Source organism: Lysinibacillus odysseyi 34hs-1 = NBRC 100172, assembly GCF_001591965.1.
GTDB classification, from domain to species: domain Bacteria; phylum Bacillota; class Bacilli; order Bacillales_A; family Planococcaceae; genus Lysinibacillus_B; species Lysinibacillus_B odysseyi.
In genome coordinates this window covers 1-55,828 of record NZ_BCVX01000002.1, presented here as the reverse complement: position 1 = coordinate 55,828, position 55,828 = coordinate 1, and the positions used below count along the sequence as shown (strand labels likewise).

General features: G+C 41.8%; 72 protein-coding genes (1 of these 72 cut by a window edge). 69 read left to right on the top strand and 3 right to left on the bottom strand.

What is annotated here, in order from left to right; genetic code table 11:
* The 27 genes from BOD01S_RS03125 to dprA form a co-directional block, all read left to right on the top strand.
* Positions 1-501: the 3' end of a DAK2 domain-containing protein gene (locus tag BOD01S_RS03125; protein WP_036151174.1), read on the top strand. It extends 1,149 nt beyond the left edge of the window; the window shows 501 of its 1,650 coding nt (coding positions 1,150-1,650); its start codon lies beyond the left edge, outside the window; its stop codon occupies positions 499-501.
* A 247-nt stretch (positions 502-748) separates the two neighbouring features.
* Complete coding sequence (sdaAB, locus tag BOD01S_RS03120; RefSeq protein ID WP_036151172.1) at positions 749-1,411, top strand: L-serine ammonia-lyase, iron-sulfur-dependent subunit beta; 663 nt, start codon at positions 749-751, stop codon at positions 1,409-1,411.
* 12 nt (positions 1,412-1,423) lie between these two features.
* Positions 1,424-2,332, top strand: coding sequence for an L-serine ammonia-lyase, iron-sulfur-dependent, subunit alpha (gene sdaAA, locus BOD01S_RS03115; protein WP_036151170.1), 909 nt, complete (start codon positions 1,424-1,426; stop codon positions 2,330-2,332).
* 384 nt (positions 2,333-2,716) lie between these two features.
* Positions 2,717-4,756 (top strand): ATP-dependent DNA helicase RecG, encoded by a 2,040-nt coding sequence (gene recG, locus BOD01S_RS03110; RefSeq protein ID WP_081977868.1) that lies wholly within the window; start codon positions 2,717-2,719, stop codon positions 4,754-4,756.
* Positions 4,757-4,888: 132 nt separating this feature from the next.
* Positions 4,889-5,464 carry a transcription factor FapR gene (gene fapR, locus BOD01S_RS03105; protein ID WP_036151168.1) on the top strand — a complete coding sequence of 192 codons (576 nt, stop codon included), beginning with the start codon at positions 4,889-4,891 and terminating at the stop codon, positions 5,462-5,464.
* Entirely contained in the window at positions 5,461-6,444 is a 984-nt protein-coding gene (plsX, locus tag BOD01S_RS03100) for a phosphate acyltransferase PlsX (RefSeq protein ID WP_036151166.1), read from the top strand. Before fapR ends, plsX begins: the two co-directional genes overlap by 4 nt.
* A gap of 27 nt (positions 6,445-6,471) precedes the next feature.
* Positions 6,472-7,425 (top strand): ACP S-malonyltransferase, encoded by a 954-nt coding sequence (fabD, locus tag BOD01S_RS03095; RefSeq protein ID WP_036151165.1) that lies wholly within the window; start codon positions 6,472-6,474, stop codon positions 7,423-7,425.
* Positions 7,416-8,159, top strand: a complete 744-nt coding sequence (gene fabG / locus BOD01S_RS03090) for a 3-oxoacyl-[acyl-carrier-protein] reductase (RefSeq protein ID WP_036151163.1) — start codon at positions 7,416-7,418, stop codon at positions 8,157-8,159. Before fabD ends, fabG begins: the two co-directional genes overlap by 10 nt.
* Before the next feature lie 32 nt (positions 8,160-8,191).
* Complete coding sequence (gene acpP / locus BOD01S_RS03085) at positions 8,192-8,428, top strand: acyl carrier protein (protein WP_036151161.1); 237 nt, start codon at positions 8,192-8,194, stop codon at positions 8,426-8,428.
* Positions 8,429-8,607: 179 nt separating this feature from the next.
* The gene (rnc, locus tag BOD01S_RS03080; protein ID WP_036151159.1) at positions 8,608-9,369 is read left to right on the top strand and encodes a ribonuclease III; all 762 of its coding nucleotides are present in this window, start codon (positions 8,608-8,610) and stop codon (positions 9,367-9,369) included.
* 1 nt (position 9,370) lies between these two features.
* The gene (smc, locus tag BOD01S_RS03075) at positions 9,371-12,931 is read left to right on the top strand and encodes a chromosome segregation protein SMC (protein ID WP_036151157.1); all 3,561 of its coding nucleotides are present in this window, start codon (positions 9,371-9,373) and stop codon (positions 12,929-12,931) included.
* Between the two features lie 13 nt (positions 12,932-12,944).
* Positions 12,945-14,192: a signal recognition particle-docking protein FtsY gene (ftsY, locus tag BOD01S_RS03070; protein ID WP_036151155.1), complete on the top strand. Its 1,248-nt coding sequence runs from the start codon at positions 12,945-12,947 to the stop codon at positions 14,190-14,192.
* A gap of 182 nt (positions 14,193-14,374) precedes the next feature.
* Entirely contained in the window at positions 14,375-14,728 is a 354-nt protein-coding gene (locus BOD01S_RS03065) for a putative DNA-binding protein (protein WP_036151153.1), read from the top strand.
* Positions 14,729-14,740: 12 nt separating this feature from the next.
* Positions 14,741-16,099, top strand: a complete 1,359-nt coding sequence (gene ffh / locus BOD01S_RS03060) for a signal recognition particle protein (protein ID WP_036151151.1) — start codon at positions 14,741-14,743, stop codon at positions 16,097-16,099.
* Between the two features lie 93 nt (positions 16,100-16,192).
* Positions 16,193-16,465, top strand: a complete 273-nt coding sequence (gene rpsP, locus BOD01S_RS03055) for a 30S ribosomal protein S16 (RefSeq protein ID WP_036151150.1) — start codon at positions 16,193-16,195, stop codon at positions 16,463-16,465.
* Positions 16,466-16,479: 14 nt separating this feature from the next.
* Positions 16,480-16,713, top strand: coding sequence for a KH domain-containing protein (locus BOD01S_RS03050; protein ID WP_036151148.1), 234 nt, complete (start codon positions 16,480-16,482; stop codon positions 16,711-16,713).
* A gap of 88 nt (positions 16,714-16,801) precedes the next feature.
* Complete coding sequence (gene rimM, locus BOD01S_RS03045) at positions 16,802-17,323, top strand: ribosome maturation factor RimM (RefSeq protein WP_036151146.1); 522 nt, start codon at positions 16,802-16,804, stop codon at positions 17,321-17,323.
* Entirely contained in the window at positions 17,323-18,054 is a 732-nt protein-coding gene (gene trmD / locus BOD01S_RS03040) for a tRNA (guanosine(37)-N1)-methyltransferase TrmD (protein WP_036151251.1), read from the top strand. The genes rimM and trmD overlap by 1 nt, the downstream gene beginning before the upstream one ends.
* Before the next feature lie 130 nt (positions 18,055-18,184).
* The gene (gene rplS / locus BOD01S_RS03035; protein ID WP_036151144.1) at positions 18,185-18,529 is read left to right on the top strand and encodes a 50S ribosomal protein L19; all 345 of its coding nucleotides are present in this window, start codon (positions 18,185-18,187) and stop codon (positions 18,527-18,529) included.
* 132 nt (positions 18,530-18,661) lie between these two features.
* Positions 18,662-19,225 carry a signal peptidase I gene (lepB, locus tag BOD01S_RS03030; protein WP_036151142.1) on the top strand — a complete coding sequence of 188 codons (564 nt, stop codon included), beginning with the start codon at positions 18,662-18,664 and terminating at the stop codon, positions 19,223-19,225.
* A 177-nt stretch (positions 19,226-19,402) separates the two neighbouring features.
* Positions 19,403-20,278, top strand: coding sequence for a ribosome biogenesis GTPase YlqF (gene ylqF / locus BOD01S_RS03025; RefSeq protein WP_036151140.1), 876 nt, complete (start codon positions 19,403-19,405; stop codon positions 20,276-20,278).
* Positions 20,279-20,494: 216 nt separating this feature from the next.
* Complete coding sequence (locus BOD01S_RS03020) at positions 20,495-21,262, top strand: ribonuclease HII (RefSeq protein WP_036151138.1); 768 nt, start codon at positions 20,495-20,497, stop codon at positions 21,260-21,262.
* Positions 21,263-21,268: 6 nt separating this feature from the next.
* The gene (locus tag BOD01S_RS03015) at positions 21,269-23,167 is read left to right on the top strand and encodes a hypothetical protein (protein WP_036151137.1); all 1,899 of its coding nucleotides are present in this window, start codon (positions 21,269-21,271) and stop codon (positions 23,165-23,167) included.
* Positions 23,164-23,466, top strand: a complete 303-nt coding sequence (locus BOD01S_RS03010) for an EscU/YscU/HrcU family type III secretion system export apparatus switch protein (protein WP_036151135.1) — start codon at positions 23,164-23,166, stop codon at positions 23,464-23,466. Before BOD01S_RS03015 ends, BOD01S_RS03010 begins: the two co-directional genes overlap by 4 nt.
* 169 nt (positions 23,467-23,635) lie before the next feature.
* Positions 23,636-24,796: an ADP-forming succinate--CoA ligase subunit beta gene (gene sucC / locus BOD01S_RS03005; protein ID WP_036151133.1), complete on the top strand. Its 1,161-nt coding sequence runs from the start codon at positions 23,636-23,638 to the stop codon at positions 24,794-24,796.
* 18 nt (positions 24,797-24,814) lie between these two features.
* A complete protein-coding gene (sucD, locus tag BOD01S_RS03000) occupies positions 24,815-25,717 on the top strand; it encodes a succinate--CoA ligase subunit alpha (protein WP_036151131.1) in 903 nt (300 codons plus the stop codon).
* An 84-nt stretch (positions 25,718-25,801) separates the two neighbouring features.
* Positions 25,802-26,677: a DNA-processing protein DprA gene (gene dprA, locus BOD01S_RS02995; RefSeq protein WP_036151129.1), complete on the top strand. Its 876-nt coding sequence runs from the start codon at positions 25,802-25,804 to the stop codon at positions 26,675-26,677.
* Positions 26,678-26,741: 64 nt separating this feature from the next.
* Here the strand turns inward: dprA and BOD01S_RS02990 are convergent, their stop codons facing one another.
* The 3 genes from BOD01S_RS02990 to BOD01S_RS02980 form a co-directional block, all read right to left on the bottom strand.
* Entirely contained in the window at positions 26,742-27,881 is a 1,140-nt protein-coding gene (locus BOD01S_RS02990) for a tyrosine-type recombinase/integrase (RefSeq protein WP_036151128.1), read from the bottom strand.
* A gap of 80 nt (positions 27,882-27,961) precedes the next feature.
* Positions 27,962-28,414: an ImmA/IrrE family metallo-endopeptidase gene (locus BOD01S_RS02985; protein WP_036151126.1), complete on the bottom strand. Its 453-nt coding sequence runs from the start codon at positions 28,412-28,414 to the stop codon at positions 27,962-27,964.
* A gap of 18 nt (positions 28,415-28,432) precedes the next feature.
* The gene (locus BOD01S_RS02980; RefSeq protein WP_036151125.1) at positions 28,433-28,888 is read right to left on the bottom strand and encodes a helix-turn-helix domain-containing protein; all 456 of its coding nucleotides are present in this window, start codon (positions 28,886-28,888) and stop codon (positions 28,433-28,435) included.
* Between the two features lie 189 nt (positions 28,889-29,077).
* On the opposite strand from BOD01S_RS02980, the gene BOD01S_RS02975 reads away from it, so the two are divergent.
* The 42 genes from BOD01S_RS02975 to BOD01S_RS02780 form a co-directional block, all read left to right on the top strand.
* Positions 29,078-29,335 (top strand): helix-turn-helix domain-containing protein, encoded by a 258-nt coding sequence (locus tag BOD01S_RS02975; protein ID WP_233153189.1) that lies wholly within the window; start codon positions 29,078-29,080, stop codon positions 29,333-29,335.
* Positions 29,336-29,395: 60 nt separating this feature from the next.
* Positions 29,396-29,671 (top strand): group-specific protein, encoded by a 276-nt coding sequence (locus BOD01S_RS02970; RefSeq protein WP_036151123.1) that lies wholly within the window; start codon positions 29,396-29,398, stop codon positions 29,669-29,671.
* Between the two features lie 91 nt (positions 29,672-29,762).
* Positions 29,763-29,918, top strand: a complete 156-nt coding sequence (locus BOD01S_RS22815; protein WP_156117004.1) for a DUF6906 family protein — start codon at positions 29,763-29,765, stop codon at positions 29,916-29,918.
* A 15-nt stretch (positions 29,919-29,933) separates the two neighbouring features.
* Positions 29,934-30,140 carry an IDEAL domain-containing protein gene (locus BOD01S_RS02965; protein WP_063180273.1) on the top strand — a complete coding sequence of 69 codons (207 nt, stop codon included), beginning with the start codon at positions 29,934-29,936 and terminating at the stop codon, positions 30,138-30,140.
* An 11-nt stretch (positions 30,141-30,151) separates the two neighbouring features.
* Positions 30,152-30,598 carry a hypothetical protein gene (locus tag BOD01S_RS02960; protein WP_063180271.1) on the top strand — a complete coding sequence of 149 codons (447 nt, stop codon included), beginning with the start codon at positions 30,152-30,154 and terminating at the stop codon, positions 30,596-30,598.
* The gene (locus BOD01S_RS22810) at positions 30,591-30,728 is read left to right on the top strand and encodes a hypothetical protein (protein ID WP_156475389.1); all 138 of its coding nucleotides are present in this window, start codon (positions 30,591-30,593) and stop codon (positions 30,726-30,728) included. The genes BOD01S_RS02960 and BOD01S_RS22810 overlap by 8 nt, the downstream gene beginning before the upstream one ends.
* 84 nt (positions 30,729-30,812) lie before the next feature.
* Positions 30,813-31,664 carry a hypothetical protein gene (locus tag BOD01S_RS02955; protein WP_036150328.1) on the top strand — a complete coding sequence of 284 codons (852 nt, stop codon included), beginning with the start codon at positions 30,813-30,815 and terminating at the stop codon, positions 31,662-31,664.
* The gene (locus tag BOD01S_RS02950; protein ID WP_036150330.1) at positions 31,664-32,143 is read left to right on the top strand and encodes a siphovirus Gp157 family protein; all 480 of its coding nucleotides are present in this window, start codon (positions 31,664-31,666) and stop codon (positions 32,141-32,143) included. Before BOD01S_RS02955 ends, BOD01S_RS02950 begins: the two co-directional genes overlap by 1 nt.
* 9 nt (positions 32,144-32,152) lie before the next feature.
* Complete coding sequence (locus tag BOD01S_RS02945) at positions 32,153-32,554, top strand: AP2 domain-containing protein (protein ID WP_036150331.1); 402 nt, start codon at positions 32,153-32,155, stop codon at positions 32,552-32,554.
* A complete protein-coding gene (locus tag BOD01S_RS02940; RefSeq protein WP_174523057.1) occupies positions 32,555-32,908 on the top strand; it encodes an organic solvent tolerance protein OstA in 354 nt (117 codons plus the stop codon).
* Positions 32,909-32,929: 21 nt separating this feature from the next.
* Positions 32,930-33,871: an AAA family ATPase gene (locus BOD01S_RS02935; protein ID WP_036150334.1), complete on the top strand. Its 942-nt coding sequence runs from the start codon at positions 32,930-32,932 to the stop codon at positions 33,869-33,871.
* Positions 33,858-34,304, top strand: coding sequence for a DUF669 domain-containing protein (locus tag BOD01S_RS02930; protein WP_036150336.1), 447 nt, complete (start codon positions 33,858-33,860; stop codon positions 34,302-34,304). Before BOD01S_RS02935 ends, BOD01S_RS02930 begins: the two co-directional genes overlap by 14 nt.
* A gap of 67 nt (positions 34,305-34,371) precedes the next feature.
* Positions 34,372-34,563, top strand: a complete 192-nt coding sequence (locus BOD01S_RS02925) for a hypothetical protein (RefSeq protein WP_036150338.1) — start codon at positions 34,372-34,374, stop codon at positions 34,561-34,563.
* A gap of 10 nt (positions 34,564-34,573) precedes the next feature.
* Positions 34,574-34,864: a hypothetical protein gene (locus BOD01S_RS02920; RefSeq protein ID WP_052124670.1), complete on the top strand. Its 291-nt coding sequence runs from the start codon at positions 34,574-34,576 to the stop codon at positions 34,862-34,864.
* Positions 34,861-37,200, top strand: coding sequence for a phage/plasmid primase, P4 family (locus BOD01S_RS02915; protein WP_088321780.1), 2,340 nt, complete (start codon positions 34,861-34,863; stop codon positions 37,198-37,200). The genes BOD01S_RS02920 and BOD01S_RS02915 overlap by 4 nt, the downstream gene beginning before the upstream one ends.
* A gap of 311 nt (positions 37,201-37,511) precedes the next feature.
* Positions 37,512-37,760: a primase-like DNA-binding domain-containing protein gene (locus BOD01S_RS23960; protein WP_081977857.1), complete on the top strand. Its 249-nt coding sequence runs from the start codon at positions 37,512-37,514 to the stop codon at positions 37,758-37,760.
* Complete coding sequence (locus BOD01S_RS02905; RefSeq protein WP_244887239.1) at positions 37,760-38,176, top strand: hypothetical protein; 417 nt, start codon at positions 37,760-37,762, stop codon at positions 38,174-38,176. Before BOD01S_RS23960 ends, BOD01S_RS02905 begins: the two co-directional genes overlap by 1 nt.
* Before the next feature lie 2 nt (positions 38,177-38,178).
* Positions 38,179-38,583, top strand: a complete 405-nt coding sequence (locus BOD01S_RS02900) for a YopX family protein (protein ID WP_052124671.1) — start codon at positions 38,179-38,181, stop codon at positions 38,581-38,583.
* Positions 38,580-39,119, top strand: coding sequence for an ERCC4 domain-containing protein (locus tag BOD01S_RS02895; protein WP_036150345.1), 540 nt, complete (start codon positions 38,580-38,582; stop codon positions 39,117-39,119). Before BOD01S_RS02900 ends, BOD01S_RS02895 begins: the two co-directional genes overlap by 4 nt.
* 1 nt (position 39,120) lies before the next feature.
* On the top strand, positions 39,121-39,465 hold the full coding sequence (locus tag BOD01S_RS02890; RefSeq protein ID WP_036150348.1) for a hypothetical protein: 345 nt from the start codon (positions 39,121-39,123) through the stop codon (positions 39,463-39,465).
* A complete protein-coding gene (locus BOD01S_RS02885) occupies positions 39,401-40,006 on the top strand; it encodes a dUTP diphosphatase (RefSeq protein WP_036150350.1) in 606 nt (201 codons plus the stop codon). Before BOD01S_RS02890 ends, BOD01S_RS02885 begins: the two co-directional genes overlap by 65 nt.
* A 1-nt stretch (position 40,007) precedes the next feature.
* Complete coding sequence (locus BOD01S_RS02880) at positions 40,008-40,367, top strand: hypothetical protein (protein ID WP_036150352.1); 360 nt, start codon at positions 40,008-40,010, stop codon at positions 40,365-40,367.
* A gap of 17 nt (positions 40,368-40,384) precedes the next feature.
* Positions 40,385-40,804 carry a hypothetical protein gene (locus BOD01S_RS02875; RefSeq protein ID WP_052124673.1) on the top strand — a complete coding sequence of 140 codons (420 nt, stop codon included), beginning with the start codon at positions 40,385-40,387 and terminating at the stop codon, positions 40,802-40,804.
* Complete coding sequence (locus BOD01S_RS02870; RefSeq protein WP_036150354.1) at positions 40,804-41,028, top strand: hypothetical protein; 225 nt, start codon at positions 40,804-40,806, stop codon at positions 41,026-41,028. The genes BOD01S_RS02875 and BOD01S_RS02870 overlap by 1 nt, the downstream gene beginning before the upstream one ends.
* A gap of 267 nt (positions 41,029-41,295) precedes the next feature.
* Positions 41,296-41,916 carry an SLATT domain-containing protein gene (locus BOD01S_RS02865; protein WP_052124674.1) on the top strand — a complete coding sequence of 207 codons (621 nt, stop codon included), beginning with the start codon at positions 41,296-41,298 and terminating at the stop codon, positions 41,914-41,916.
* Positions 41,917-41,983: 67 nt separating this feature from the next.
* A complete protein-coding gene (locus tag BOD01S_RS02860) occupies positions 41,984-42,217 on the top strand; it encodes a hypothetical protein (RefSeq protein WP_063180269.1) in 234 nt (77 codons plus the stop codon).
* 204 nt (positions 42,218-42,421) lie between these two features.
* Positions 42,422-42,739 (top strand): hypothetical protein, encoded by a 318-nt coding sequence (locus BOD01S_RS02850; protein ID WP_036150359.1) that lies wholly within the window; start codon positions 42,422-42,424, stop codon positions 42,737-42,739.
* A 124-nt stretch (positions 42,740-42,863) separates the two neighbouring features.
* Positions 42,864-43,175: an HNH endonuclease gene (locus BOD01S_RS02845; protein ID WP_036150361.1), complete on the top strand. Its 312-nt coding sequence runs from the start codon at positions 42,864-42,866 to the stop codon at positions 43,173-43,175.
* A 180-nt stretch (positions 43,176-43,355) separates the two neighbouring features.
* On the top strand, positions 43,356-43,691 hold the full coding sequence (locus tag BOD01S_RS02840) for a hypothetical protein (protein WP_036150363.1): 336 nt from the start codon (positions 43,356-43,358) through the stop codon (positions 43,689-43,691).
* Complete coding sequence (locus tag BOD01S_RS02835) at positions 43,688-45,403, top strand: terminase large subunit domain-containing protein (protein ID WP_036150364.1); 1,716 nt, start codon at positions 43,688-43,690, stop codon at positions 45,401-45,403. The genes BOD01S_RS02840 and BOD01S_RS02835 overlap by 4 nt, the downstream gene beginning before the upstream one ends.
* A 22-nt stretch (positions 45,404-45,425) precedes the next feature.
* On the top strand, positions 45,426-46,565 hold the full coding sequence (locus BOD01S_RS02830) for a phage portal protein (RefSeq protein WP_036150366.1): 1,140 nt from the start codon (positions 45,426-45,428) through the stop codon (positions 46,563-46,565).
* The gene (locus BOD01S_RS02825; protein ID WP_052124675.1) at positions 46,562-47,269 is read left to right on the top strand and encodes a head maturation protease, ClpP-related; all 708 of its coding nucleotides are present in this window, start codon (positions 46,562-46,564) and stop codon (positions 47,267-47,269) included. Before BOD01S_RS02830 ends, BOD01S_RS02825 begins: the two co-directional genes overlap by 4 nt.
* Before the next feature lie 26 nt (positions 47,270-47,295).
* On the top strand, positions 47,296-48,453 hold the full coding sequence (locus tag BOD01S_RS02820) for a phage major capsid protein (RefSeq protein ID WP_036150368.1): 1,158 nt from the start codon (positions 47,296-47,298) through the stop codon (positions 48,451-48,453).
* A 36-nt stretch (positions 48,454-48,489) separates the two neighbouring features.
* Positions 48,490-48,684, top strand: a complete 195-nt coding sequence (locus BOD01S_RS02815; RefSeq protein ID WP_036150371.1) for a hypothetical protein — start codon at positions 48,490-48,492, stop codon at positions 48,682-48,684.
* A gap of 5 nt (positions 48,685-48,689) precedes the next feature.
* A complete protein-coding gene (locus tag BOD01S_RS02810) occupies positions 48,690-49,004 on the top strand; it encodes a hypothetical protein (RefSeq protein ID WP_036150373.1) in 315 nt (104 codons plus the stop codon).
* Positions 48,991-49,356, top strand: a complete 366-nt coding sequence (locus BOD01S_RS02805) for a phage head closure protein (protein WP_036150375.1) — start codon at positions 48,991-48,993, stop codon at positions 49,354-49,356. The genes BOD01S_RS02810 and BOD01S_RS02805 overlap by 14 nt, the downstream gene beginning before the upstream one ends.
* 9 nt (positions 49,357-49,365) lie before the next feature.
* On the top strand, positions 49,366-49,713 hold the full coding sequence (locus BOD01S_RS02800) for an HK97 gp10 family phage protein (protein ID WP_036150387.1): 348 nt from the start codon (positions 49,366-49,368) through the stop codon (positions 49,711-49,713).
* Positions 49,710-50,030, top strand: coding sequence for a hypothetical protein (locus tag BOD01S_RS02795; RefSeq protein WP_036150377.1), 321 nt, complete (start codon positions 49,710-49,712; stop codon positions 50,028-50,030). The genes BOD01S_RS02800 and BOD01S_RS02795 overlap by 4 nt, the downstream gene beginning before the upstream one ends.
* 11 nt (positions 50,031-50,041) lie before the next feature.
* The gene (locus tag BOD01S_RS02790) at positions 50,042-50,614 is read left to right on the top strand and encodes a major tail protein (RefSeq protein ID WP_036150378.1); all 573 of its coding nucleotides are present in this window, start codon (positions 50,042-50,044) and stop codon (positions 50,612-50,614) included.
* 23 nt (positions 50,615-50,637) lie between these two features.
* Entirely contained in the window at positions 50,638-50,964 is a 327-nt protein-coding gene (locus tag BOD01S_RS02785) for a hypothetical protein (protein ID WP_036150379.1), read from the top strand.
* A gap of 74 nt (positions 50,965-51,038) precedes the next feature.
* The gene (locus tag BOD01S_RS22805) at positions 51,039-51,176 is read left to right on the top strand and encodes a hypothetical protein (protein WP_156116996.1); all 138 of its coding nucleotides are present in this window, start codon (positions 51,039-51,041) and stop codon (positions 51,174-51,176) included.
* 54 nt (positions 51,177-51,230) lie between these two features.
* Positions 51,231-55,828: phage tail tape measure protein (locus BOD01S_RS02780; protein ID WP_063180268.1), on the top strand; the 4,598-nt coding region annotated here is incomplete at its 3' end.

Below are 55,828 nucleotides of genomic sequence, written 5' to 3'. Positions count from 1 at the left end.
CTGATCCTGCCGAATAATAAAAATATTGTGATGGCGGCAGAACAGGCGGTAGAACTGCTTGATATTGAAGCAGCTGTTGTACCGACGAAGACAATTCCTCAGGGAATGGCAGCTATTTTGGCATTCAACCCTGAGCTGAGTGTTGAAGAAAATAAGGGAAATATGACAGAAGGTTTTGCCCACGTAAAAACTGGTCAGGTGACATATGCAGTCCGTGATACATCAATTGATGGTGTGGAAATCCACAAGGATGATTATATGGCACTGGCAGAAGGCAAGATTATTCTATCAACACCACAATTGATGGACGCTGCAAAAGAAGTAATCGGCAGTTTGGCTGATGAAGACAGTGAAATCATTACCATCATTTATGGAGAAGATGCAACTAAAGAACAAGCAAATGAACTGGTTAGTTTCATCGAGGAAAACTTTGCGGACGCGGAAGTGGAGCTCGTTGAAGGGAAACAGACATTATATCCATTTATCTTATCAGTTGAATAATGTATAAAAAGACCAGAGACCCCATGAGTACGTACTTACAGGGGTCTCTTTCCTTTTGAATAAAATTTGTTTTGATTAGCTTCATTCCTGTGTATAATCGGAAAGAAAAGGTTCTTTTAAGAAGAGTTTTAATTTAAAGCTATAAATTCTTGCATGAAAAGTTGAAAGATTTGTAGAAAAGGCCTGTTGCTTGATAAACTAAAGGTATGAAAAAATTGTGGGAAAATTGAAGTGGGAAGGTGACTTGATGAAATTTACATCCGTTTTTGACATTATCGGTCCCGTTATGATCGGTCCGTCAAGTTCGCATACAGCGGGTGCGGCACGGATCGGCCGGGTAGCACGTGATTTATTCGGCCGGCAGCCGAAACAGGTAAAAATTCATTTATACGGTTCTTTTGCTGAAACATATAGAGGCCATGGAACGGACGTCGCGATTATAGGTGGTCTCTTAAACTATGATACGTATGATGAACGAATCAAAACAGCTTTTGAAGATGCAGCAGCAGCGGAGATGGAATTTGAATTTATCCCGGAAGAAGCACATAAGGAGCATCCTAATACAGCACGTATTGTTATGAGTGATGATGATGGGGAGATGAGTGTAGAAGGGATATCCATTGGAGGCGGGAAAATTGAAGTCAGTGAGGTAAATGGCTTTAAACTGCGCCTGACTGGTGGTATGCCGGCTATCCTCGTTGTGCATAACGACCGTACAGGCTGTATTGCCAATGTAGCGAATTGCTTGGCTATGCATAATGTGAATATTGGCCATATGGAAGTATCCCGTATTGAGCGGGGGCATACAGCGCTAATGGTGATTGAAGTGGACCAAAATATTGAAGACCGGGTTTTAGACCAGATTTCATATATTCCGCATATTACAAAAGTCTCGAAGATTAATAATTAGGAGGGCTGCAACGTGGACGTATTATTTCAAAATGTAAGAGAATTAGTTGCCCTGGCGGAAAAAGAGAATAAACATATTTCTGAGCTTATGATTGAACAGGAAATAATGATTAGTGGCCGCAGCAGAGAAGCGATCATGGAACAGATGGATCGCAACTTGACAGTAATGGAAGAAGCAATTGAACGGGGCCTAAAAGGAGTTCAATCTGTCACTGGCTTGACAGGGGGAGATGCTGTACTTATCCAAAACTATATTGCCAGCGGAAACTCCCTATCAGGAGAGCTGCTGCTGGATGCGGTAAGTAAGGCAGTGGCGACAAATGAAGTAAATGCAGCGATGGGAACAATCTGTGCCACACCGACAGCCGGCTCGGCAGGAGTTGTCCCGGGAACATTGTTTGCTGTTAAAAACAAGCTGAATCCAACTCGTGAACAAATGATCCGTTATTTATTTACATCAGGGGCATTTGGCTTTGTTGTAGCAAATAATGCTTCCATTTCGGGTGCAGCTGGCGGATGTCAGGCAGAGGTAGGATCTGCTGCGGCGATGGCAGCAGCGGCCATTGTAGAAATGGCAGGCGGAACACCTCAGCAGTGTGCAGAAGGCTTTGCGATCACATTGAAAAACATGCTTGGGCTTGTATGTGATCCAGTAGCAGGATTAGTGGAAGTACCATGTGTAAAACGAAATGCCATGGGTGCTGCAAATGCACTCGTAGCAGCCGATATGGCTCTTGCCGGTGTAACAAGCCGCATTCCTTGTGATGAAGTAATCGGAGCAATGTACCGCATTGGGCAGTCAATGAGCCCGAATTTAAAAGAAACGGCCCGAGGCGGACTGGCTGCGACACCTACAGGAAAAGCAATCAGTAAGGCGATTTTTGATAACGGCGGCTTACAGAGCATTAAATCATTGCAGTAGGGAAGACAGGCCGGGTACATCTTCTTTTTGCCATATTATCTAAAGATACGTGAAGACAAAGTTGTAAACCGGCTTTGTATTCACTCAGAAACACACGATCAATAACATCGTGTGTTTTTCTTTTGTCTTCTAATGAATAAAAATCTGTAAGTCAACAGCCTATGAATAGAGAGGAAAAGGTATATTTAGAGGATAAGAAGAAAAATAAATGTTACAATTGAATAGTAGAAAACAGAACGTATGTTGTGAAAATAAGAATAGAAAAAATGCGAGAGCAAGGAGCAATCGTAATGGAAGGGGGAAGGCTCTTCGCGGAAATTTTGAGTGAGGCTTGATGGCTGATATTAGCTTCATTGCAGGAATTTTGGAGGAGCTGTCGGGCAAGTGAATATTACCGAACCAGTATCGAATATGAAAGGTGTCGGCAAGGAAACAGCAGAACAGTTGGCATCTCTCGGCATAGAGACAGTCGAGGATTTGATTTGGACGTTTCCGTACCGGCATGAGGACTTTACATTAAAAAATTTAGCTGAGACACCACATAACGAAAAAGTAACTATTGAGGCGAGAGTAGAAAGTGTTCCTGCTGTTACTTATATGGGAAAGAAATCCCGTTTGACTGTAACAGTTCTGGCAGGACGACATTTGGTGAAAGTCGTTATGTTTAATCAGCATTATTTAAAACAAAAGCTAACACCAGGTGCCATTATTACGGTTTCAGGGAAATGGGACAGGGGTCGTCAAGTGATCGTCGGCTCGACTATTAAATTTGGCCCAAAGCAGGAACAAGGAGATTTTGAACCGGTTTACAGCTTGCGTAATACAATACATCAAAATCGTTTCCGCAAAATAATGCGCCTGGCACTTGATGAGGCAGGGAATAATATTCCTGAAACGCTGCCCTTATCCATGTGTGAACAATATAAGCTGCTTCCTCTGCAAGAGGCGCTAGAAGGAGTTCACTTTCCAAAGGACCCAAACCATGTGAAGCAGGCAAGACGACGTTTTGTGTTTGAGGAACTGCTGGCATTCCAGCTCCGTATACAGGCACTTCGCAAAGCAAGACAGGATCAGGAAAAGGGACTCCCCATTCATTACGATCTAGAAAAGTTGCGGGCCTTTATCCAGACATTGCCGTATGAGCTGACAGGTGCACAAAAGCGGGTTGTCAATGAAATTTGTAAAGATTTAAAATCTCGGCACCGTATGAACAGGCTGCTTCAAGGAGATGTAGGGTCCGGGAAAACAGTAGTGGCAGCTATCGGCTTGTATGCAGCTGTCACAGCGGGTTTTCAAGGGGCGTTAATGGCGCCAACGGAAATTTTGGCAGAGCAGCATGCCGAAAACTTATATGCCTGGTTCGAACCACTCGGTGTACGTGTGGCGCTGCTTTCCGGTTCTACAAAAGCAAAAGCAAGACGGGACATACTCGAACGTCTGGCAAACGGAGAAATTGATATTTTAATCGGAACCCATGCGCTCATTCAGCCTGATGTGGAATTCAAGCAGCTTGGCTTTGTTATTACAGATGAGCAGCATCGCTTTGGTGTTGAGCAGCGCCGTGTCTTGCGCGATAAGGGGCAAAACCCGGATGTGCTCTTTATGACGGCAACCCCTATTCCACGTACATTGGCAATTACGGCTTTCGGGGAAATGGATGTATCTATCATTGACGAACTACCGGCAGGAAGAAAAGAAATCGAAACACATTGGATGAAGCATGAACAGATTGGGGCAGTTTTAACGAAGATGGAAGCAGAGCTGGCAGCAGGGCGTCAGGCATATGTTATTTGTCCATTAATTGAAGAATCAGATAAGCTTGATGTGCAGAATGCTGTAGAGGTGTTTGAACAACTGACGACATATTTCCATGGTCGTTTCAATGTAGGACTTATGCATGGGCGTTTACATCCGGATGAAAAGGATGCGGTTATGCGGGCATTCAGTGAGGGAAATATCCAGGTACTGGTATCGACAACGGTTGTAGAAGTTGGGGTGAACGTACCCAATGCAACGTTTATGGTAATTTACGATGCAGAACGTTTTGGCCTTGCACAGCTTCATCAGCTGCGAGGACGGGTTGGACGCGGAGAGCACCAATCCTATTGTGTACTATTGGCCGATCCGAAAACCGAAGAAGGAAAAGAGCGGATGATGTCAATGACGGAAACGAATGATGGCTTCCGTCTTGCTGAAAAGGATTTAGAGCTTCGGGGGCCGGGCGACTTCTTCGGTAAAAAACAGAGCGGACTGCCTGAATTTAAAATGGCGGACCTAGTACATGATTACCGGGCATTAGAGGTGGCACGCCAAGATGCAGTGCGGCTTATTGAAAGCGAAACGTTCTGGTCGTCCGAGGAATACGAACCATTACGCACTATGCTTGCAGCGTCCGGCGCTTTAGAAGGCGAACGTATTGATTGATGGAAAAATAGAAGAATGAAAAACGATAGAGGAGAACGCAACGATAAAAAATTTTGTTGCGTTCTTTTTCATAGTTATGTATATTGGTATTAGTACCAAGTGCTAATACTTAATGAGAAGGTGACGGATGACATGAAACGTACAAAAAAAGAACGTCAGCAATTGCTTACAGAAACGATTGCAGACAATCCATTCGTCACTGATGAACAGTTAGCACATCAGTTCGGCGTTAGTGTCCAGACAATCAGGCTTGATCGGATGGAGCTTTCTATTCCTGAATTGCGGGAACGCATTAAGGATGTAGCGTCTAAAAACTATGAAAATGAAGTGAAATCACTTCCACTGGATGAAGTGATTGGTGAAATTATAGATATTGAATTAGATAAACGCGCACTCTCTATCTTCGATGTCGGTGAAGAGCACGTCTTCCAACGTAATAATATTGCACGGGGGCATCATTTATTTGCCCAGGCAAACTCCCTTGCAGTAGCGGTGATTGATGATGAACTGGCATTGACGGTGAAGTCCAATGTGGCGTTCGTAAAACCTGTAAAGGCGGGAGACCGGGTTGTGACGAAGGCAATCGTGCGTACACAGCATACGGAAAAAAATCGTACAATTATAGATGTCACTTCGACAGTAAATAATGAAGTGGTATTTACAGGTGAATTTGAAATGTACCGCACGAAAGGTGGAAACGAGACATGAAACTAGCAGTAGATGGCATGGGCGGTGACAAAGCCCCGCAGGCAATTGCGGAAGGGGTCATGCAGGCACTCGAAGAGTTTGAAGATGTAGAAATTTTATTATATGGCCGGGAAGAGGCGATGAAGCCTTATTTAAAGGAACATCCGCGTCTTGCAGTCATCCATTGTGAGGAAGTAGTAGAAGGCGATGACGATCCGGCCCGTGCAGTACGTCGTAAAAAAGACTCTTCCATGGCACGTATGCTGGAGGCAGTGGCAGAAGGAACAGCAGATGCTTGCCTTTCAGCTGGAAATACAGGTGCGCTGATGGCGGGCGGTCTGTTTAAAGTAGGACGGATTGAAGGGATACAGCGTCCGGCTCTGGCCACTACTCTTCCGACTCTCGATGGCAAGGGCTTCCTGATGTTGGATTTAGGGGCAAATGCAGATGCAAAGCCGGAAAATTTACTCCAATATGCCATTATGGGCGATATTTATGTAAAAAAAGTACGTGGCTATTCTGCTCCCCGGGTTGGTCTGTTGAACATTGGCACAGAGGACAAAAAGGGAAATGAGCTGACAAAGGCAGCATTTGATCTGCTGAAGGAAGCAAACATGCACTTTGAAGGCAATGTGGAAGCACGTGAGCTTCTAAACAGTGTAGCGGATGTCGTAGTAACGGATGGCTTTACGGGCAATATGGTCCTCAAAACAATCGAAGGGACAGCAGGTGCATTATTTTCCATGCTGAAAGATGCCTTGACATCTTCTACAAAGGCGAAACTCGGTGCCGCTCTAGTAAAAGGTGACTTAAAAGTACTAAAGGAAAAAATGGATTATACAGAGTATGGTGGGGCGGCATTATTCGGCTTAAAAGCACCAGTTATTAAGGCGCATGGTTCATCGAACGCTAGAGCAGTACATAGTGCTATTAAACAGGCGCGTACGATGGTGGAGCACAATGTGTGTAAAACGATACAGGAAACGATTACGAAAGGGTAATCGGTCAGTAGCAAAGGGGAGCTAAAGATGACGAAAATAGCTTTTATTTTTCCGGGACAAGGCTCGCAGCAAGTAGGAATGGGTGCAGAGCTTGCCGGAACAGGTGAAAATAGTAAGACGTTTTACCAAGCAGCAGATACTGCACTTGGGTTTGCATTATCTAAGCTGATGCTGGAAGGACCGCAGGAGGAGCTGACATTGACTTACAATGCACAGCCGGCACTCCTGACAACAGGTGTTATGATTGCCCAACGTTTAATGAACGAGGGCATCAAACCGGATTATACAGCTGGTCATTCATTAGGGGAGTACAGTGCATTCGTGACGTCAGAAGTGATGTCCTTCGAAGATGCAGTGCAAATTGTTCACAAACGTGGTTTATATATGGACGAGGCGGTACCGGCAGGTGAAGGTGCCATGGCAGCAATTTTAGGAATGGATTCTACCGAGTTGGCAAAAGTTTGCGAGGAAGTAAGTGCATCAGGGGTGACTGCCCAGCTTGCAAACTTAAATTGTCCGGGACAAATCGTTATTTCCGGAACAAAAGAAGGCGTTGAAAAAGCTAGCGTTTTAGCAAAGGAAAGAGGGGCAAAACGCGCCATTCCCCTAACTGTAAGCGGACCTTTCCACAGCTCCTTAATGCAGCCGGCTGCTCAAAAGCTTGCAGCGGCAATTGAGGAAGTGGAAATGAAAAAACCAGCCATTCCTGTCGTCAGCAATGTAACGTCTGTGTTACTTGAAGAGGTGGCAGAGATCAAGAAAGAAATGATCGATCAAGTATCCAGCCCGGTCCAATGGGAGCAAAACGTAAGAACGTTACTTGACCTTGGTGTGGACATCTTTATTGAATGTGGTCCGGGCAAGGTATTAGCCGGCCTTGTAAAGAAAATCGACCGTAAAGCGACTGTCTATAGTGTGTATGATGAAGCGACACTGACACAGGTCGTTGAGGCGTCTAAGGAGTGGACACAATGTGTTTAACAGGTAAAACTGCTGTTGTAACGGGCGGTTCCCGTGGGATTGGCCGTGCAATATGCATTGAACTGGCAAAGCAGGGTGCAAATATTGTAGTCAACTTCAGCGGCAGTGAAGCAAAGGCAGCAGAAGTAGTTAAAGAAATTGAAGCACTTGGGCCAAAGGCGGTAGCAATCCAGGCAAATGTAGCAGATAGCACTGCTGTTGAAAGTTTAATGAAACAGGCATTAGAGGCGTTCGGCACAATCGATATTCTCGTAAATAATGCCGGCATTACCCGGGATAATTTATTAATGCGTATGAAAGAACAGGAATGGGACGATGTAATAGATACAAATCTCAAGGGCGTATTTCTTTGTACAAAAGCAGTCACGCGTCAAATGATGAAGCAGCGTGCAGGCCGTATCATTAATATCTCCTCTATCGTAGGTGTAGCGGGGAACCCGGGACAGGCAAATTACGTCGCTGCTAAGGCAGGAGTAATTGGGTTGACAAAGACGACGGCACAGGAATTGGCAAGCCGCAATATTTTGGTAAATGCCATTGCCCCAGGCTTTATTACAACAGAAATGACGGACGCCCTACCGGAAGAAATCAAGGAAACAATGCTAAAGCAAATCCCGCTGGCAAAACTAGGACAGCCGGAAGATATCGCAAAGGCAGTTGTATTCCTGGCATCTGACAGTGCAAATTACATTACAGGACAGACGCTGCATATTGACGGCGGACTAGTTATGTAATTAGATAATATATTTGAGGGGAGGTGACCGATTTGGCTACAGTATTTGAACGTGTTTCAAAAGTAATCGTAGACCGTCTAGGTGTTGACGAGAGCGAAGTGAAAGTAGAAGCTTCTTTCCGTGAAGATCTAGGTGCGGATTCATTAGATGTCGTTGAGCTTGTTATGGAGCTTGAAGATGAATTCGATATGGAAATTTCAGATGAAGATGCTGAAAAAATCGCAACAGTTGGTGATGCCATCAACTACATCGAAAGTAAAGTCAGCTAATGATACAGAGGTACAAAAACACGGGTGTTCGTGTTCTTGTACCTCTTTTTCATTATAATATTTGCACAATAAAGGAAAAACCTTTGCAAAACACGACTTTTTATGAGAATCTCTTTGCGTTAACTGATACAACGAGGTAAACTAAACGTTAGAAACTGAGTAAGGAAGGCAGATTGTCCATGACGATAAGAAAAAAAGGAAATAATCAGAAATCTGGTGTATTCCCGGAAAAAGTTCGGGAATCTTTTGAACAATTGCAAAGTGAACTGGATGTTTTGTTCAATAATAAAAATTTGCTGTATCAAGCATTTACCCATTCATCCTATGTGAATGAACATCGTCGAAAGCTATTTACGGACAATGAGCGGCTGGAGTTTCTAGGAGATGCTGTTTTAGAACTGTCTGTGTCGAAATTCCTATTTGAAAAATACCCGCAAATGAGTGAGGGTGAGCTGACAAAATTACGTGCATCTATTGTCTGCGAGCCGTCTTTAGTTATTTTTGCGAATGAATTGGAATTTGGCCGATATGTATTGCTTGGAAAAGGAGAGGAATTGACAGGTGGCCGTGAACGTCCTGCGCTCTTAGCTGACGTATTTGAATCATTTGTCGGTGCACTTTATCTTGACCAAGGATTAGAGCGGGTAGTAGCATTCCTGGAGAAAGTCGTGTTCCCAAAAGTAGAACTCGGTGCTTTTTCGCATGTGATGGATTTCAAAAGTCAGCTGCAGGAAATGGTGCAGCAATCGAACAACGGTATATTGCATTATGAAATCGTTGATGAAAAAGGCCCGGCTCATAACCGTACCTTCGTATCCCGTGTCCTATTAAATGAGCAGGAGCTTGGGGTAGGTAGAGGCAAATCGAAGAAAGAGGCTGAACAGCAGGCGGCGCAAAGTGCGATGCAAACGCTAAAGCAGCAAGCACAAAAGGGGGAGTAATATGTTCTTAAAGCGACTTGAAGTAATGGGCTTCAAATCTTTTGCAGAGCGTATTGGTATAGATTTTGTCCCAGGTGTAACCGCAGTGGTAGGCCCGAATGGCAGTGGAAAAAGTAATGTAACGGATGCGATTCGCTGGGTATTAGGTGAACAATCCGCAAAATCTCTTCGTGGATCAAAAATGGAAGATGTTATTTTTGCCGGCAGCGAATCACGCAAACCGCTGAATTTCGCGGAAGTGACATTGGTTTTGGATAATACAGACGAACGAATTGCTGTTCCCTACACTGAAATCAGTGTGACAAGACGTGTGTATCGTTCAGGTGATAGCGAATATTTGCTTAATAATCAAACATGTCGCCTGAAGGATATTACGGACTTGTTTATGGATTCTGGACTTGGAAAAGAAGCGTTTTCGATTATTTCCCAAGGACGGGTCGATGAGGTATTAAACAGCCGTCCAGACGATCGCCGTCTCATTTTTGAAGAGGCGGCAGGTGTGCTGAAATACAAGCAGCGGAAAAAGAAAGCCGAGCATAAGCTTGTTGAGACCGATGAAAACCTACATCGGGTACTGGACATCCTCCATGAACTGGATAATCGCCTGGAACCATTGCAAATCCAAGCTTCAACAGCCAAGGATTATGTACGCATGAGCACGGAACTAAAGGACTTTGATATTTCATTAATCGTTCATGATTTACATGTTTGTGCAGAGCAGCTAGGCTCAATGCAGAAGGAATTTGCTGAGTTAGAGTCAAATGAACTTCTGCTTGCCGGGGAAATAAGCACAGCAGAAAAAAGCTTGCGTCAAGTACGGGCAGAGCTGAAAACGTTGGATGGACAACTGGATACTTCACAGGAGGATCTGGTTGAAGCAACGGCTGAAGTAGAACGATGGGATGGTCGCAAGGCTCTGATGCATGAAAAACGCTCAAATGCCGAAAAGCATTTGAAGCAGCTGGAAGCCAGCCTGCAAATCGCAATGGAGGAAGCGAAGAAACATCGCTTACAAGAGACAGAGAAACGAACGCTGTTTGATGCAAAGCAGCAGGAAGTATCATCATTAAAACAGGCTATCAAGCAACTGGAGCAAGCATTGACACGCTCTGTAACTGAAATTGAAGAAGAGATTGAAACATCTAAAAATAAATATATCGACCTCTTGAATGAAGAAGCAACAGTCAAGAATGAGCTGAAACATATTGATCAGCAGTTACAGCAGCAACAGGAGACGGCGGAACGAATTACAGATCGTTCAGCAGGCATGCAGAAAGAATTAGAGCATACAATGGCCGAGAAGGAAATTGTAAGTAAACAGCTAAAGAAGATACAGGAAGAGCTAAAGGAGAAGCTCAATCTGTATACGGACATGCAACATTCTTTGAAACAAGTATCTGTGCAGCTGGACGAGAAGCAAAACCTTCTTTATAAAGCATATCAGTATCAGCAGCAGCTAAAGTCGCGCCGTGAAACATTAGCGGAACTTGAAGCAGATTTTTCCGGCTTTTTCCACGGTGTTAAGGAGGTCCTTTTGGCTAGAGACAAAGGGGAATTGGCTGGGATTGAAGGGGCGGTTGCCGAACTGTTACAAGTAACGGGGGAATACTCCCAGGCGATTGAAACGGCGCTTGGTGCGGCGAGTCAGCATATTGTGACGCAAAACGAACAGCATGCCCAGCAGGCAATTTCCTGGCTGAAAAAGCGTCGTGCCGGTCGTGCAACATTTCTACCGAAGTCTGTCATGAAATCCCGCCGCTTGGGAGAGAACCAGATTTCAGCCGTATCTAGCCATCCTTCGTTTGTAGATATGGCATATAACTTGGTGACATTTGAGGAATCAAACCGTTCTATTATTGAAAATCTGCTTGGGAATGTACTAGTTGCCGCAAGCCTCGATGGAGCAAGCCAAATTGCCCGCATGCTCGGTTTTAAATACCGGGTAGTAACGCTTGACGGCGATATCGTAAACGCAGGCGGCTCGCTGACAGGTGGCTCTGTTAAGCAGCAAACGTCTCTGTTTACACGAAAAGCGGAGCTCGATGATTTATCAGTGAAAATGGGAGAGATGGAGCAATCCATCCAATCAGCCGAACGTACTGTAGCAATTGAAAAGGAAAAGGTTACCGCATTACGGGATGAGCTGGAGGAAGTGCGCCTTTTAACCGAGGAGCTGCGTACACAGGAGCAACAGCAAAAATCCGCCCTATTAGAGCTTGATATGCAGGAGAAAAATTTGCGGACAAGTGTGACACTTGCTACGAGTGAGCAGACATCTATGTCAACACGTCACGAAACACTTGCCGAGCAAAAGGAGCAGGCAGAAAAACGTCTTCAGGAACTTTCAACTGAATTGGCAGAGTTAAATGAGCTCGTGGAACAGTTGACGATTGCCAAGGCTCAAGGAGATACGCAAAAGGATGTTCTCCGTGATCAAATTGGAGAGAAGCGTTCACAGCTCGCCGTAGCCCAGGAACAGCTTTCACAGTTGCAGTTGACAATAGCGGATGTGGCTGTAGGATTGTCGAAATCCAACGAATCAATCGAAAAAATTTCCCAGGAAATCGAATGGTTCCAATCAGACGCAGGCTTAAATGGCCCTTCTATGGAGGAAATTGAGCGATCAATTGTCGAATGGAGTATAAAGAGACAAACATTACTCGATATCATTGCAGAAAAACGGGAGCAGAAGGAAGCTATGCAGGCAAAGCTGGCCACAATCGAAGAAGACATGAAAGAAAAGCAGCGAATGCATAAAGGCTATATGGAAGCGATTAATACATTATCGATTAAACGCAGCCGACTGCAATATGACCAGACGAACCTATTGACACAGCTTGAGGAAAACTATGAGCTGACAGTGGAAGCAGCGGCTGAGTTAGCGGAAGAAATTGAAGATGTAGAGCAGGTCCGAAGAAAAGTGAAGCTGCTGAAGCAATCAATTGAAGAATTGGGACCTGTCAATTTGGCCGCAATCGAGGAATTTGAACGCGTTCAGGAGCGCCATGCGTTCTTGACGGAGCAGCGTAATGATTTACTGGAAGCGAAAGAGACATTGCATGAAGCAATTAAGGAAATGGACGGCGAAATGTCAACCCGCTTCCATGACACGTTTACAAATGTCCGTGCCCAGTTTAAAAATGTCTTCCGTGAGTTGTTTGGCGGCGGTCAGGCAGATCTTGTGCTGATCGATCCTGAAAACCTGCTGGAAACAGGAATTGAAATTGTTGCTCAGCCTCCCGGTAAGAAGCTGCAGAGCTTAAGCTTGCTTTCAGGTGGAGAACGTGCACTGACTGCTATAGCTTTATTGTTTGCTATTTTAAATACACGTCCAGTGCCATTCTGTATCCTGGACGAGGTAGAGGCAGCACTAGACGAATCTAACGTGATTCGTTACAGTCAATATTTGAAGAAATTCAGTAAGGATACACAGTTCATCGTTATCACCCACCGTAAAGGAACAATGGAGGGCGCGGATGTTCTGTATGGTATTACTATGCAGGAATCCGGTGTATCGAAGCTTGTTTCGGTAAAATTGGAAGAAGATGTGCCTGTAGGATAAAGGAGTGTAGGAAATGAGTTTTTTTAAGCGATTAAAAGAGAAATTGGTCGGTTCCGCAGAACAGGAAAAAGAAGAGCTTCTGGAAGAAACAAAAGAATCTGAAGCAGAACTGGAAGCACAGGGGGAAGGGTCTGATGATAAAGAGACTGCACAAGTCCCAGCGACGGAAGAGCCTGTTTATGAAGAGTCTCCTGTAACAGAACCAGTGCAAGAGGAAATTCCGGCAGTGGAATCAACTCCAGCATTGATAGAGAAAGAGGTTCAAGAGGAAGAAGCAGAGGAGGAGAAAAAGCCTTCTGCTTGGTCAATTACACAAAAATTCAAAATGGGTCTTGCCAAAACGCGTAATTCCTTTACTTCAAAGGTGAATGATTTAGTTGCCCGCTACCGGAAAGTGGATGAAGATTTCTTTGAGGAGCTTGAGGATGTACTGCTGCAGGCGGACGTTGGTTTCGAAACAGTGATGGAGTTAATGGAGAAACTGCGTTTTGAAGTGCAGCGTAAAAATATCAAAGATACAGAAGGGATTCAGACAATTATCTCTGAAAAGCTTGTTGAGATTTACGAATCAGGTGAAGAAAATCTGACCGATCTTGCTATGCAGCCTGCTGGTGAACTGACAGTCATTTTATTTGTAGGGGTAAATGGAGTTGGGAAAACAACGACAATCGGTAAGCTGGCCCACCGCCTAAAATCAGAAGGAAAATCAGTGCTGCTTGCTGCAGGCGATACATTCCGTGCGGGTGCCATTGATCAACTGCAAGTATGGGGTGACCGTGTAGGCTGTGAAGTCATCAAGCAATCGGAAGGGTCAGACCCTGCTGCTGTTATGTATGATGCTATTCGTGCGGCGAAAAATCGCGGTGTCGATGTGTTAATCTGCGATACAGCGGGACGTCTGCAAAATAAAGTAAACTTGATGAATGAGCTTGAAAAAGTGCACCGCGTCATTTCACGCGAAATTCCAAATGCGCCTCATGAAGTGTTATTGGCGCTTGATGCGACAACAGGCCAAAATGCATTAGTACAGGCACAAATGTTCAAAGAGGTTACAAATGTGACGGGGATTGTACTGACAAAGCTTGATGGTACAGCAAAAGGTGGTATCGTTCTTGCAATCCGCAACAAGCTGCATATCCCGGTGAAATTTGTAGGGCTCGGCGAGAAAATGGATGATCTGCAGCCGTTCGATGCAGAACGCTATGTATACGGTTTATTCGCAGAAGGCTTAGAAGCTGAACTGAAAAATATGGAAGACTAAAGAACACTCTCTTTTCCGTAAATGGAAAAGAGAGTCTTTTTTCTAAGCTCTTATAAATGATCATATATAAAGGCAATGGTATAATAAGCGCGGCTCCTTTTCAGGGCCGCAGATAGTTGAAAAGACAAGGAAATTACCTTGACAGTAGACAGGGAAAAGATTTATGATACAGTTGACTAAATATGAATGGAGAGATAAAAGTGCTACTTGAGAAAACAACACGCATGAACTTTCTCTTCGACTTTTATCAGGCATTATTGACGGAAAAGCAACGTAGCTATATGGAGCTTTATTACTTGGACGATCATTCGCTTGGCGAAATTGCGGAGTCCTATGATGTATCAAGACAAGCAGTTTATGATAACATCCGCCGTACAGAAGCAATGCTTGAAGAATATGAAGATAAATTACGCTTATTAGAAAAATTTCAGCAGCGTCAGCGTATTTTAAAAGAGCTGACAGACGCAATAGAAGACGAAAGTGCCGCGAAGGAAGCTCGTCTCGCGTTAATTGAGCAAATAAGGGAATCGGATTAGGAGGCGAATAATTTGGCATTTGAAGGTTTGGCAGAACGGCTCCAGGGAACCATTCAAAAAATTAAAGGTAAAGGGAAAGTTACCGAACAAGACGTGAAGGAAATGATGCGTGAAGTTCGATTTGCTTTGATCGAAGCCGACGTTAACTTAAAAGTGGTTAAAGAGTTCGTGAAAAAAGTAAGTGAACGTGCAGTAGGTACTGATGTAATGAAATCTTTAACACCGGGCCAGCAGGTTATTAAAATCGTACAGGACGAATTGACTTCATTAATGGGCGGCGAACAAAGCCCAATCAAATTCAGTACTCGTCCGCCGACAGTTATTATGATGGTTGGGCTGCAAGGTGCCGGTAAAACAACGACAACAGGGAAGCTGGCAAACGTTCTCCGTAAAAAGTATAATAAAAAGCCGCTTTTGGTAGCAGCTGACGTATACCGTCCGGCAGCCGTTAACCAGCTCCAAACAATAGGAAAGCAGCTCTCTATTCCTGTTTTTGCCCTAGGTACGGATATTTCCCCCGTGGAAATTGCCCGCCAGGCGATTGAGCATGCAAAAGAAGAACATCATGATGTTGTAATCATTGATACAGCAGGGCGTCTGCATATTGATGAGCAGTTGATGCAGGAGCTAAAGGATATCCGTGAGTTAAAAGAACCTGACGAAGTGTTCCTTGTTGTCGATGCAATGACAGGGCAAGATGCTGTCAATGTAGCGCAAAGTTTTAATGAAGCTGTAGGCATTACAGGGGTCGTATTGACGAAGCTTGACGGTGATACACGCGGTGGTGCCGCGCTGTCGATCCGCTCGGTAACGGAAAAGCCAATCAAGTTCGTTGGTATGGGCGAAAAGATGGATGCTCTCGAATCATTCCACCCAGAGCGTATGGCATCCCGTATCCTTGGTATGGGTGATGTCCTTTCATTAATTGAAAAAGCACAGGCCAATGTGGATATGGAAAAGGCAAAAGAACTGGAAGAAAAGTTCATGACGCAGACGTTCACATTCGATGATTTTATTGAACAGCTGCAGGCTGTGAAGAAGATGGGGCCTTTAGATGAGCTATTAAAAATGCTTCCGGGTGCGAACAAGATGAAAGGCCTGGATAATGTAAAGGTTGACGAGAAGCAGATGGGCCGCATTGAGGCAATCATCTATGCGATGACGCCAACGGAAAAAACGAACCCTGACATTATCAATGCAAGCCGTAAAAAACGCATTGCAACCGGTTCAGGAACAACAATCCAGGAAGTAAATCGATTACTCAAGCAGTTTGAAGAAATGAAGAAAATGATGAAGCAGATGACAGGTATGGCACAAGGAAAAGGCAAGAAAAAAATGAAATTGCCGGGATTCGATTCATTATTTAAATAAAAAAAATAGGTGTTAAGAAAAAACACTTTACAAACCACACAAACATTGATAATATACTATCTTGTGTGAAACTTATTCGGAGGTGCTAAAATAATGGCAGTTAAAATTCGCTTAAAACGTATGGGAGCTAAAAAATCTCCTTTCTATCGTATTGTAGTAGCTGACGCTCGTTCACCACGTGATGGCCGTCAAATCGAAACAGTAGGTACTTACAACCCACTTACAACTCCAGCTACAGTACTAATCGATGAAGAGAAAGCTCTTAAATGGTTAGCTGATGGCGCAAAACCATCTGATACTGTTCGTAACCTGTTCTCAGAACAAGGAATCATGGAGAAATTCCATAACCAAAAATTCAGTAAATAATCGGAGGTATCTATATGAAGCAGCTGATTGAAACGATCGTGAAACCGTTAGTCGATTATCCGGATGAAGTTCGGATCGAAACGGACGAAAACGAAAGTCGAATTGTTTATAAACTTTTTGTTCATCCAGAGGATCGGGGAAAAGTGATAGGCAAACAGGGCCGCGTCGCTAAGGCGATTCGTACAATTGTTTACTCAGCAGCTAGTGGATACCATAAGAAAAAGACGTACGTCGATATATTGGATTAAAAAAGGATATTCTGAGCGGAATATCCACACAATAAAAAGAGGAGGAGGCGCTGGCTTTCTTCTCTTTTTCTATACAAGAGGTGATATGATGGAATGGTTTAATGTAGGCCGTATTGTTAATACACATGGTATTCGAGGCGAGGTACGCGTACTGTCCACAACGGATTTTGAAGACATCCGTTTTGCACCGGGCAGTAAGCTGGCCGTATTTAAAAAGGATGAAAAACGACCGATCTGGGTGACGGTCCAAAGCACGCGCCGCCATAAAAATTTCATCCTGCTGACATTTGAAGGATTGGACAATATTAACCTGGTGGAGCCATTTAAAGAGGGACTGCTCAAGGTCACGATGGATCAATTGGCAGAAGATGAGCTGGAAGAGAATGAATATTACCATTTTGAAATTATGGATTGTGAGGTTTTCTCAGAAGAAGGGGAACTGATCGGCGTAGTGTCTGATATTTTAGAAACGGGTGCCAATGATGTATGGGAAATCAAATCAAAAGGCGGCAAGAAGCACTATATACCGTATATTGAAGATGTCGTAAAAGAAATAGATGTGGAAGAGAAAAAAATCGTGATCCACCTGATGGAAGGCCTGCTATCATGATGAACATTCACGTACTTAGCCTTTTTCCTGATATGTTTGAAGGGGTGTTCGGTGCCTCTATTTTGAAAAAGGCACAGGAAAAAGGCGCTGTTGAGCTAACTGTATCGGACATCAGGGAATATAGCGACAACAAGCATAAGCAAGTAGATGATTATCCGTATGGCGGCGGTGCGGGAATGGTATTAAAACCTGAACCAATGTTCAATGCTGTGGAAAACATTACTGAAGGCCGCAAACCACGCGTTATTCTCATGTGTCCGCAAGGGGAACGATTTACGCAGAAAAAAGCGGAGGAGCTGGCACAGGAAGAGGATCTTGTCTTTCTATGCGGCCATTATGAGGGGTATGATGAACGAATCCGTGAGCATCTTGTAACAGATGAAATCTCGATCGGTGATTTCGTGCTGACAGGAGGTGAACTGCCTGCTATGACGGTTATTGATGCAGTCGTACGTCTACTGCCGGGCGTCTTAGGACAGGCAGATTCCCACATCCAAGACTCGTTTTCTACAGGCTTGCTGGAGCATCCTCACTATACACGCCCGGCAGATTTTCGTGGGATGAAGGTACCGGATGTATTGACAAGCGGTAACCATGCAAAAATTGAAGAGTGGCGGATGGAGCAATCGTTAAAACGCACATTCATGCGTCGCCCTGATTTGCTTGAAGCCCTAGAGCTTACACCGAAACAGCAAAAAATTTTAGAGACATTAAAAAAGGAATTACTATAAAGAAAAGATACTTGACATCTTAAAAAGACTTATGGTAATATTCATTTTGTGCTTCTATGTGAAGCACTGAATTACGGTGTTCCGCTGTGGCCTAGAGCGTGCATGAGCATCTGTCTAAGGAGAGAATAAAATGTCTAACATTATCACAGAAATTACAAAAGAACAACTTCGTACAGACCTTCCAACATTCCGTCCTGGTGACACTGTAAAGGTACACGTTAAAGTTGTTGAGGGTACTCGTGAACGTATCCAATTATTCGAAGGCGTAGTAATCAAACGTCGTGGTGGCGGCATCAGCGAAACTTTCACTGTTCGTAAAATTTCTTACGGTGTTGGTGTTGAGCGTACTTTCCCAGTACACACACCAAAAATCGCTAAATTAGAAGTTACTCGTCGCGGTAAAGTACGTCGCGCTAAACTTTACTACCTACGTAACCTACGTGGTAAAGCAGCACGTATTAAAGAAATCCGATAATAGCTTTTTAAAGAATGGGGCTTGGTTTCAGGCTCCATTCTTTTCTCTTTACATATAGCAGTAGACAATTTTTTTTGCTTGGAAACTATATTTCGTTTACAATATATGTGGATAGACGAGGGGGATAATTGCATGGAAAAAGTTGGAAAAGAAAAAAACGAGCTTTGGGAATGGATTAAAGCATTGCTTATCGCCTTTGCGATTGCTGCATTCATTCGATATTTTTTATTTACGCCTATCGTCGTTGATGGCGAATCTATGATGCCAACCCTTGAAGACGGTGACCGGATGATTGTTAATAAAATTGGCTACAAAATCGGCAGCCCGGACCGTTTTGATATTGTCGTCTTCCATGCGCCGGAAGGAAAAGATTATATTAAACGTGTGATAGGTCTCCCAGGCGATCATATAGAATATATCGACGACCAATTATATATTAATGGGAAACCGTATGAAGAGCCTTATTTAGACAAGTATAAAGCGGAAATTACAGAGGGAAATCTTACTGGTGATTTCAAACTGCAGGATATTGATCCTACGCTTGACGTTATTCCGGAAGGCTATGTATTTGTAATGGGGGACAATCGCCGCTTTAGTAAAGATAGCCGGCATATCGGGATTGTGAGTGAAGATAAAATTATCGGAAGTACAAATTTGATTTTCTGGCCTCTAAATGATATTAAAATTGTAAAATGACGAATGAGAGGGGATGCGAGTCTCCTCTTTTTATATGAGAAAAGCTTTTATGGATACACTATAGCTGTGGGTAACATTACTTTTGCTATAAAGAAAGATAGTGGCAATGTAATTTCTTCTAATGAAAAAGCAGTAATAAATTAGAGAAGAATATGCCAAAAGAAAGGAATATATTAAATGACAATACAATGGTTCCCGGGACATATGGCAAAAGCGCGCCGTGAAGTTTCCGAAAAGTTAAAACTGGTAGATATTATTTTCGAGCTGGTAGATGCCCGGCTTCCGCTTTCATCTCGTAACCCAATGATTGACCAAGTGATCAACCAAAAGCCGCGCCTGCTTATTTTAAATAAGCAGGATATGGCGGATGAATCGGAAACACGCAAATGGCTCGCGTATTTTGATGAACGCGGCCATAAAGCTGTAGCAATTAACTCCCTTGAAGGGAAAGGGCTGCAGGTTGTAACAAAGGCAGCCCAGGAACTACTGGCGGAGAAATGGGCACGCATGAAAGCGAAAGGTATGAAGCCACGTGCCATTCGTGCGATGATTGTAGGAATTCCTAATGTCGGAAAGTCTACACTGATCAATCGCCTAGCAAAGAAAAATATTGCTAAAACCGGTAATACGCCAGGTGTTACGAAGGCCCAACAGTGGATCAAAGTAGGAAAAGAGCTGGAGTTACTGGATACACCGGGTATTTTATGGCCGAAATTTGAAGATCAGGAAGTCGGCTTTAAGCTGGCGCTAACGGGCGCCATTAAAGATACAGTAACAAATATGGAGGATTTGGCCGTTTACGGGCTTCGTTTCCTCTCTATTCATTACCCCGAACGTATGCAGGAACGTTATGGTCTTGAATTTGTGCATGAAGAATTAGTCGATACGTTCGACCATATAGGAAAGCTCCGCCGCGTATTCGGACAAGGTGGGGAAATCGACTACGACCAAGTGGCAGAGCTGATTGTGCGGGATATCCGTTCACAGCATCTAGGCAAGCTGACGTTTGATTTTGTAGCTGAACAAGTAGAAAAGGAAAATATGGAGCTGTAACGGAAAGAGGCAGTGTGAAAGAGTAAATAACTTTTCACACTGCCTTTCTCTATTCTAATTGGCCGCTGTAAAGTATTGCTTCTGCGGCAGTTAGATCACCGTGTTATCGTTTCTGTTGAAAAGGAGGTGTCCCGGAAAACTTCTCGGACACCTCCTTTTCTTTTATAATAAAATTATATGCCGATATACAATATAAGACAGGCAAGGAGTAGAAAGATGAAAACGATTAAAGAAATTACAGCTGCACTAAAGGCCGCAGAACAAATAGAGCCCTGGATGAAAGAGATCCAACGAGATGAGCGGACGGGTGTGCAGAAAGCCTGGGCAGCTTTTGAAAAACGTATGGTGAAAAGGCAGCTGATAATAGATGCCCATGAGGAGAAATGCCGTTTTGATGCCTCTTACCTTCCGCAGCCGCACGACTTCGCAGCAGGAGTTGATGAGGCGGGGCGGGGGCCATTAGCAGGGCCGGTTGTGACGGCTGCTGTTATTTTACCTCCCCATTGTGAGGCACTCATCGGAATCAATGACTCAAAGCAATTGTCGAAGGAATTACGGGAGAGCTATGCGGCCCGCATTAAGGAACATGCTGTTTGCTATCATATACATTTCCAGCCTGCTGAAAAGATTGATGAATTAAATATTTACGAAGCAACAAAGCAGTCAATGGCTGCAAGTGTTGCAGCACTTGCAATACAGCCTGCTGTTGTGCTGGTAGATGCAATGACCTTGCCCATTCAGCTGCCGCAGCATTCCATCGTGAAGGGGGATGCAAAAAGCCTGGCCATTGCAGCAGCATCTATTTTGGCTAAAACCGCACGTGATGAATATATGGAGCAGCTGCATGAACAGCATCCGCAGTATGGCTTCCACCAGCACGCAGGATACGGTACAAAACAGCACTTGGAAGCGCTTGAACAGTATGGACCGACAAAACATCATAGAAAGAGTTTTGAACCCATTAAATCAATGATAAAGGGGTGAAATAGATTGACATCTACATCATTCAATCCTATTCAGCCGCAGCAGGGGCCAATGCAGGCAAATCAGGCTCTTGTGCTGCGGGAGGGACAAGTTTTTCATGGAACAATTAAGCAGCTTTATCCAGACCAAATGGCTGAGATACAAGTAGGGGGGAATCGGCTGATTGCGAAATTAGAGGTGCCTCTTGCTGCGGGAGATACACACTTTTTCCAAGTAACTCGTACAGGAGCCGAGACAGAACTGAAGGTAGTGACCGGCCCGATGCCACAATCGATGGGATCGCAGCAGCAAATGCTGCAGCTGCTGCAATCGATGAATCTCCCGCAGACAAAAGAAATGCAGCAAGTGATGGGACATTTCCTCAAAGCCCAAATCCCTATCACACGTGAGCAGTTATTACAGGCTGAAGCATGGATGAAGGCGCTGCCCCAGGGAGTGGCAAAGCAAGATGCCCTAGGAGCGATGCAGCGGATGGTGGAGCTGAAAATGCCATTTACGAATGAGGTATTTCAAGCCCTTGTCCAAGGGGCGAAAACGACCGGTATGAGCACAGCACTTCAAAATTTCGTCAGTCAGTTAACAAATGAGCCAAATATCTCGCAGGAACTGAAAACGAGCTTATTGACGCAACTGCAGACGGTTGCTAAGCCGCTGGAGAATGAAACAGGAGGTGTAATCCTGGCGCGCGCCGTACAGACGTTAACAGATCAGACAGCATCTGTAGCGAACCGCCAGCAAGCGCTGGTACTCTTGAAAGAAGCGGGCATCCTCCCTAAAAGTGCTACGCTACCCAATTGGCAGTCCATGCCTGCACAAACGGCTATTTCCTCTTCTCAGCAACAGCCAGGCCAGGCTGGACAGATGATTGAGCAGATAATGGCTGCAAAACAAGAAGAAAGTACAATGATTGTGCAGCAAGTGCGTACATTTCTGCAAAATGAAGGGTTGCTAACGATGGAGCAAAAAAATCAGCTGCAGCAAATGGTCGAACGATTTACACAGCTTCCACAAACAAAACAAACAATGGAAGTGTTTGCACGCCAGCTGCATGAACAGCTGCTTAAAGCTTTTTCTTCAAATAGTAATAGCCACTTATTTACTCAAAATGAGCATGGCCTAACAGTGAAGGATCAGCTTCTCTCTTTGTTAAAGTCTGATGCTGCTCCACCTGCCAATGATATGCTGATGAGAAACCTTGTACGTACAAGCAATGCATCATTACAACCGGCTATCCAAGCGCTCATGGTAGAAGCAGAGGCAACGGTACGTAATGCTGTCGATAGTAAGGCGATGGAACAGGCGTTGAAAACGGTTATAAAGGGACTTGGCATCAGCTATGAAGCTGCTTTGAACAGCAAGGCGGTAGATGTTCAGACACTTGCCCAGTCTGTGAAGCCGCAGTTGCTGTCTCTACTGCATGATACACAGGTGACTCCAGCATTGCGTGATTCGGCAGAGGTATTGATGGCGCGATTGAATGGAATGCAGCTTCTATCAGGGGAAAATGGGCATCAGCACCAGCTGATCATGCAAGTACCCCTTGAGTTTTTCGGCAGGCAGATGGATGCCACCCTGCAATGGAATGGAAGAATGGGAAAAGACGGAAAAGTTGATGCGGATTTTGCACGGGTTTTGTTTTATTTGAATATGGAATCTCTTCAAGAGACGGTTATCGATATGCAAGTACAAAACAGAATTGTAACCATTACTGTATTTAATGATGACCCGCAGCTCAGTATATTGGCAGAACCGCTCAAGCAATCATTAAAAGGTGGTCTCCGGGACAAAGAATACAAGCTTTCAGGTATTTTTATCAAGCCTTTTGAAAGAACAAACCACGAGAAAGCTATACAAAATTCAAAAACAGCTCCTGAACAGTGGAACGGGGTGGATTTCCGCGTATGAGCGACAAGAAATTTGCGCGAAAAGAGGCAATAGCGCTTTCCTATAATCCTCTCTCGCCGAAAGGACCAACCGTAGTAGCGAAGGGAAAGGGAAAAATTGCTGAAAATATTTTAGAACAGGCAGCTCTGCATGATGTACCGGTCCATGAAGATCAGAATCTAGTTCAACTGTTGGGGCAACTGGATTTGAATGAATCTATACCTGAGGAACTCTACCAGGCAGTAGCGGAGGTTTTTGCCTTTATTTATCATTTAGATCAAAAACATGGAGAACTAAAGCGTCGTAATGAGCCGTTGTAAGTGATAGCACTTACACGGCTTTTTGTGTATTTTGTGAATGTAATAGAATAATCGACATTAAAAGACTGAAAATTCCGCATAAAAGACAAATATAGACATTGTCTGAATGTTTGTATAAAATAGATTATAGTGAAAAAATATTTCCAATTGTCTGATGGGAGGATGTATTATGAATATCCACGAATATCAAGGGAAAGAAATCTTGAGAAGCTATGGGGTGGCAGTGCCAAACGGGAAAGTTGCTTTTTCTCCGGATGAAGCTGTGAAAGTCGCAAAGGAGCTTGGTAGCAACGTCACGGTTGTGAAAGCACAAATCCATGCGGGAGGTCGCGGTAAGGCAGGCGGTGTCAAGATTGCAAAAAACCTTGATGAAGTACGCTCTTATGCAAAGGAGCTGCTTGGCAAAATTTTAGTAACACACCAAACGGGTCCTGAAGGTAAAGAAGTAAAAAGGCTTTACATTGAAGAGGGGTCGGATATTCAAAAAGAATATTATTTAAGTTTTGTATTGGACCGCGCAACTTCACGTGTCACATTAATGGGCTCGGAAGAGGGCGGTATGGATATAGAAGAAGTGGCAGAGACAAACCCTGAAAAGATTTTCAAGGAAGTTGTAGATCCTGTAACAGGTCTTCTGCCGTTCCAAGCACGCCGTATGGCATATAATATGAATATCCCTACAAAACTGGTAAACAAAGCGGCAAAATTAATGCTTGGTCTTTACGATGCTTTCGTCGATAAAGACGCATCCATCGTTGAAATCAATCCGCTTGTTGTAACAGGCGATGATGAGGTAGTGGCGCTTGATGCAAAGTTCAACTTTGACAGCAATGCCCTGTACCGTCATAAAGATATCGTAGAGCTGCGAGACTTTGATGAAGAAGATCCAAAAGAAATTGAAGCATCAAAATATGACTTAAGCTATATTTCCCTTGATGGTAACATCGGCTGCATGGTAAACGGTGCAGGGTTAGCGATGGCTACAATGGATACAATCAGTTATTACGGCGGATCACCTGCAAACTTCCTGGATGTTGGGGGCGGTGCGACGGCGGAAAAAGTAACAGAAGCATTCAAAATTATTCTGTCGGACCAAAAAGTAAAAGGCATTTTTGTCAATATTTTCGGCGGAATTATGAAATGCGATATTATTGCGGAAGGGGTTATTACAGCCGCAAAAGAAGTGGGACTTAAAGTGCCGCTTGTCGTACGCCTAGAAGGAACAAACGTTGACCTGGGCAAACAGCTTCTGAACGAATCCGGACTGAACATCGTTGCCGCAGATTCAATGGCTGATGGCGCCCAAAAAATCGTAGGACTTGTAAGCTAAGGGAGGCAGGGAATAGCAATGAGTGTATATATTAATAAAGATACAAAAGTAATTGTTCAAGGTATTACAGGTGAAACAGCACTATTCCATACGAAACAAATGCTTGAATACGGTACAAAAATTGTCGCTGGGGTAACTCCCGGAAAAGGCGGTATGGAAGTAGAAGGTGTACCGGTCTTTAATAGCGTACAGGAAGCAGTAGATGCTACAGGCGCAAATGTATCGGTTATTTATGTATCAGCTCCATTTGCTGCAGATGCAATTATGGAGGCTGTAGATGCCGAGCTGGATATGACAATTTGTATTACAGAGCATATTCCTGTACTGGATATGGTGAAGGTGAAACGCTATATGGAAGGCAAAAAGACACGTTTAGTTGGTCCAAACTGCCCTGGTGTTATTACAGCAGACGAGTGTAAAATCGGCATCATGCCTGGCTATATCCACACAAAAGGTCACGTAGGTGTTGTTTCCCGTTCCGGAACATTAACTTATGAGGCTGTTCATCAATTGACACAAGCAGGTATCGGCCAGACAACTGCTGTTGGAATTGGTGGAGACCCTGTAAATGGTACCAACTTCATCGATGTACTGAAGGAATACAATGAAGACCCAGAAACTTACGCGGTTGTTATGATTGGGGAAATCGGCGGTACAGCTGAGGAAGAAGCAGCTGAATGGATAAAAGCCAATATGACAAAACCGGTTGTAGGCTTTATCGGTGGACAAACAGCCCCTCCAGGCAAACGAATGGGACATGCTGGGGCGATTATTTCAGGCGGAAAAGGAACAGCCGCTGAAAAAATCAAGGCAATGAACGAAGCGGGCATCGAAGTAGCGCCGACACCTTCTGTCATTGGCGAAACATTAATTAAGGTCATCAAAGAAAAAGGTCTATACGAAAAATGTAAGACACATTAAAATGGAGATGTAGCACGGGTGGGGGCTCGTGCTACATCTTTTGTTGTACAGTCATTTTTTCTTCTATTATAAAGGAGCGATAAAATGACAAATCTACAGCATTTATTAGCACTTCATCATACTTATCCACTCTCACTGAATAAGCTGCATATATTATTACATGAAGCCCGTACAATCAACGGATTGACATGGCTATCAGCCTCAGATTTGGCACAAATTCTCAATATCGGGAAGACAAAGGCAATAGCATTAAAAAAGGCATATTCCACCTGGATGGAAAAAGATATAGAGAACTATTATGCCTCCCTTGATATCGAACCGATTCCCTATACAAGTGCCGACTACCCAAAGGAACTACTACAGCTCCCCGATGCGCCTGTTATGTTGTATGTAAAAGGTAACCGCAAGTTGCTGACAGCAGAAAAAAAGATCGCCTGCATTGGTTCAAGAAAGGCTACACAGTATTCTGTTGAGGCCTTTACACAGCTGATGCCGCCGCTTATTTCCGCAGGTTATGTAATTGTCAGCGGCCTTGCAAAAGGGGCCGATACACTTGCACATCGATCTGCCATCCATTATGGTGGACATACCATTGCTGTTTTGGGGCATGGCTTGCATACCATTTACCCAAAAGCTAATGAAGAGCTGGCTCTCTATATGGGGCAGCATCAGTTACTCGTTACAGAATACCCGCCATTTATGGGACCAAAAAAGCACTATTTCCCTATGCGTAACCGGATCATCAGCGGGTTGTCGGATGCTTTAGTCGTCACAGAGGCAGCGATGCGCAGTGGAACTATTATCACGACTGAGCTTGCACTAGAGCAGGGAAAAGATGTCTTTGCCGTGCCGGGGCCGATTACTTCTGCCCAGTCGAGCGGTACAAATAATTTGATTAAAGAAGGCGCTATTCCTATATGGAACGGGTATCAAATCAACTATTTATCAAGAAACAGTTGATATAAAGGGGTTTTTAAAGGGGGTTGAATCGGCTAAAATGGGTTTGTGCCGATTTCGTGCCGATTCAGATTTTATCGCGAGTATATGCGGTAAACTTATTTAGCTCATCTTGATCAATTTTTTCTGTAACTGCTAAATAAATATCGGAAGTTGTTTTGATGGATTTGTGACCTAGACGCTCTGATACATACTTAATACTGGCTCCAGCTTCTAATAGCAATACAGCGTGTGTATGACGAAATACATGCGTGCCTTTGTATTCCAATCCAATTCTTTTGCAATATCGCTCAAAGGACTTCCTGACAGCTCTCGTATCTAAATAATCGCCCAGGTAATTTTGGAAAATAATATCGTCTTTATTTTTGGGAATGTGAGGATTCTCTAAAATCATTTCATTTTGTTTAATCTTAAATTTCCTTAATTCCTTAATTAAATCATCGTCTAAAGTAATCGTTCGATATGAAGAACTACTCTTGAGCGTATCGAGCTTTTTCTTGTTGTTTATCTTTTTGATTTGCCTCTCTACGCTTAGCTTATTGTCTTTAATATCAGACCAACGAACAGCTAACGCTTCACTGATCCGTAATCCTGTTTTGCTTAAAAAATACATCAACATGTAGTAGAGCTGATAATCTCCATAGCGTTGAGTTTTTTTATTCTTCATGTACTTAAGCAATCCTTCTAACTCATTGAGCGAATAGTATTTCACCTCTTCATCAGCTTCTAAACTATCCTTTACAGGCATGCTTAATTTATCGCAAGGACTCTTCTCTAAAACCTCTAAATCGTAAACAGCATAATGGAAAATGCTTTTTAAGATACTTAGGTATTTACTTTTAGAACCATGAGACAAATCTAAACTTGCGTAATGAGTAATCCAATTTTTTATATCTTTTCTACGTATTTTCATGATTCGTTGACTTTCGAAAAAGGGCAGCAAGTGTATACGGGTGATGCGCTCTATACCTTCGTAACTGTTAGGCTTCATATCTAACTTTTTGTACTTTAACCATTCTTCAACCACTTCGTTAAACAACATGTTGCGGTCATTTAAGGCTTGTCCGTAAAAAATGCGTTCTTCTACTTTACCAGCTTCGATTTCTGCTTCTTTTTTAGTTCGAAATGTACCGATACTGAACTCTTTGCCTTCCTTCGATACGCGAGCTTGCCATTTTCCACTAGGTAATTTTCTAAATGTAGCCACTAGGTTTTTTCCTTTCGATTATTTTTTAATTTAGCTGTTTGGTAGAAAAGTAAATCACCCCCTTTAAAGGAATACATGTTCTATTTTTTGATAAAAATTTTACCATCTATGTTTTTTAAAGCGACTAGCTGGGGAGGGATCCCGTTCGCTTCTATTGCATCATAGATGGTAAAGTATGAGTTTGTTTGGTCAGTAAATAATTCATCAGGTAATAAAAATTCTATAGCAAATGAATTTGCTTCAATTTCTATTTTTTCGTTAGAAAATAAGGTATGCCTCTTCAAAAAAGATGTATTGGTGTCTGGGTGTAATACGGCATGACCCAATTCATGTGTGCAAATAAATCTTTGGATTTTGCAGCTGGCATTTTCGTTAATGTGAATAATAGGGACTCTAAAATGTTTACTATAATACCCTAAAACATTGCCTAAATTTTCATATTCGATGTATATTCCCATTGCTTTAGCAATTTCAAAAGGGCAATTTGTATCGTATTTTTCGATTAGATATTTTACTTTATCCTTGATTAGCATCACACACAACACTCCTGATTATTTTCTATATTTGTTAGGGGTGAATTTTTGTTTTGCTATACGTTTAGCTAAACGTAAAGAATTTTCAAGGGATGCGATCAATAACTCTTTATCTTCCTCCTCTAAATCTTCTAAAGTTTGCCCATCAAATGCAGCATAGCTTCCATCGTTACTTAAGCCATCAATTATCTCTTGTAATTTCTTCTCGATATCACGCTCATCTTTAGAAGTAAGTTCTGGTTTAAATGGTTTAGTTTCGATATCAGTTAATCCTGCTAAATAATCTGCTGAGACATTAAAATAATCTGCGAATATACGAACTGTCTCCATTTTAGGATCAGCTTGGCCATTTTCGTATCTAGAAATCATGCTCTTACTTATTTTAGTTTGATATTTATTATTCAACTTAATTACTAGATCATCTATACTTTGATTCCCTCTTAAATTTTTAATCCTTTCACCAAATACGCTCATCTTCATTCTCCCTTTTATTAAATTCTATATATGTATTCCCTGTATAGGAACATTCTAATACATGCGTTCCTTAAATGCAACAAATTATCAAACTATTTTTCCTTTTTAGGAATATTTGTGTTGACATGGAAATAGTTCTGTTTTATATTTAGGGTGTTCCTAAAAAGGAACTTAGGAGGTGAAAACATAGTGAAGGAAAATAGACAAGTATACTATAAGATTAAAGCCTTTCTTGTAGAAAACGGTATAAAGCATCGTGACGTTGCTAGAGTAATAGACGCCAAACCTAATACAGTAAGTAAAAAGCTAAATGGTTTAAGTAGTGATTTTACATTACAAGAAGCGAAGGACATGCACAGGATATTAGGTGTCCCTATTGCTTATTTTTTTGAACCAGATGTTCCTTTAAGGGAACGTGAGCGCGAATTAAAGGAGGGAAATATGTGAACAAATTTCGCACTCGATATATTTCTTTAACAACTATCAAATGGATTTGGAGTGATTGAAATGTTCCAAGTACAAATTGATGAAGAGAAGGTTGAAAAACTCTATCTCGATGCTCTTCATAAAAAAATGGAAGAGATAGAGGAATCCAAAGTGTTTTGGGATACACGGGAGTTAAAAAGAAGAACATGTATGAGTTGGAATACAATTCAGGAACACTTCTTTCACGACCCCCGTTTCCCGAAAGTAAAGCTTGGGGGTAAATGGTTTTACCCAGCGAAGGAGACTGAAACATTCCTTAATCAATGGTTGAAAGAAAAGAGGGGGGTGAGCTCATGAAAATCAATGTTCGCGAATGGCTGGCAATGTCTCCTGTAGAACGTCAGGCAGAAATCCGTAAAGCGATGAACAAGGTAGGTGTATTCAAACGATGAAACGGCCACGCAAGTTAACTGTAGCGGAACGCCAATATCTTCAATCTATGAAACTAGCAGCTGAGAATTGGTTGATTAGTAAGAAGATGAGTGATGAATGGGTGTTGGTTCATCGGATGACGGATATTACGAAGATGGTACCAGCACCTTAAAGGAGGTGAAGGCGAATGAACGAATTTATCAAGGCGATTGTAAAAATGTCGCGTGAAATGGCCATAAATGACCACGGTTTTGTTGAAGAAGACGGCTTCCTATTCTCGCCCTCCACAATCTTACTTGTAGGAGAAATTGAGGAATCGAATCGACAACACCTAATTGATCAGGCGCTTGCATCAGGCAATAAGGACATGTTCCTGGAGCTTACTAAAAATTAAGGAGGATTGTTATGTACCCAGTATTAGTTGTGGAAGGCGTATCTTACCAAAAGTTAAGCATTGAATGGAATGAAGAAGGAGTTGAATCTGCTTCTTACATTGATGAAAACGGAAAGTATCAAAAAGTTTACGATGTAACGAGCATTTTAGGTGGCGATAATCGGATGGATTTAAACCAGGCAATCCAATGGCATAAACGTTATGAACCGATCGTTGAATCCTTAAATAAACGTATTGATGCCCATGAAGAATGGTTGGCCGACTTGGAAAGGGACCATATGAAGCTCACCAAGAACAGGGACGGTTTGCCTTTTGTAGATGTTGAAATTGAAAAAGTGGTAACTCAACACACCAAACTAGAGCAGCTAGTTGATGGCCTGCATGAAGCATTAGGAATTATCACAGGTGAGTTTATGGTTGAGGATGTTGATTTATCAGGTGGTGATAATCATGCATGATATCGAGCATCCAGACATTACCCATGTAAATCGTACAGGCTACACACGGGATCAATGGAGAGCCATCCACAGGGATGAGGTGGAGGACGAACGCGATAGATCGGAATGGGACGACCATGAAGAGGAATAAAAAAACTCGCTAGAAGCGCCAACTTCTAACGAGTACTACTGAATTAAAAAGTCAGTGATATTATATCACATTTTGGAGGTCAATATGACAAATAAATTAATCGAACGTTTAGAGGAACTTGCAGAAGAAATGAAAGTGATTGTTCACCAATTGCGTGTACCTTCCACAATTCAAGCTGTGGAGGACGTTATCGAATTTGATGGTCGGCAATATAAGAAGGTTGATCGTTTAGCACGTGTGGGTGACTATGTATCAGTTTCTTTCGAAAACGGAAAATGTTTCAAACCGAATAAAATATATGGCCCTGTATTTAATGATGGCGGTTTAAGAGTAAAAGCTGATTCATCTTATGGTGATGGGCTTGAAATAACACTGGTTTATAACGATTATTATGGCCGTACTACTAAAACGGTAGACGTATATGAATTGCATTCTATTCCATTTGATAGTTTGCCAGATTCACCGTTAACACCTAATCCAAAATCAGCAAATCAACAACGTGCTGAGATTATTGAAAAGGCGAAGGATTTCATTGATAAACATGAGCCAAGTGGTTACAGCGTTGAAGTATCGACTATTAAAGAACGAATCGTTGTAGTTCGGTTGATTGATGAAAATTACGTTGTTAAATATCAAGGTGTCGCTCGCTGTAATCCTAGCGATGTATTCAATTATTACATTGGACATGCAATTGCCCTTGGTCGCGCGAAAGGTTTGGATGTAAGCGAGTTTGAAAATGCTGTGCAGCCGTTGGAATTTGCAGTTGGGCAAAATTGTGTGATTAGTAATTGGGCTGGACATAACGGAAATAAACTCACGATTACTAAATTACTTGATGGCAAACGTGCCTATCATTCTTATATGGACGGATGGTTAGGTTTCGATACTTTAACTATCATCAACGATACAAACGCCGAATACGAGGTGAACGCATAATGGCAACTATTTATGAAATTGCCGACAAATATAAATTCATTCAACAAATGATTGAAGAAGGTGCTGATCCAGAAGTATTTGCAGAAGCTTTAAAAGCAATTGACGGTGAAGCTGCAGAAAAATTAGAAGCCTATGCAATGGTCATTAAAAACGTAGATTCAGATATTAATGGTCTTGATGCTGAAATTAAGCGTCTGCAAGAACGAAAAAAATCTATGCAAAACAACGTAGCGAACATGAAAGAAGTAATGGGTATGCTACTCAAAACTGTGGAAGGCAATCGACTAAAGACGGACAAGTTTACATTTAGTTTCCGTAAATCTACAAAAGTTGTAATCGACAATATCGATATGATTCCGGAAGATTTCGTTCGCAAATTATATGACGTTAATAAAACGGATTTAAAAAAATATATGGAACGTGGCGCGATTGTAAATGGTGCTCGTTTACTTGAAAATCAATCGTTATCGATTCGTTAGGAGGATATCATGAGCAGACAATCTGAAGTATTTACATGTAATCGCCTGCTGGGAGTAGAGGCGACATTAAGAAGTATTAATGAATTTTGTGAAGGTAAGAAGGTCATCGGCATTGATGCGCATGACACGCTGACTAAAACAACCTTTACCGTTGTTGTAGAAGAAGTTGGAGAGGGTGCTATTCTTCCTCAATCTATCCCCGGGAAAGGCTACGGATCAAGCCGGTACCGTGGCGTCCATTGGGACAAGAAGGCCGGTAAATGGAGGGCTATGTTATCGCATAAAGGCAAGCGATATACGGTAGGCCGTTACCATGATGAAATATCAGCAGCAAAGGCATATGACGCGAAAGCACTTGAAATCGTTGGTCCGGATGCGTACTTAAATTTCCCGATGGAGGTAGCAAAGTAAATGGCAAAAAAATTATTGCATGAAAAAATTCGTTGGTACACAGATACCCATAAAGAGGCTGAGGAAGTAGTTGCTGAAGCTAAAGAAAATGAGTTATTAACAATGCAAAAAATTCATGAAAAGCATAATTCAAAAGGTTTTTACTACCTTGTGGATCTGGAATTTACGCATAGTACAGCCAAAGAGGAAATGGAGAAGCGCCCTGAAAAAAGCGATGTTCCAGATGGCCAAATGAATATGGATGAAGTCGAGCAGCAGGAAGAAGAATTTGATCCGGATAGCATCCAGTTCGAAAAGGAGACAGAAGGTAAAACGCCTCAGGTTGAAGCTACAGAATCGGACTTGCCATTTTAATAGATAAGGAGTGTGGAAGGCATGCAAGTACAAGAAGCCATTCGCGAAAAGCAAAAGGCACTTATTGGCATGGTAGGGCCATCGGGTAGTGGTAAATCGCTATCCTCGCTCTTACTTGCTTATGGAATTGTGAAAGAGATGTACCCGGACCTTTCAGAAGAAGAACGTTGGAAGAAAATCGGTGCTGCAGATACAGAGCATAAACGATTATTAAATTATGTTGGTCAAAAATTTGGTGATGTCACTATCGGTTCGTTCAAATACATCAACTTCGAACCGCCTTTCAACACTGATCGCTATAACATGGCAATTCAGTTGTTAAAACAGCAGGGCGTAGAAGTAGTCATTGTCGATAGCCTTTCGCATCAATGGCAAGGTGAAGGAGGAGTTGTAGAAGTTCATGGCAGCATGCAAGGTAACTCGTTTCAAAACTGGGGCAAGCTAGCTCCAGAGAGTAGCAAGTTGGTAAAAGGATTAACTTCTCAGGACGTTCATTTGATTACTACGCTGCGAGTGAAAAGTGATTATGTCATTGAACAAATCGACGGTAAGAATGTACCAAAGAAAGTCGGTATGAAGCCTGTTCAAAAAGATGATATGGAATATGAATTCGATACGGTATTTTCGCTAAACATGGACCATACAGCTCGAGTGAGTAAGGATATCACGAATCTATTCGATGGTGAATTTTTCATCAATGAAGATATCGGAGCAAAGCTATATCGATACCTAGAGCTTGGTGTTGATGTACAAGCAGAAGAACGAGCGCGCCGTGAGGAAGAAGAAGCAAATCGTATGAGCAATGTAGCCAAAATTCGTGAGTTGTCTTCCACAGATGAGGAAGTGGCGAAAATTGTTTCTGATTGCGAATTCAAAGCAAACGATCAACTAGAAAATTTCACTGTACCTATGGTGGATAAACTAATCAAATTATTAGGAGGAAAAGTAAATGTTCAAAATTAATCATGAAGAAGCAAAAGGTGGATTTGAGTTAATCGCTCCTGGAGATTACGAGGTAACGGTCATCAATTATGAAATGAAGCAGGCAACATCGGGGAACAATCGAATTTCAGTAGATTACGAGATTCGAAGTGATGTGAATCAACCACACCAAGGCCAAAAAATTCTATACGACAATTTCACAATTACTGATAATGCGATGTGGCGTTTACAAGCTGTTTCGAAAGCGGCTAAATTCCCGGATGGCATGTCATTTAACTCATATAAAGAATGGGCAGATACATTGTTAAATAAAAACCTTGTAGTTACAGTAGGTCATCGCGAATACAACGGAAACAAATATCCGGAAGTGAAAGGGTTTAAGGAATCACAGGCAGGCGCGCCACAGCAAAACGGACCGTCAATTACGGTCGGCGATTCTGATTTACCGTTCTAAATAAAACTAAATAGAGAGCTCTTTTTCTGGGGCTCTCTTTTCTTATACTCAAAAACGAGGTGATTGCATGTCAAAACGTAATAAATCATGTGTACTCACAACGAGCAATGGCAAAACAATGATACGTCATAGCGAACTTACACGGATTTTAAATGCTACGGAAATTGCACAGTGGCATCACATTACTAATAAAATTCGGGAGTTTGATAGAACCGAGAAGGAAAGACAATCTTTGAAAAATAAAGGCGTCAACGAGTGAAGGTGAGAAAATGCCAAGAAAAATAAAAACTGAAGAATATTTTGCCGAAGAACAATTTTATCGTGGTATCCGTTTAAAGTTAATTCGCCGTCACGATTACCATTTGAAAGCAGCAAAGCGTTTTGTTATTAATGGCACAAATCAGAACGTGTGGATCCCAAATAAACATTTAACTGAGTACGGAGAAATTTTACCTAATCAAGATTTAGATTATGTTTTTAGACGCTCACAAAGACAAATGGAACTGGCTGGATATACCCAAGCAATACCAGGCATTAAAAGAAGGTCGGTGACATCGTGACAATTAACTTTAATGACATACCATCAGAACTTAAGGCGCTGCCCCAATGGATTCTGTGGAAGAAAGAAAAGCGCAATGGTAAAGATACAAAAATTCCTTATCAAGTAGATGGCAATGAAGCTCGTTCGAATGATCGCCGTACATGGTCCACATTCGCAACTGCCGTGAAATTCTACATGAATGGTGGTTATGACGGTATCGGATTCGTCTTTAGTCGCCAGGACAATTACATTGGCGTTGATATTGATAAGTGTGTTGTGGATGGCAAACCGAACGCCTTTGCAACGGAAATCATCGATGCGCTTGATTCCTACACTGAATTTTCTCCATCAGGGAATGGGCTGCACATCATCATTAAAGGTAGTTTGCCGTTGTCAGTATGCAATACCGGCAGAAAGAACGCTAAATACGGACTGGAGATATACCAGCATAGCCGGTACTTCACCTTTAGCGGAAATCGAGAAAATTCAAATGACATCTATGAACGGACAGAGGAGCTTGCTGAAATTTTCGAACAATACTTTGATGATTCTGATATCCAAGGGCGTGTAAATTTAGCCGAGTTTGAAAAGGACGAAATTCATTTATCAAACGATGCACTTTGGGAGAGAATGTTTCGTTCAAAATCGGGTGATGAAATCAGGGCCATGTATAACGGCCAACTGATTAATGATGATCCGTCCTCCACAGATTTAGCTCTATGTAATCATCTAGCCTTCTGGACAGGAAGAAGCGCTACACGCATGGACGCTATGTTTCGCGAAACCTCTCTTATGCGCGATAAATGGGACCATATCCATTTTAGCGATACAGGGGAGACATACGGCGAAAGAACAATAGCCAAGGCCATTTCCTCTACTACTACCACTGTGTTGGACCATAAGCATGAAGCTGAATACGCTGAGTTCTCTTTTGACTTCCACAGTGGTGATGTGGTGGTGGAAGAAACGGAAAAACCTAAAAAGAAATTTAGGTTAACTGAATTAGGTAACGCCGAACGTATCGCTCATGAATACGGTCATGTCATCAAATATGTATCGGATATGGGCTGGATGATTTGGGACGGTAAGCGTTGGAAAATCGATAACAAGAAAGAAATTGAACGTATCTGCAATAAGGTGCTACGTGGCATGTACAAATCGGAGGATGAGGCCGAACAGAAATGGGCGCGTATGTGTGAACGTCGAAACATCCGGATGAATAGTATCAAGGATTTAATGCCGTTGGTGCCAGGTGAGCGAAGTGAATTTGACCAACATAAGTTTCTGTTCAACGTCGATAATGGAACGCTTAATTTGAAGGACGGGAAACTACAGCTGCATGATCGAGAACTTGGTATTACAAAAATCACAAATATCGAATTTGATGAAAAAGCAGAATGTCCAACGTGGTTAAAGTTTGTGGACCAAATATTCAAAGGTGACAAAGATTTAATCGAATATATGCAGCGACTTGTGGGCTACTCGTTAACTGGTGATATTTCCGAGCAATCCATGTATTTCTTGGTCGGTGGTGGATCCAATGGTAAATCGACATTTGTAAATACAATCAAGAAATTAATGGGCGATTATGGAGCTCAAACAAAATCAGATACTTTCATCAAAAAGAAAGAGACTGGTGCCAATAACGATATTGCCAGGCTATCGAATGCAAGGTTTGTTTCAGCTGTTGAATCGGAAGAAGGCGAAAAGCTGCAGGAATCGCTTGTTAAGACAATTACGGGTGGAGAACCCATTCTAGCCCGTTTTTTACGACAAGAATATTTCGAGTTCATTCCAGAGTTCAAAGTTTTCTTCACGACAAATCACAAACCGGTTATTGGTGGTCTAGACGATGGTATTTGGAGACGTGTAAAAATCATTCCATTCACATTAAGCCTGAAACCACATGAGCGAGATAAAAAGCTCGAAGAAAAGCTATCGCTCGAAATGCCAGGGATTCTAAACTGGGCAATCGAAGGATGCCTGAAGTGGCAGCAGGATGGGTTGAAAGAGCCTAAAGTGGTAGTGGATGCAACGGGCCAGTACAAAGAAGACATGGATATATTAGCACCATTCCTCGATGAAGTTTGTTACATTGACGAACCAAAAAACGAATCAGTAAAAATTGAAGCGAAGGAATTATACAGCGTATACAACAATTGGTGCTTCAAATCAGGTGAACGAACTTTAGGAAACAGATCATTTTATCGGATGTTGGAAACAAAAGGCTTCGGAAAAATGAAAAGCACGGGCAACAAGACATATTTAACAGGTATTACCATAAAAGAGCGTGCGCCAGTTACTAAACAGGTTACTCAAAACGAGCAAAATGACTTTTTTAAGGTCACTCAGTAACCCAAAGTTAGTTAAAATAACTCCAAGTTTTCTAGTATGGATTCAGTCGTATCAAGAGTTTAAATACTATATTTATATTTTTAGTTATTTTAGTTATTGGGATTCCAGAAGATTTAAAAAACAAAAAAATAAAAATATATATAAGTATATATATACGGAATAACCGGAAATACCGGTAACTAAAATAACCCGAATATGGTTGAACCTTAGAGAGAGTAAGGTGCAAGTCGAGTTACTAAAGAAAAAAACGGTTATTTTAGCGCCTTTTTAGTTAGCAAATCGCCCTTTTAAGAATCTTTTAATAACTAGAGGTGAAGAGAGTGATAGAAAAATTTATTGAAGAAAATATAGAGTCCGATGTTAAGAGTTTCGAAACGATTGATGATTTATACAAAAGGTATTTGTGTTTTTGTGAAGTTAACGGGTTAGAAGCGTTAACGAAAAGAATGTTAAACAATCGTTTAAGTAAATTGAATGTTGGTGTAAGGCATAAGCGAATGAGAAATTATAGCTTGGAATATGACCGGCAAGGAGTGAAGCTGCTTCCATGCAAATATTAATGGTACTTTCACAAATTTGGAAATCCGGTGCTGAAATTTACAGGGATGAAACAGATAATCGATTGGCCTTAAAAAATGCCAAGAAGATACCTGAAGAAGTATTGAAAGCTGCAGAGCCAATTTTTTCAGATATTGAAAAATGGTTTGCTTCATGGGAGCAGGCTGAAGCTGTCGATATAACGATAATGAAAATGCTCCATCTCTTCTGTGGATGGCAAGGCAATCAAAAAATAAATGAATGGTTAAGTAATGACCTTGAATCGCTCGACATGCTTGATCGTTGGTGCAAGGCATTGGATAAGAACGGTTGGAAGAATATCTATGATGACTTTCGCCAGTATGAAAATGAAGAATCAAATAAATTGAAGCAGGCGCTGTATGACCGGGCAAAGGATTATTTCAAGAAAGGGGCTTAATGATGAGGGAGATTAAATTCAGAGCGTGGGATTTTGAAGATAAAAAGATGTGGCAAGTAATAAGTGTTTCAGAGGGACACTGGGACGAAAACAAACATGTTTTAATGTGTGATTTTGGAGAAAACCCATTGATGAAAGGAACAGATATACGACAATCATTCACCTATGAGTTAATGCAGTACACAGGCTTAAAGGACAAGAAAGGTATAAAGATTTATGAAGGGGATATTATCCATTTAAAACATGAAACAGGTTATCAAGAATGGGATGAAAACAAAGAAGTAGTCGAGTTTTCAATGGGGGCATTTTCATGCAGTATTTATTCAACGCCGGACGGAGGATGTGATTGCGAGGTCATCGGCAACATTTACGAAAACCCTGAACTATTAGAAGGTGTTGCTGAGTGATCCATTACCAATACACCGACAAAGAGCTCGACGCAATCCTAAAAACACTCACGATCATCATTGATACGCGTGAAAAGGTAAACGACCATATCCTTTCATACTTTCAGCAGAAGGAAATCCCGTATCGTATTCGAGGGTTAAAAACAGGTGATTACGGCTGCATGATTCCAGCAAATGAAGAGCTGGGCATCAAACGGGATATTTACCTATCCAGTCGTATTGAACGCAAGGCACATATGGATGAAATCACAGGCAACCTTCAAAAGGATACAAAGACAGCATTTGAAAATGAATTAATCCGTTCAAAGGACATTCCCTTCACTCTGATTGTGGAGGACCAGGACGGCTACGGCAAAATGATAAGAGGTCAATATCGTTCTAAATATAAACCCGAATCATTATTAGGGTTGTTGAACAGTTTCAAAGCTCGTTACAATTTCGAAATCGTCTATCTGGACAAAAAATATACAGGTAACTGGATCTATCATCATTTCCTTTACCAAGCGAGACATTACCTAAAGGCAGGTGTTTTCTAAAATGGACAAACGGCAGAAACGCAAAATGTTATATGAATTAGAACACCTTATCCAAACGAAAGGTGACAAAAACCGTATCGCTGAATTAAGGGATCAACTTGGCATGGAAGTAGAAGAAAAAGAGGAAACGTACACTTTCACGGAAGAACAGTTTTTCCGCATGAAGGCTTTAGGTCTGACAGAAGCAGAAATGGCGTTTATAACATCAACGAATGCACGAAAGGTACGTTATTTCCGAGAGAAATATACAAAAGAACAATTAGAAGAGGGGATTAAGAAATATGGAACTTATTCGGCTGTACGACACTCAGCAAGAGCTAGATGCGCATATCTTGGACAATCATGAAGAATTAAAAGGGCAGGACAATCTGGACTGGAAGGTGCTTGCGCTGCAGGTGGAGCTTGGTGAATGTGCGAATGAATGGCGTGGGTTTAAGAAGTGGAGCAATGACCGGAAGCCACGGACTAAAAATAAATGCATAGCTTGTCATGGTGTTGGAGAAGTACGACAACCTATTGAAGGTTATTTCATGACATGTCCTCGTTGCGATGGAAGTGGGCGAGAAGATAATCATAATCCACTCCTTGAAGAATACGTCGATTGCCTGCATTTCATCCTATCTATCGGTCTCGAATTAAATTTCATTGTTGAGGAAATCGATGTGCAGCCACATTCAGATAATGACATTATTGATGCTTTTACCAGCTTAATCACAGGAGTAGGTATTCTACGTTATCAAACCGAAAATATCGAAAACAGTTACAAGGATATCTTGGCAGGATTCATTCAGTTAGGTTGGATGCTTGGTTATACATGGGAGCAAGTCGAACAAGCCTATTTTGAGAAGAACAAAGTAAACCATGAACGCCAGGAGGTAGGTTACTAAAATGAATTTCATCCCGGAAATCATCGAAACCGAGGGAGTTCATAAAAGATGCAAATGCAATCCGAGATGTGATCAGTATTTCCGAATCAATGGCATGGATGTGTATTGTAAGAAAAAGCTCGAACAATTAGCTATTAATATTCTAAACACTGTCAATGGGACAACTATTTCACAAAAGAGCTATAACAATCGTGGATGGACAACCAAGATGGAAAAGGAGCTGATCCAGTTCATTGAAACAAATGGCGTACGGTTCGGCACCTATCGGATATTGGCAGAGCTATTCGGAAAGAGTCGAGCACAGGTGAAACGCAAGGTATACAAATTAGAAGAGGAAGGGCGTCTACGGCGTCCTTCATAACTGTGGAGGGCATCAACATGAGTAAACTTTCACGCCATGATATTCAAAAACTCGAAGATTATTGGATTAATCTACACGAATACAAGAAACAACTGAAATTCCGTGAATGGGAGCTCTTGAATGCTCATAAGGAATCGGATTGTAATATCGGTGGTGGGCGTAGTAGTCATATTAGCGATACGACAGCATTGAAGGGGATTGTATTAGCTGAAGATACGTTATATCAAAATTTAAAACGAATCGTTTCTACAATTGAAACAATGTATGAGGAACTGGACACGGATCAACGAACGATTGTCGATATGCGATATCGTGATAAAGCTGAGTGCTATGAGTGGCAACATATTGGCGATGTACTATATATGTCCGTCCAGCGAGTATTACGCAAACGGAATGCATTGATTGATGAAACGGCTCGAAGATTGGGGTGGGTTTGATGTATCTTCTTTACATTAAAAAGAAAGAAAATAAAATTAAAGTTTCCAAGGCTCATAAAGCAATGCAAAATATAGCCTATACTGATGAGGTAATACAATATAACGATTGTTATTTTATATGTAACAAAAGGGAACCTTTAGTAGAAAAAGCTAAGGTGATAAAGGCACAATGGATATTTGAAAAAGAAGAGGAACTGAAGTTACTAAGAAATATAAAGATTTAAAATAACCGTAATTGTGACATATAGCGAATTACGCTCTAAACCATGTTAAATTGATATTGTCCTCCTTTTGCATAGCTCACTATCTCGCGTGCTTTATACACACAAAAGCTTTCTCACGCGTGGGATGGTGAGTGAATGTATAAGAGACATAATCATTACATCAAAGTCTCGCTCAATTGAGTGGGGCTTTTTATTATCAAAAATGTATTACTGTCATTACCTTCTATTCCATTTACAATTGTAGATGAATAGGAAGGGGCGAGTAGATTGACTTGCGAAAAAGAAAAGACAGAATTAACGTTGATCGAAAAAGAGTTTAGACATTTGAAAAATAGAATTAAATCTACGAGGAAAGCTAGAATTGAGGCTTCTAAAAGGTTAAGGAACAAAAACGACTTTTATGAAAAAATATTGAATTTTTATTCGTTAATTGTCCTAGTTCTATCAATATGGTTTCTAAACAAACAAGGGGTTGAAGGAATTACTGCTACTAAAATTTTATTGGTTTTATCCCTTTCTTTAACTTTCGTAACGCTTTTTATAAATTCGAGAAACTATAAAGAACGAGCTGGAAATTTTGAAACTAATTATCAACAATTAGATGTATTAGTAAATCGGATAGACAGATTTCTTACTACAAATGAAGAATTGAATGCCTTGAAACTTAAAGAGTTTCAAAGGGAATACGAAAAGTTAATTATCGGGAAAGAAAATCATACGAATATTGATTTCTATGTATCTACGCCTGAGAACCTTGAGCAATTCAAATTCAAAGTATACTTTTATTGGTTTAAAAACATTGTAATGAAACTCGCTGTAGTTATTTTCCCGTTGCTATTGCTATTGTTGATTTTTATTTTTTCAAAACTATTATCTTTATTTAATTAAGCATCTCATTCGAGGTGCTTTTTCTTATGCTATAAATCAATCATCTGTGGAAGGCGAGGAGAACGTCATGAGTAGATTCAATGTAAAACGTAGCTACAAACAATTAATGGCTGAACGTAATGCGTTAGAACATTTTATCGCACACAAGAAAGCAACGACACATACTGGCGAATTAACAGTAAGACAAGCTGCTGAACTACGTTCTGACGAAGCTTTACTCAAAGAAATCAATCAAGACATCGAAAGAGCGCGTGAAGTACTTCAGAGGGATTATGAAGATGTTTACGGAAAGGCGAGGTGAACAACATGCGTATGTTCGATTTATTAACGCCTAGCGTTCGTTCTGAGCTTACTAAACTATCAAATGGTATAAATAATCATCCGAATACTAAAACCTCTCACAAGCAATTTAAAGAGCGTTTAACGAGGCGTGAGGTTGAAGAGTTAATGGGAACCAATCGGGATAGGTATCACAGAGTAAACGGAAAGGTTAGGAGGAAGTAGGATGCCATACGGATTACGAGGTATAACCATTGAAATCAACGGCAACACGGAAGCGCTTGGGAATGAATTGAAAGTTGCACTTGAAGAAAGCAGAAAAGAATCTCAACGTAACGAAATCGAAATCATTATGAGCTCAACGAATGAAGCGCCAAAGGTAAAGCTGAATGGTGAAGTCATTGATTCAATCATTGATCTTGGATATGAGTTTGTTACCAAGGACCATGAATCGAATGGCTATCACAACTTCACAGTGAAGTATATGGATAAGAAAACAAATACAGTGCGTACTGTATCAGCCAATAAGATGTTGGAGGGATGAGGTTGTCATCATTAATCAACATACTAATTGGTTGCTGCATCGGTGTAGGATTATCTGTTGCTATAACAATTGTGTATCACAAGTTATCTGAATGAACAGGAAGGTGAAGAGGAAGTGATTGAGGATGCCTGAATACAAAACTACTGAACAGAAACGTAAGTTTTACAAATCGAAAGAGTGGCGTACATTACGTGAACGCATCTTGAAAGAACAGAACTATGAATGCCAGGAATGTAAACGACTTGGACTTGTAAAGCTTCACGATCCAACCAAACATAAATCATTAGACATTGACCATGTAAATGAAATAGAAACACATCCAGAACTCGCGTTGGAGCCATCCAATTTGCGGGTTCTTTGTATTCCACACCATAATGCCAAACACGGTAGATATCAACGTAAGCCAAACAAATGGGAAGCAGATGAAAGATGGTGAAGCATCTTGGGTCATTTGAATATTTGTAAATATTTTAAGTCAGAAAAAAATGTTATAAGCCCCCCGCCTTCAGGATTTCAACTTTTTTTCTAAAGTTGGGGAACGGTGCGGGGCTCAACTCTCTGAAAATATACGAAAAATAAATCCTTCACATTAGGGGTGAGAGGGGGGAGGGGTTACATGGAAAAAGAGAATTTCGAGGAATTAAAAAAACAATTACTGGCACGTATCGATACAGAAGATCTGCTGGAAGTGAAGAAGGTAAATGATTTGATTCGCCTGCATGAATTAGATGCAGCATGCGATGAAGTGATTGATCGTGACGGAGTGAGTATCACCATCGAAAATGGCTCACAGAAATTCATTAAGAGTCATCCAAGTATGAATGAGAAGATGAAAATCAATGCTCAAAAAATCGCGCTCGAGAAATCGATTAAATTCAAATTAAAAGCGACGCCTGCTCCTGCTGCCCCCTCAACTGTGGAAGGCGAACCAAAGCGTGGTAGTTTAATTTGATTACCTATAATTACATTCAGAATTATATTCAAATGTGGCGCGATGGAGAAATCATCCTTAACAAAGAACGTATATTACTTATCGAATGGTTAGAGCAAGATATTCTAACGATGCAGGATATTTATTTCGATAGTGAACAGATTGAAAACTTCATTCGTTTTGCTGAGAAGTGGTATTTCCCGTTGGCACCATTCCAGAAGTTTTTAACATGCTTTATCTTTCTGCGATATAAGGACACTGACGATTTGGTGTTTGATGAATTCTTTATTTATATGGCTCGTGGTGCTGGTAAGAATGGTTTTGTATCAGCGCTTGTGAATTATTTTATTAGCGAGCTTCATGGAATCGATTTTTATAACGTATCGATTGTAGCCAACAGTGAGAAGCAGGCAAAAACATCGTTCACGGAAGTTTATAATGCAATTGATATGAACGATGATTTGAAAGGCTACTTCAAACATCAGAAGGCTGTTATTGAATCGGTTGATACAAAAGCAATCTTTCAATTCCATACGTCTAACGCCAGTACGAAAGATGGGTTGCGTGATGGCTGCGTAGTTTATGATGAAGTGCATGAATATGAAAATAACGATGTAGTAGATGTATTCTCAGGTGGTCTCGGTAAGGTAAGAGACAGTCGGGAATTTTTTATTGGCACAGATGGGTTTGTGCGTGACGGTTTCATCGATCGATTGAAGGAACGTGCAATAAGCATTTTAAAACGCGAAGTGTCCGTGAAAGAAGATTCACTGTTTCCGTTTATGTGCTGCATCGATGATGAAGAGGAAATGCACGATACAAACATGTGGCAAAAGGCCAATCCAATGTTTCATCCTCCATTAAGCAGCTATGCAAAAACACTTTTCAAGAAAGTTTTGAAGCAGTATAACAAGTTGAAAAATGATTCATCCGGATACGAAAACTTTATTACCAAACGGATGAATTTGCCGAAGGTTAATTTAGAAAAATCGGTGGCTTCATGGAAAAAGATAGTAGCTACTAATCAGGGCTACGATTTAGCTGAATTGAAAAAACGCGAATGCATTGGATCAGTGGACTATGCTTCCATTCGAGATTTTGTCGCGTGTGGACTGCTTTTTGTGAAAAATGATTATTTCATCATTCCAAGAGAATTATCCTACTCATTCATTTGTAAACCTTTTGCTGACAAGCATTACGCTTACAGTACTCCGAAAGCAGAAGGTAATAACAAAAAGGACCATCGTAAATTTGCGCCAATTCGTGAATGGGAAGAAGAAGGCTTATTGAAAGTGTTAGATAAAAATTCAATGGACCCCTACATTGTTGTTGGATGGTTTGTTGACCGGCGCAATGAAGGCTGGAATATCAAAAAAATTGTGGGCGATAATTTCCGAATGGAAATTTTACGTCCTCTTTTTGAGGCAGAAGGATTCGAAGTTGAAACCATTCGAAATCCAGATGCAGCTTCGGCTTTACTTGCTCCTAAAATTGAGTTGGCATTTGATGATGAGCGAATAATCTGGGGCGACAATCCGATGATGCGATGGTACAGCAATAATGTGCTTGTTGTTATCGATAGCAAAGGAAATAAGCTGTATCGCAAAAAGGAAGCTGTCAAACGTAAGACAGACGGTTTCATGATGTTTTTATACGGGGTCTGGGCATCTAGGGATTTAGAGGAACACGATATATCAGCATCCCTCGACTTCTTGAGCGCCTTAAATTTCTAGAGAGGGGGTGAACAAAAAGAAAATGGGATGGTTAAGTGATGTACTTAAACGTAATAGCGAACTGGAATGGATGTTTGATTTGGATTTAACCTATGAGACATCTCACCGGGCATATCTGAAGAGAATGGCTATGGAAACCTGTATAAACTTCATTGGTCGAACCGTAAGTCAATCTGATTTCCGAATGATGAAGAATGGAAAGCGTCAATTCGACGACTGGCATTACCTTCTCAACGTTCGGCCTAACACAGATCAATCAGCTGCAGACTTTTGGCAGGATTATGTGTACAGGCTCATTTATGACAATGAGGTTTTAGTAGTCCTGGGTGACAATAACGACTTGCTCATTGCAGACAGCTTTACTCGAGATGAATTTGCCGTTTATCCAGATGTATTCCGGGATGTCACCGTGAAGGATTACACCTTTAAGCGAAGTTTTCGGATGGACGAAGTCATTTACATGACTTACAACAACGAGAAGCTATCCAGTTTCATGGACGGTATGTTTGCAGATTATGCGGATCTTTTTAGTCGAATGCTAGAGGTGAGCAAGCGTAACAATCAGATTCGCGGTACCGTAAGTGTCGATTCGAACCAGGCGTTGGATGATGATAAACGGACAAAACTACAAGACTTAATCGATAGGCTGTTTGCGGCCTTCCGAAGTAATTCAATAGCGATTGTGCCAACCTCCAAAGGTTTCGAGTATAACGAGGTCGCAAAAGGCGACAGCAACGGTAAATCTGTGGAGGAACTAGCTAAACTCAAACGGGACTTGGTGGATGATGTAGCGCACATTCTGGGCATTCCTACGAGCCTTGTACATGGAGAGATGGCCGAATATGAATCAGCTATTAAAGCCTATATCAAGTTCTGCGTATCGCCCTTGGTCAAAAAGATTGAGGATGAGTTGAACGCTAAATTAATCGATAAGCAAGCCTTCTTAAACGGCTCTAAAATCGAAGTAAAAGGCGTGAAGGAAAAGGACATCATCGACAATGCAGAAGCGGTCGATAAGCTTGTTGCTTCCGGGGCATTTACACGAAATGAGGTGAGGGAATTGTTTGGTGCTGAAAGGTCAGATAATCCGACGCTTGATGAGTTTGTTATTACGAAAAACTATCAGTCGGCAGACGCAACTGAAGGAGGTGAGAAAGGATGAAACATAAAATTAAAGGTGATATCACCAGTTGGAACTCAACTATTTACGACTTCAATTATAAAATGCGTAATGTAAAAGAAGATGAGGATATTACGCTTGAAGTTAACTCTTACGGTGGAGATGTTTTTCTTGGGATTGACATTATGAATACATTGCGAGCTCACAAAGGCACAGTGACAGTTATCGTTACAGGTATTGCTGCAAGCGCCTGCTCTATTATGGCTATGGGAGCTGATGTAGTGAAAATGTATTCAAACACACAATTAATGATACACCACGCTTGGACTTATGCAGCAGGTAATGCAAAGCAGTTACGCAAAGTAGCGGAAGACTTGGAAAGTATCGGCGAATCCGTTTTGGCATCATATACGCATCGTGTGGATGAAGAAACGGTTAAACAATTACTTGATGAAGAAAAATATATGTCAGCTAAAGTTGCTAAAGAGTACGGCTTTATCGATGAAATTATCGATGGTCAAGCAGAAGAAGTTGAGTCAGAAATGTTCTCAAATAAAGCACAAGAATTTAATAACTCCCTTACTACCACTTCATCAACTGTGGAAGGTAATGAGAAGTTGTTAAATGAAATCAATAGCTTGAAGACTCAAGTAGCTGATCTACAAACAAAATTAAATGAATCGAAAGAGGAACCTAAAGAGCCAGTGCAAAAAGTTGCTGCTCGTCGTAAAGGGTTCTTTTTTTAATACTTAAAAACAGGAGGGTCATTTGAATGACTATGAAACTAAAAGGTACAATGGATAACTTTAATGCTAAAAAGCAAGCGTATATGGATTTGGTAAAGGCAGAAAATTCATCGCCAGAACAATTAGAAGGCGCCTTTAACGATATGTTTGCTGCTTTGCAAACGGATCTAACTGAACAAATTACAACAGAAGCTCGCAATGAAGTGCATGATGCACAGATTTTAGCGGCTCGTGGTCAAAATGTTTTAACTTCTGAGGAGCGTAAATTCTTTAATGCTGTAACTGTTAGCGGTGGTTTTGCTGAAGACTCCATTTTGCCAGTAACTACACAGGAGCGAGTATTTGAGGATTTAGTAGCAGAGCATCCGTTACTTGATGTGATTGGATTGAAGGATTTAGGCGCGGTGACTCGCTATATTTATTCGGATGCTACAAAGGCATACGCATGGGGTGCTTTATTCGGTGAAATTAAAGGGCAAGTATCTGCTGCATTCCGAGAAGAACAAATCGGTCAGTTAAAACTCACTGCCTTCGCAGTTATCCCGAAAGATATGTTGGATTTGGGACCTGAATGGGTTGAGCGTTATGTACGCACATTGCTGGTTGAATCTTACTCTGTCGGTTTAGAGTACGGGTTAGTAAACGGTCGTGGACCATCTCAAAATGAACCTATAGGCTTGATGAAGGATGTAGCGGAAAATGGTGCGGTAACTGAGAAAACTTCACAAGGCACTTTAACATTCGCCCCTTCTGAGTACGGTCAAACGGTTGCGGGTGAATTACACGATGTAATCAAGGCTTTATCGAAGGATGCAAAAGATAAAGCACGTAAGGTTTTAAATCGAGTAGTAATGCTTGTTAACCCAGCGGATGCCATTTCAGTACAGGCTCGTAATACTATTCAAACAGCTAACGGCCAATGGGTTACTGCGCTTCCATACAACATTCAAGTTGTCGAATCGGAAGAAATCCCAGAAGGGAAAGCGTTATTCTTTGTAAAAGGTTCTTATCTAGCAGCAATCGCTGGCGGTTACAAATTAAATAAATTTGATCAAACTCTGGCGATTGAGGATGCAATGCTTTATACAATCAAACAGTTTGCTAACGGCAAGCCAAAAGACAATAAAACAGCACTTCTTTACAATCTAAATATCCAATTCAACACTTCGGTGCCGACTCCTTAATTTAAGGGGTCTTCATTATTTATAGGAGGGATATAAATGGCTGTTGAATACAAAGTGGTAAGACGGTTCAAAGAGACAAAGCATGATGGTCATGTGTACGAGGTCGGTGATTCTTATCCGAAAGAAGGTTCGAAAGCGACTAAAGCGCGACTGGAAGAATTGTCGACGAAGAAAAATAAGTACGAGCAAATTTTCATCGAGGAAGTAGCAGCTCCTAAAGACAAGGAGTGATCTAGATGGTCGAACCAATTACACAGGAAATTATCGAGGAATTTAAACTGCGTATGCGGCTTGGCGATGATGAGGATGACAATTTAAGACGCATCTTAAAAGCCTCTTTAGAGGACTTACGGGACGTTTGCGGTGATTATGATATAAACACTAGCGGACGGTTTAAGGAGCTTGTATTTGAGCGTTCCCGGTATGTTTACAATGATGCGCTTGAATACTTCCATACGAATTTCCTTACACAGATTAATAATCTGAGCATCGCCAAGGCGCTTGAATCCTCTTCCTCATCTGTGGAGGGCGAAGGCAATGAAGCAATTTAAATACAATGAAAACAATCATACCGGTTTGTATCGCCATAGGATTTTACTTCGTAAACGCACTTTAACTACAGATGAGCTATTACAAGAAACCGAAACATTTGAGGACTATGGAAGCTATTGGGCGATGATCAAAACGCTAAAAGGTAGCGAACTGATGGAGGCCGGAAGAGAGCAAACGAAAGTCGAAAAACGTTTCGTTGTAAAGTATGCGAAGTCATTAGATGGCTTTATTAATGATGAACATACAACATTTGAAGTTGTACAAAATGGCGTTAGCTATGATGTGAAAAGTGCTATTAACGATGATGATATGAATGCCACTGTAACGATCGTAGCGGAAGGGCGTGGATAGATGACAAATATTAATAACCTGGCATCTGAAATCACACGTCAATTGCAACGGTATTCAAGCGCATTAAACAGCGATATCGAAAGGGCAGCTGAAGAGGTAGCGGATGAAGGTGTGCAAAGGTTAAAGGCGGCCAGTCCTAAACGTTACGGGAAGTATGCCAGCAGCTGGACGAAGAAAAAGGTAGGTACCAAATGGATTCTGCATAATTCGAAGCATTACCAGCTCACTCATCTACTGGAGAAGGGGCATGCCAAAGTAGGAGGCGGTCGGGTACCGGCTGTCGTCCACATTAAGCCTGTCGAAGAGTTTGTCGTTGACGAATTTATTCGGAAGGTAGAGGAGGCGGCGCAGCAATGACATTAACTTTGCCTCAATTGGCGCAGAAGCTGAACGCCATCTATCCTACAGCATACTCACATTTTAAAAGCGGCCAGCCATTACCTTTCATTTGTTACCTGGTCGTTAGTGGCGATACCTTTGCAGCAGATAATACGGTCCTTACAGAATCGACTTATGTAGATATTGAGTTATATTCAGCTACTAAAAATTTAGCGGCTGAGAAGAAAATCAAAGATATGTTAAAAGAAAACGAACTCCCTTGGTCTTATGATGAAATATTCATCGAAGACGAGGGAGTTTTTAAATGCACATTTTCAACAAAATTAATCAATTAGGAGGCTATATTATGGCAGAAAATAAAGTGCAGTTTGGTATTAAAAACGTTCATTATGCGGTAGCAACAGAGGGGGCAGACGGTACATTAACTTATACAAAGCCAGTACCGTTCCCGGGAGCTACGGCATTAAATTTAGATCCAAAAGGTGAGCAATCAGATTTCTATGCTGATGACCGTGTGTATTACACGACTTCCACAAATAGCGGCTACGAAGGCACACTGACAGTTGCTAATTTGATTCAATCATTCCGTGTAGACGTGTTAGGCGATATTTTGAGTGCTGAAGGTGTGTTAACTGAAACAGCTAATGCCAAAGTCAAAAAAATTGCACTATTATTCGAATTTGATGGTGATGTTAAAGCTACTCGACATGCTCTATATAACGTTACGGTATCACGTCCTGGTATGTCTGGGGAAACAAAAACGGATACGACTGAGCCGGGTACGCAGGAGTTATCATTTGTTGCGGCTCCGACAGCAGAAGGAATTGTAAAAAATTCAACTACCGCTGAGACGGATGCAGCTGTTTACAATGCATGGTACACATCGGTATTCGTTCCAGAGGTAACGCCAACACCTTAATCTAACCTGTGGAGGGCAAGTAAATGGAAATCACAATCAATATTGACGGTAAGGATGTAGCGTTTAAGTCTACTGGCGCTATTCCAAAACGATATAAAATGCAATTCGGACGCGATTTATTCGCTGATCTATTTAAGATGGGCATTACAAAAGAAATGAAAGAAGAAGATATCCGGAAGATTGACTTTGATGTCTTTTACGATATTGCCTGGACATTCGCTAAAACAGCCAATTCAGATATCAAAGACCCAATGACTTGGTTAGATAGCTTCGATGTCTTCCCAATCATGGATTTAGTGCCACAACTGCAAGAGTTAATTGCACTAACCATTTCATCTAAAAAAAAATAGGGCAAAAGCAGGGGACGGACAGCGGGGAAGGCATCTCCACTGAAACGTACCTTGTTTTATGTAAGGAAGCAAGATTGGATCATGAAGATTTGGATTCAATGACAATGGGCATGGTCCTGGATCACATCGATGAATATTTCGAAATGAAAAATCCGAAGAAAAAGAAAAAAGCTGTCCGGAAGGCTTCTCAAGCCGATTTCGACAGCTTCTAAAGCTCGCATATTTTTGCGGGCTTTTTATTTTATATAGAAACGTGTGGTGAAGAAATGGCAAACGGTAATATTCGTGGAATCACAATAGAAATCAATGGAAATACGACTGGATTAGAGCAGGCGTTGTCTAACGTTAACCGAGAAAGTAAAGATTTGCAGAAGGAATTAAAAGAGGTCGAGCGTGCTTTAAAGTTTGATCCAGGTAACGCAGAATTGGTTAGACAAAAGCAGGAATTGCTTACACAGTCCATTCAACAAACATCGCAAAAGCTTGATACTCTACGTCAGGCCCAATCACAAGTGCAGGCTCAATTCGACCGTGGGGAAATCGGTGCAGAACAGTATCGGGCATTCCAACGTGAACTAGCTCAAACAGAGGGGCAGCTATCGCGTTTCCAATCGGAATTAAGCGGTGTGCAATCTGAGCAGGACCGATTGGCTCAAAATACACGACATTTAGAAACGTTCTTCCTTTCTACTGGAACAACTGTGGATGACTTCTCGGCGCGTCTCGGTACCCGTTTAACCAACGCTATCCGTGATGGTAGTGCTTCAGCTGACCAATTGGAGCGAGCCCTTAATCAAATCGGCCGAGCATCTCTCGGAGCGGGGCAGGATTTAGAAGAATTCCGAAACGCATTACGAAATGCTGATAACGGGGCTCCCATTGATGAAATCCGGCAAGACCTTGCACGTTTAAGGCTAGATGCCGAACAGGCAACAGGTTCCGTCAATCAGTTAGGTAAAGGAATGGACGATCTAGGAGATGGCGCTAAAGCGGCGGCTGCAGGTGTTGTGGCGTTAGGAGCAGCGGCTGGATTATCAGCGGCTCAATTCGATAATGCTGCCGGTCAAATTCAGGCGGCATTAGGGGGAACCAAGGAAGAAGCCGAGGCGCTTGAAGACACAGCAAAAACCGTGTGGAAGGATGGCTTCGGAGAGTCACTCGAAGACGTTTCCAGCGGCCTAATTCGCGTTAAGCAAAACATGAAGCGAATCGATGGCAGTGAGATCGAAAAGGTCACAAGGGACTCTATAGCCCTTGCTAAAACATTCGAATCAGATGTCAATGAAGTTACACGGGCCGGAAATAACTTAATGGTTAACTTCGGTTTATCTGCTGATGAAGCGTTTGATTTGATGGCAAAGGGTGCTCAAAGTGGCCTCAACTTCTCGAATGAGATGTTCGATAACTTGGCCGAATACGGGCCGTTATTCGCTAACATGGGGTACTCTGCTGAAGAATACTTTGGAATCCTTCAAAGAGGCAGTGAAGCTGGCGTATATAACCTTGATTATATCAATGACGTCATGAAAGAATTTCAAATCCGTGTTAAAGATGGTTCAAAATCTACAACCGATTCAATGAAGGAACTTTCAAAGAGCACGCAACAAGTGTGGAAGGACTTCTTAAATGGTAAAGGAACGGTTGCTGATGTAGCGGCTGCCGTTGTCCCTGAATTAGAAGCCATGGATGACCAGGTTGCTGCTAATAACATTGGAGTCGGTTTATTCGGAACCAAATGGGAAGACCTCGAAGCAAAAGCCATGTACGCAATGCTTAACACGCGTGAAGGTCTGGAAGGCGCAAAAGGAGCAATGGATGCATTAGCTCAAGCGCAGGAACAAACCTTTGGTCAACGTTGGGAATCGTTTACTCGCACAGCAGCGGCTTCCTTGGAACCGTTAGGGAAAATCTTATTGGATTTAGCCGAAGAATGGCTTCCTAAAGTCATTTCAACTGTGGAGGGCGTGGCTAAATGGTTTAGTGATTTAACGCCAACTATGCAAGGGGTGACGGTGGCTATAGGAGCCATTGCCAGTGCTATAGGGCCTCTAATTATGGTTGCAGGCAGTCTAATTTCGTCTATTAGCGGAATCATCGGATTGTTTACCAGCGGAGGACTCGCGGCAGGAGGGTTTGGCGCAGCTATTGCGGCCATAGCTGGTCCAGTAGGCATCGCAATCGGTATAATCGCTGCGTTTGTAGGGAGTGTAGCCATCCTTTACACCAAATGGGATGAGTTTAAAAACCTTTCCCCAGTGTTACAAGGTGCAATTACAGGGTTGTTTGCTCCAATCGTAGCTGTAACGAGTGCGATTAAAACTATACAAGACGCTTTTAGTCCGGCTGTCGAAGGTGTAAAGTCTTTTGGTGATGCAGTATCTGAAGAAACGTCCGAAGCGGTTTTAAGTTTTTTAGACTTATCAAATCAGGCTACGGTAGCGTTAAACCAAATGAATTGGTCAGGGCAAGCGGTAACACAGGATATGGCAAATAAGATTACTGAGATCTATAAAAATATGGGTGGTCAAGTATTAGCAGAAATGCAGTCAGATCACGCAGAACAGTTAACACAACTTCAAAGTTTCTATGCTCAAAGTTCTGTTTTATCAGATGCGCAGGAAGCGGAAGCGATAGCGAAGATGCAAACGTACCACCAAAATAGACAGCAAGTAATTGCAGATGGAATGGCTAGAGCTAATGAAATTGTACAAACTGCAACAAACGAAAGACGGGAAGTAACTTTAGCAGAACAAGCAGAATTAGACCGTATTAATGCTCAAATGAAAGAAGCTGCCATTGTGCATATGTCTGAATCTGCTGAAGAGCAAAAAGTGATATTAGAAAGTCTTAAACAGGAAGCATCTGAAATTACAGCTTTGCAAGCGGCTGAAGTTGTAAAAAATTCTGTTAAACAAAAAGATGAGACGGTTGCTGAAGCACAAAAGCAGTATGAAGAAGCCCTGAAAATTATTATGCAACAACGTGATGAAACCGGAGCAATCACTGAAGAACAAGCGCAACTAATGATTACTGAAGCTAAAAGAACCCGGGATGAAACAATAAAGTCAGCCGAAGAAATGCACACTAATGTAGTCGCTGAAGCAAAGGCTCAAGCTGGCGAACATGTTGAACAAGTAAATTGGACAACAGGTGAAGTGAAATCTAAATGGCAAGTCATGAAAGATGACACTATCAAGAAGATGAAAGATACCGGCGCGGCCATTAAGCGTGATTGGACAAACGCTTATAATGATACTGTCAAATCGGTTGGTAATATGGTTTCTTCAGTGGGCAAATTCTTTTCAGATAAAGTGAAAACTGTCCAGACAAAAATGGCGGAAGTCAAACAGAAAATAGAAAGTAAGTGGGGAGAAGCGCAAGCTTTCTTAAAAGGTATCAATCTACTTCAAATCGGTAAGGACATCGTTAACGGTCTAATTACAGGCATCAGCAATAAGTTTGATGGCGTAAAGAAAAAAGTCGAAGAATTAGCTGGTTTAATTCCCGAGTGGGCAAAAGATATTTTAGGCATTCACTCTCCATCACGTGTCATGATGGAACTGGGCGAATGGGTTGGTATTGGTCTTGCTAATGGTATCAAATCCACCGAACAGCTCAATCAGCAAGTGATGCAAAGTGTTACAGATGGCATTCTGGCAGTGAAAAAGTCTTTTAAAGACCAAGCTGTGAAAATTGATCAGGACTTGGCAAAAGCCATTCGAAGTACAAATGAAAAAGCTAATGAGGATATTGCCAAGATCCAGAAGACAGCTGCTAGTAAGAAACGTGCTTTAACGAGTGAAGAAATTGCGAAGATTCACAAACTACGTAGCCAGGCAGCAGAGAGCATTTTGAAGCTGGAGGAAAAGGCTGCATCTGACCGTTCAAAGCTGGCAGTAAATGAAAAGAAGGAAATCGAAAATAAATATAAAGATTTGTTAGGAAGCATTAAATCGTTTATCAGCGATAAGAAGTCACTGGACCAACTTTCCATGAAGGATGAAGTCTTGGTATGGGAACAGTCTTTATCGTTGTTTGAAGGTTCCAATGATCAGCGTATTGCAGCTCAAAAGGAATATAAAACTGCATTGCAGGCTTTAAATGATGAAATAGTTTCCATCAACAAGACTTACACAGACAAGATCAATACTATCAACGAAGACTTAATTAAACAGGAAAATGAATTAACAAAGGCCTACGAGGACGCGGTATCAAAACGGGCATCTTCTTTAGCAAGCTTCGCTGATACATTCTCTGCCTTCTCTGTGGAGGTCAAAGCAAGCGGTGCGGAGCTGTTAAGCAATCTGCAATCTCAAGTAGATGGTTTCAAACAGTGGCAAGAAGAGTTTGCGAAGTTGGCCAGTCGGAATATTGACGCTGATTTACTTGCTGAACTATCCGATTTAGGTGTAAAGGCTCTTCCAGAGTTAATGGCATTAAATCAGTTAACAGATGAACAGTTAACACAATACAGTGCCTTGTATCAAGAAAAGGCGCAATTAGCTCGTACGCAAGCCGAAACAGAATTGATTGGCATGAAAACTGATACACAAGCTAAAATTGATGAATTACGTAAGACGGCTAATGCCGAGCTATCCAAGCTACAGAACGATTGGGCAGCGAAGATTAAAGGTGTTACCGAGGGTACGAAAACGGAGCTTTCTTCATTGAAACAGATTGGTGTCGATGCCGGACTCGGACTACTTGAAGGTCTGTCCTCCACAGCTTCTGCATTATATGCCAAGGCACAAGAAATCGCGGATAATATTGCGCGTACCATTGCATCAGCGCTTGATATTCATTCTCCTTCCCGTGTCACAATGGGGTTCGGTGTCAATATCAATGAGGGCTTAATCAAAGGTAT

What these genes read in the sequence shown, in the direction of transcription:
- sdaAB (WP_036151172.1), top strand. Translation starts at nt 749, where the DNA reads ATGAAATTTACATCCGTTTTTGACATTATCGGTCCCGTTATGATCGGT.
- fapR (WP_036151168.1), top strand. Translation starts at nt 4,889, where the DNA reads ATGAAACGTACAAAAAAAGAACGTCAGCAATTGCTTACAGAAACGATT.
- plsX (WP_036151166.1), top strand. Translation starts at nt 5,461, where the DNA reads ATGAAACTAGCAGTAGATGGCATGGGCGGTGACAAAGCCCCGCAGGCA.
- fabD (WP_036151165.1), top strand. Translation starts at nt 6,472, where the DNA reads ATGACGAAAATAGCTTTTATTTTTCCGGGACAAGGCTCGCAGCAAGTA.
- fabG (WP_036151163.1), top strand. Translation starts at nt 7,416, where the DNA reads ATGTGTTTAACAGGTAAAACTGCTGTTGTAACGGGCGGTTCCCGTGGG.
- rnc (WP_036151159.1), top strand. Translation starts at nt 8,608, where the DNA reads ATGACGATAAGAAAAAAAGGAAATAATCAGAAATCTGGTGTATTCCCG.
- smc (WP_036151157.1), top strand. Translation starts at nt 9,371, where the DNA reads ATGTTCTTAAAGCGACTTGAAGTAATGGGCTTCAAATCTTTTGCAGAG.
- ftsY (WP_036151155.1), top strand. Translation starts at nt 12,945, where the DNA reads ATGAGTTTTTTTAAGCGATTAAAAGAGAAATTGGTCGGTTCCGCAGAA.
- BOD01S_RS03065 (WP_036151153.1), top strand. Translation starts at nt 14,375, where the DNA reads ATGAATGGAGAGATAAAAGTGCTACTTGAGAAAACAACACGCATGAAC.
- rpsP (WP_036151150.1), top strand. Translation starts at nt 16,193, where the DNA reads ATGGCAGTTAAAATTCGCTTAAAACGTATGGGAGCTAAAAAATCTCCT.
- BOD01S_RS03050 (WP_036151148.1), top strand. Translation starts at nt 16,480, where the DNA reads ATGAAGCAGCTGATTGAAACGATCGTGAAACCGTTAGTCGATTATCCG.
- rimM (WP_036151146.1), top strand. Translation starts at nt 16,802, where the DNA reads ATGGAATGGTTTAATGTAGGCCGTATTGTTAATACACATGGTATTCGA.
- trmD (WP_036151251.1), top strand. Translation starts at nt 17,323, where the DNA reads ATGAACATTCACGTACTTAGCCTTTTTCCTGATATGTTTGAAGGGGTG.
- rplS (WP_036151144.1), top strand. Translation starts at nt 18,185, where the DNA reads ATGTCTAACATTATCACAGAAATTACAAAAGAACAACTTCGTACAGAC.
- lepB (WP_036151142.1), top strand. Translation starts at nt 18,662, where the DNA reads ATGGAAAAAGTTGGAAAAGAAAAAAACGAGCTTTGGGAATGGATTAAA.
- ylqF (WP_036151140.1), top strand. Translation starts at nt 19,403, where the DNA reads ATGACAATACAATGGTTCCCGGGACATATGGCAAAAGCGCGCCGTGAA.
- BOD01S_RS03020 (WP_036151138.1), top strand. Translation starts at nt 20,495, where the DNA reads ATGAAAACGATTAAAGAAATTACAGCTGCACTAAAGGCCGCAGAACAA.
- BOD01S_RS03010 (WP_036151135.1), top strand. Translation starts at nt 23,164, where the DNA reads ATGAGCGACAAGAAATTTGCGCGAAAAGAGGCAATAGCGCTTTCCTAT.
- sucC (WP_036151133.1), top strand. Translation starts at nt 23,636, where the DNA reads ATGAATATCCACGAATATCAAGGGAAAGAAATCTTGAGAAGCTATGGG.
- sucD (WP_036151131.1), top strand. Translation starts at nt 24,815, where the DNA reads ATGAGTGTATATATTAATAAAGATACAAAAGTAATTGTTCAAGGTATT.
- dprA (WP_036151129.1), top strand. Translation starts at nt 25,802, where the DNA reads ATGACAAATCTACAGCATTTATTAGCACTTCATCATACTTATCCACTC.
- BOD01S_RS02985 (WP_036151126.1), bottom strand. Translation starts at nt 28,414, where the DNA reads ATGCTAATCAAGGATAAAGTAAAATATCTAATCGAAAAATACGATACA.
- BOD01S_RS02980 (WP_036151125.1), bottom strand. Translation starts at nt 28,888, where the DNA reads ATGAGCGTATTTGGTGAAAGGATTAAAAATTTAAGAGGGAATCAAAGT.
- BOD01S_RS02970 (WP_036151123.1), top strand. Translation starts at nt 29,396, where the DNA reads ATGTTCCAAGTACAAATTGATGAAGAGAAGGTTGAAAAACTCTATCTC.
- BOD01S_RS22815 (WP_156117004.1), top strand. Translation starts at nt 29,763, where the DNA reads ATGAAACGGCCACGCAAGTTAACTGTAGCGGAACGCCAATATCTTCAA.
- BOD01S_RS02965 (WP_063180273.1), top strand. Translation starts at nt 29,934, where the DNA reads ATGAACGAATTTATCAAGGCGATTGTAAAAATGTCGCGTGAAATGGCC.
- BOD01S_RS02960 (WP_063180271.1), top strand. Translation starts at nt 30,152, where the DNA reads ATGTACCCAGTATTAGTTGTGGAAGGCGTATCTTACCAAAAGTTAAGC.
- BOD01S_RS22810 (WP_156475389.1), top strand. Translation starts at nt 30,591, where the DNA reads ATGCATGATATCGAGCATCCAGACATTACCCATGTAAATCGTACAGGC.
- BOD01S_RS02955 (WP_036150328.1), top strand. Translation starts at nt 30,813, where the DNA reads ATGACAAATAAATTAATCGAACGTTTAGAGGAACTTGCAGAAGAAATG.
- BOD01S_RS02950 (WP_036150330.1), top strand. Translation starts at nt 31,664, where the DNA reads ATGGCAACTATTTATGAAATTGCCGACAAATATAAATTCATTCAACAA.
- BOD01S_RS02945 (WP_036150331.1), top strand. Translation starts at nt 32,153, where the DNA reads ATGAGCAGACAATCTGAAGTATTTACATGTAATCGCCTGCTGGGAGTA.
- BOD01S_RS02940 (WP_174523057.1), top strand. Translation starts at nt 32,555, where the DNA reads ATGGCAAAAAAATTATTGCATGAAAAAATTCGTTGGTACACAGATACC.
- BOD01S_RS02935 (WP_036150334.1), top strand. Translation starts at nt 32,930, where the DNA reads ATGCAAGTACAAGAAGCCATTCGCGAAAAGCAAAAGGCACTTATTGGC.
- BOD01S_RS02930 (WP_036150336.1), top strand. Translation starts at nt 33,858, where the DNA reads ATGTTCAAAATTAATCATGAAGAAGCAAAAGGTGGATTTGAGTTAATC.
- BOD01S_RS02925 (WP_036150338.1), top strand. Translation starts at nt 34,372, where the DNA reads ATGTCAAAACGTAATAAATCATGTGTACTCACAACGAGCAATGGCAAA.
- BOD01S_RS02920 (WP_052124670.1), top strand. Translation starts at nt 34,574, where the DNA reads ATGCCAAGAAAAATAAAAACTGAAGAATATTTTGCCGAAGAACAATTT.
- BOD01S_RS02905 (WP_244887239.1), top strand. Translation starts at nt 37,760, where the DNA reads ATGGTACTTTCACAAATTTGGAAATCCGGTGCTGAAATTTACAGGGAT.
- BOD01S_RS02900 (WP_052124671.1), top strand. Translation starts at nt 38,179, where the DNA reads ATGAGGGAGATTAAATTCAGAGCGTGGGATTTTGAAGATAAAAAGATG.
- BOD01S_RS02890 (WP_036150348.1), top strand. Translation starts at nt 39,121, where the DNA reads ATGGACAAACGGCAGAAACGCAAAATGTTATATGAATTAGAACACCTT.
- BOD01S_RS02885 (WP_036150350.1), top strand. Translation starts at nt 39,401, where the DNA reads ATGGAACTTATTCGGCTGTACGACACTCAGCAAGAGCTAGATGCGCAT.
- BOD01S_RS02880 (WP_036150352.1), top strand. Translation starts at nt 40,008, where the DNA reads ATGAATTTCATCCCGGAAATCATCGAAACCGAGGGAGTTCATAAAAGA.
- BOD01S_RS02875 (WP_052124673.1), top strand. Translation starts at nt 40,385, where the DNA reads ATGAGTAAACTTTCACGCCATGATATTCAAAAACTCGAAGATTATTGG.
- BOD01S_RS02870 (WP_036150354.1), top strand. Translation starts at nt 40,804, where the DNA reads ATGTATCTTCTTTACATTAAAAAGAAAGAAAATAAAATTAAAGTTTCC.
- BOD01S_RS02860 (WP_063180269.1), top strand. Translation starts at nt 41,984, where the DNA reads ATGAGTAGATTCAATGTAAAACGTAGCTACAAACAATTAATGGCTGAA.
- BOD01S_RS02850 (WP_036150359.1), top strand. Translation starts at nt 42,422, where the DNA reads ATGCCATACGGATTACGAGGTATAACCATTGAAATCAACGGCAACACG.
- BOD01S_RS02845 (WP_036150361.1), top strand. Translation starts at nt 42,864, where the DNA reads ATGCCTGAATACAAAACTACTGAACAGAAACGTAAGTTTTACAAATCG.
- BOD01S_RS02840 (WP_036150363.1), top strand. Translation starts at nt 43,356, where the DNA reads ATGGAAAAAGAGAATTTCGAGGAATTAAAAAAACAATTACTGGCACGT.
- BOD01S_RS02830 (WP_036150366.1), top strand. Translation starts at nt 45,426, where the DNA reads ATGGGATGGTTAAGTGATGTACTTAAACGTAATAGCGAACTGGAATGG.
- BOD01S_RS02825 (WP_052124675.1), top strand. Translation starts at nt 46,562, where the DNA reads ATGAAACATAAAATTAAAGGTGATATCACCAGTTGGAACTCAACTATT.
- BOD01S_RS02820 (WP_036150368.1), top strand. Translation starts at nt 47,296, where the DNA reads ATGACTATGAAACTAAAAGGTACAATGGATAACTTTAATGCTAAAAAG.
- BOD01S_RS02815 (WP_036150371.1), top strand. Translation starts at nt 48,490, where the DNA reads ATGGCTGTTGAATACAAAGTGGTAAGACGGTTCAAAGAGACAAAGCAT.
- BOD01S_RS02810 (WP_036150373.1), top strand. Translation starts at nt 48,690, where the DNA reads ATGGTCGAACCAATTACACAGGAAATTATCGAGGAATTTAAACTGCGT.
- BOD01S_RS02805 (WP_036150375.1), top strand. Translation starts at nt 48,991, where the DNA reads ATGAAGCAATTTAAATACAATGAAAACAATCATACCGGTTTGTATCGC.
- BOD01S_RS02795 (WP_036150377.1), top strand. Translation starts at nt 49,710, where the DNA reads ATGACATTAACTTTGCCTCAATTGGCGCAGAAGCTGAACGCCATCTAT.
- BOD01S_RS02790 (WP_036150378.1), top strand. Translation starts at nt 50,042, where the DNA reads ATGGCAGAAAATAAAGTGCAGTTTGGTATTAAAAACGTTCATTATGCG.
- BOD01S_RS02785 (WP_036150379.1), top strand. Translation starts at nt 50,638, where the DNA reads ATGGAAATCACAATCAATATTGACGGTAAGGATGTAGCGTTTAAGTCT.